The organism is Pontiella sulfatireligans (assembly GCF_900890705.1).
GTDB classification, from domain to species: domain Bacteria; phylum Verrucomicrobiota; class Kiritimatiellia; order Kiritimatiellales; family Pontiellaceae; genus Pontiella; species Pontiella sulfatireligans.
The window spans coordinates 1-57,671 of record NZ_CAAHFH010000002.1 but is presented as its reverse complement, the minus strand read 5'-3'; the positions used below and the strand labels follow the sequence as shown (position 1 = coordinate 57,671).

Here is a 57,671-nt window from a genome sequence, read left to right as displayed (position 1 = left end):
CGAACGGTCTCAAGGGCATTGCCGACGAGTGCCATAAAAACGGCGTGAAATTCGGCGTCCACTTCCTGCGCGGCATGCCCCGCAAAGCGGTGGAGCAGAACACGCCGGTCAAGGGCACGAAATATTTCGCGGCCGACATCGCCGACACGAACAGCATCTGCGGTTGGAACCAGCATACTTACGGCGTGGATATGTCCAAACCGGGTGCGCAGGAATACTATGACGGCTGGATTCAGCTGCTGGCCGACTATGGCATCGACTTCATCAAGGCCGACGACATTGTCAGCTTTCCCGATGAAATCGCCGCGGTGCAGAAAGCCATCGCCAAGTGCGGACGTCGGATGACGCTGAGTCTATCGCCGGGAGGGCGCGTGCTCGGCAACGAAATTAAGCTCTATGAAAAAGCCGACATGCTGCGTGTGACCACCGACGTGTGGGACAATCAACATGATATCGACGAATGCTTCGACTCGTGGCTGACGTGGCAGTATGTCCCGGTCCGCGAGGGCTTTTGGTTTGATATGGATATGATTCCGATCGGCGAACTCCAGGTCATGATTCCGAGAGGCACCACCCACAAGATGGCCGGTGAAGGCGCGCACCGTCAGGATCATTTCACGGTTCCGCAAAAAGAAACCTTCATGGCCATGCGGGCTTTGAGCGCCTCGCCATTGATGATGGGCGGCGTGCTGCCGACGCTCAAGGGCGACGACCTGCGGGTGCTGACCAGCAAGGAAATGATTGCCTGCAATCAGAACGGCAAGATGGGGCATCTCATCAGCAATAAGAAATATATTCAGACCTGGCTCACTGAAGAGCGCGGCACCGACAAAGACAACGGCTGGGTTGCGGTCTTCAACCGCATGGATGAAAAGGCAGAGACCTTCGTTTCAGTCAAGAGCCTTGGGCTTGATCCCGACAAGAAATACGAACTTTCCAATGTCTGGAAAGGGGCCCCGTTCAAACTCGGTAAGGTTGAACTCGCTCCGCACGGCTGCGTATTCATCCACTACACCGAAAAAACCAAGTAAACACAAAGGCACGAAGTTCATGAAGAATCTTCCTTGGTGTTCTTAGTGCCTTAAGCGAGTTTACGAGCGGGTGTTTATGAATTGGACTGTTCTGTTGTTCTGGGGATTCGCGCTTCCGGTTTTGGCATCGCCACCGGAAGCGTGGCCGTATTGGCCGGAGTATGCCAAGACGCCGCTGTCTGAAATCCAGCCTCAGGCGTGGCGCACGACGGATGATGTGATCGATGGGTGGGATTGGTCGATGCCAACGGAGGTGCAGCCTGCACCAAACTCTTTAATGGGGTTGCAACGCATGATCGGGCTGAACAAACCGATTCAGAAGATTGAGACCCATTTCCCGGTAAACGCCGTCACGCTGCATTGGATTAACTGGCGCGACATTGAGCCTGAGGAAGGCGTCTACCGCTGGGATCTCGTAAAGGCACGCATAGAAGAAACCCGGGCGCAGGGCAGCGATTCGGTTCTGCGTATTCTTACATCAGCGAAGGCGATGGGGAAGAATGGAAGTTATTCGCGGGAAAAAGGCGCCGCGCCGCGCTGGCTGGAAAAATACGACATTCCTTCCCATGTAGAAAAAGAAGGAGCGAACAACGAAAACTACGAGGTGTCGCATCCCGAATTCCACAAGCGCTATATCGCGCTGATCGAGTCGTTCGGAAAGAGCGGCATCCCGCAGATGCTGCGGGCGGCGTATGTCGGCTATGCTTCGCCATCGTTTGGCGACGAGGGCATCGGGCCGGACGGCGATCCGCATGTGATTGAGCGGCTCGATGCCTGGGGGCTCGCTTTCCAGGGGTTGGAAAACCGGGTGTTCATGGGCGGGCCGAGCGAGTACGGTTTTAAAAAGGGCTTCGGCGTGCGGCGCGGCTTTGTGGAGATGTATCTCTACACGCTTCCGGATGAAAATATTGGCCAGACGATTGATGAAAACGGGTATGTGGTCGTCGATGAAAACTCGCCGGTGCTGCGTCGGAATCCATTCCATGGCGAAGTGAATGAGGAGTATGAAGAAGCGTGGGCGACCGCTGAGCGCGGGTTCCGTTTCGGTAAAACCACCGACAGTTTTGCCTATCGCTATTTCTGCGCCAACCTGCGCCTGTTGCAGATGCGCTGTTCCTATGTGCACAACAAGGATACGATCGTCCCCGAACTGCTGCCCTTCGTGGCGCTGGAGTTGGGGCGCACCGTTGAGGATACGCCGGATATCTGGTGTTTCATGCGCGAGAGTTATCTGCGGAAATATGGCGCCGCCAAAAACTGGGAGCGCTGGCTCTATCAGCGCGACTCTGATGGCTTCGAAACCGAACCCGCCGTCCAGATCGAACACCCCATCAAAATGTGGATGGTGGAAAAGAACCGCAGCTACGATTATATCGCCCGCTCCGGCAAGCGCATTGGCCTCGCCATCGATGACCGCTGGTGTGGCGGAAAGCCCGTCGATGTGGCGATCAAGATTACCTACTTTGATATCGGAAAAGGCAAGGTTCAGATGAGCGCCGGTCGGCAAAAACGCACCATCAAGCTGACGGGTTCCGGCAAGCTGAAAACCGCCACGTACTTCCTGAAAAACGCCGTCTTTTCCGCCAAGAACATGGAATACGATATTGTTTTCCGAGGTTTGGAAGTCGAGGCAGTCATTTCATTTGTGCGTGTCATTCGGGTGGGAGAAGTGTAATTGCGCTCCCGCTTAATGGTACGAAGTTTTTTCTTTTATTAATGTCCAAATAGCGTTATATAAGTTCTGTTTTATTGGTTAAGGAACATTATGTGGGCACTTAAGACAAATTCTGAAGTTACGGGTGAGTTGGTGGCGCGATGCCGGGAGGTTCGGTTGTCGCAAAACATGACCCAGCAGGAGGTGGCTGCGCGGGCCGGAATTTCGTTGCGCACCTATCGCCGGTTTGAGCAGGAAAACCAGATTTCGCTGGAGCGCTTTGTCGCTGTGGTTCATGCGCTTAATCGCATGGGAGATTTGGAGTTGCTGCTTCAGCCGCCACCGCTGCGGGATTTGAAGGAGCTTGATTCGATTGCTCCAAAGCGCAAGCGGGCGAGGAAGTCATGAGGCTGGAAGTCCGATGCCTGGATGCCGTGGTTGGTGTGTTGAACGATGATACTGGAAAGATGTTGTTCCAATACGACGAGCAATTTCTTCGTTCGGGCACGGAGCTGTCGCCGTTCTATCTTCCATTGCAGTCTGGTGTCATTGAAGTCAAGAGCCCGTTCGAGGGTGGCTTGCCTGGGCTCTGTGCCGATTCATTGCCTGATTATTGGGGGCGAACCATCATGGACCGGCGTTTGCGCGAGGCCGGGATTGATCCGGTTCGGGTTTCGATGCTGAAGCGGTTAGCGCTTGTTGGCGAAGGCGGACTGGGGGCGTTAAGCTATCACCCGGCGGAGTCGGAGGATGCCTACGAAATCGGATCGCTCAAGAAGGCCGTCCATTTTTCACGACAGATTTTGCAGATGGCCGAGGGGGGATTGCCCGGCTCGAAAATCATGCAGCAGGCGGGCTCTAATCCCGGCGGGCGCTATCCCAAGCTTTGTGTGGGCTGGAACCCGGAGGAAAAACGGATCGTGGTGGGTTCGCAGCGCCTGCCGGAAGGCTGTATCCCTTGTCTGCTTAAGCTCGATTTGGGCGTGGCCATGCCGCAGGGAAAAGAAACGGTTTGCCGACAGGAGGCCGTGATGCTCGGTCAGGCCCGGGAGGCTGGAATCCGCACGCCCCGTCACTGGTTGCTGGAAGGAATGGACGATGAGGGGCATTCGTATGCCCATCTTTTGATTGAGCGCTTTGACCGTTGCGAAGGAAGTAGGCTTCATACGCACTCCTTCAGCGGTGTGGCCCATAAGTTGCCTGTCCGTTACGGAGCGAGCTATGAAGAGTTGCTGCGGGTGGTGTCGGCTTTGACGCGCGACTACCGCGAGGTCGAAGAAATGTTCCGGCGCATGGTCTTCAATGTGCTGAGCGGCAATCGCGATGACCATGTGCGCAACCACGCATTTCTGATGACGTCGGCCAACCAGTGGCAGTTGTCGCCCGCATACGACCTGACCCCGACTCCCGAACTCGATGAGCACGCGTTGGGCATTAATGGAAAATGGTCCGGCATCACTACATCGGATCTGATCCAGGTTGGCGCAACCTTTTCCATTAAGGATGTAGATGGCATCATTGATCGGTGTGTTACGGTCTTACAATCGATGTGAAGGAGAGAGTTTGAGCGAAGAGTAGAAAACGCGGCAGTCGCTGCTGATGCGGGCGAAGGATCCAACCGACGAAGAGGCGTGGGCGGAGTTCGTGAAGTATTACGAAAAGTTTATCTTCCACCTGCTGCACCGCATGAGCATCAATGCCGACGATTTCCATGATTTGGTGCAGGAGGTTCTGATCAAACTGTGGAAGAGCCTCAAAACCTATGACCGGAGCCAGTCTGGTTTCCGTACCTGGCTGGCGCGGGTGGTGCGCAATGCGGTGTGGGATTATTTTGCCCGCGAAAAACGTCGATCCACTGCAATGGCAAAGGAGCAGGAAATTGCGAACCACTTGCGCGAAACCCCCGCGACCGAGGTGGAGGCGATGATCGAAAAGGAATGGATCATCTATTTGACCGGCCTGGCGATGGAACGCATGTGCAAGGTGTTTTCGGGGGAAGCGGTTAATGTGTTCGCGTTGAGCTTGGACGGGAAGTCCACGGAGGAGATCGCGAAGCAGCTGAAGCTGAAGACGACGTCGGTTTATACGCTGCGGAACCGCGTCAAGGCGCGCTACATTAAAGAAGTCCATGCTCTGATGGAGCAGTTGGAAGGTTGATGAAAAAGACACCGGAACAGGATCGCTTTGCAGGGGATTCGGCCGAGGAGCGGCTGGAAACGCTGTACTTTATGGCGGAAAAGTATGATGAGATGGGTGAAAAGGAAATCAATCCATCATTGCATAGCCTTTCGCAGGTGACGCAGCGCTACCAATCCGCCGAGCTGATTGCCGAGGGCGGCATGAAGCGGATCTTCAAGGTCTACGACGCGCGCGCCAAGCGGCCGTTGGCCATGGCGATGCTGCGCGATGATGCGCCGGAGGATTTGCGCGATCCCTTTATCCATGAGGCCTGGCTGACTGCGTTGCTCGACCATCCCAACATTATGACGATCCACGATGTGGGTGTGAAAACGCCGGGGCAGCCCTATTTTACGATGGATCTGAAGCAAGGGGATTCGTTGCGGGAGCTGATTGAAAAGCTTCATGCCGGAGACCGAAAAATGCAGGCGCGCTATCCGTTGGAAGCCCTGCTGCAAATTTTTATCAAGGTGTGCGATGCCGTTTCGTATGCCCACTCGCTTCATGTTTTGCATCTCGATCTAAAGCCGGCCAATGTCCAGATCGGCGAATATGGCCAGGTGCTGGTATGCGACTGGGGGCTGGGCCGGGTGCTGGGCGGCGACGATCTGCAGGAGCTGGACCGCATGCTGTTCAATCCCGATCTGCTGGGGTCAACGAACTTGTTCGGCCAGATTAAAGGGACGCTTGGCTATATGGCGCCGGAACAGCTGGCGGAAGACATGGAGTTGGATGCCCGAACCGATATCTACGGGCTGGGCTGCATCCTCTATTCGCTGCTGACGCTCTTGAGGCCCCTCACCGGCGATGACGAGGAAATACTGAAGCGTACAAAGGACGGTGCCATTGTTTCGCCAACCGAACGGACGCCGGAGCGGGAGATTCCCAAAAGCCTCAGCGCAGTGGTGATGAAGGCGCTGGCGACCAACCCCGCGCAACGCTACGGCTCGGTTGATGCGTTGCGCACGGAGGTTCATCGCTATCTAACTGGATTTGCCACGCAGGCCGAAAACGCCCGGGTGCTGAAGCAGTTGAGCTTGTTCTATCGCCGCAACCGCCGCTTTTGCCTGACTCTCTTTGGTTCCGTGCTGGTCATCGTGGCTGGAGCGGTGGGATCGTTCTGGAAAGTGAGCGAGGCGCGGCGAGCTGCGGAAAACACGCTGGCGCTCTACGAAGCCGGCCAGAGCGATCTCGAAAAAATGAGTTTTAAAAATGCGGAGTCGATTGCGGCGCTGGCCGAGCGCTACCAGTTTCATGGCGATCAGAAACGGGCCGAAGCCATTTTGCTGGCCGCGCTGGAGAATGATCCCGCCAATGAGTTTTTGCTCCGGGAACTGGGTGTTCACTATTTCATTCTCCAGCAGTTCAACGCGGCGCTGCCCTATATCGAGCGGGGGATGCATCGGAAGGACGACGTTTGTGAAACGACCCGCATTTATGCCGGGATCAAGGTGGATGATGAAAAGCTGTCGGCTCCGCAGGTGGTTGATATCCTGCAGCGTGTACACATTCATGAACCCTTGATGTTGAGCATCTTGCTTCAGGACCAGCGGCAGCGGTTCGATCTGGAAGAGCGGGCGGAAATTCTGGAGGTCTATTTGCAGCTGATCAACCCGGATTGGACCGACGGCTGGTTTGAATACGACGCGGTGGCAAGCCGCCTGCGCATGGGCGGAAAAGGACTGTGGAGGGTCTCGACTCAGAAATCCGTTTTGATCGGCCTCAATCCGCGAACGCTTGATTTGAGCGGCTCGGAGGTCGAAGAGCTTTGGAAGGAAATTGATACCGCCGTCGAAACCCTTGATATTCGCGGAACTCCGATGACCAAACTCTGGCCGCTGAAGCGCTTTGTGCATCTGACGCAGCTGATCATCTCCCCCGGGCAATTATCGGAAGAGCAGCTCAACCCCCTGCCTGCACGCGTTAAGGTGGTTGAAAAGAACCTCGATTAGTTTTTTTTCATTCCTCTGTGTAGATCGCTCTGTTTCGCTCGTATACCTAATTGTATCCATACTAGTGGAAAATAATTACTGGAGAATGGGAAGCATGTATAAAAGAGCGATGAGATGGGGTGTTGTGTGTTTTATGGCTATGGCCATGAATGGTGCTGCAACGACGAATACGTTCAACAACGGCGGCGGGGACGGTTTTTGGTCTACTCCGGCGAACTGGATTGGCGGCCTTCCGACGGCTTCCGACTGGGCAAAGCATACGAGTAAAGGGGTTGTTCTAACAGTGGACAGCGCGGCCTATGCGGCGGACGTGGATGTATCGCACAACAGTACGGCCACGATTTCGGTCGTAACGGGCGGCAGCCTGACCGTCGGCGACCGGATGGATGTCGGCAACGCGGGAACCACTGGCACAGGGAAACTGGTGGTGGATGGTGGCGCGGTAAATGTGGGAAATACCATGACGTTTGGACGGTTCGGATCCCGCCATGGGATCGGCGAACTCAATTCAGGAAGCATTACGGTCGGAGGGACTAGCACCATTGGGGGAAACAATGCGACGGCCTCCGGCGAGCTCTCGATTTCCGGCGGAAACTACATCAACACGAGCGGTATTTTCAATGTGGGGCTGAGCGGTGAAGGCACGCTCAACATGAACGGCGGCGTTCTCCAGCTGCAGGAAGATACCGGTGTGGTATGGAATGCCCTTAGAATCGGGAGCGGTTCCGGGAACGGCACGCTCAACCTCAATGGAGGGACGATTTTAACCGGCGGAATGTTAATGGATCAGAACGCTGCGGGAACGGCCACGCTCAACCTCTTGGGCGGAACCCTGCAGGTGGAAGGCGCCTTCGCTGCCGCTGTGGGCATGCAGGATGATGCACAAATGGCCTTCGATGAGGGGACTTTTATTTGGAAGGGGAACCAAGTCAATGGTTTCACCGATCTGGTGGACGGCGGTTTCGTGAGCTGGGAGAACGGGATGGATGCCATGTTGACCGACAACTGGGATGCCAGCTGGACGAACGGCACAAGTGTTCTCTATGCGGATTACAACGATGCCAACGCCGGATACACCACCGTATGGGCCGTAGCCATCCCGGAACCGGCGTCGCTGGGCCTGATTGCTTTGATGGGCGGCGGCATGCTGTTTATTCGTCGATTACTGCAAATTTAATTAACCAAGGAGGAAGAAAAGATGAAAAAACATACGATGATACTGAGTTTGGCGGCTCTGATGGTTGCATCGATGAACGGCCATGCCGTTGATAAGTTTTTCTGGGATGCCTCGGGCGACCATTTGTGGGGCACGGCATCCAACTGGGCGGATACTACGGGAACGACCCTTCTGCCGGTTCCCGATGCCACGGATGTGGTTAAACATGTGAAGACGCCCGATAATCCGTTGTTGGTCAATGGGGCGGCGGTGGTCAAAGATTTGCTGATTGCCCACAATAACGAAACCTCCGTGTCGGTCATTAGCAACGGTGTATTGAATGTTGCCCAGGATTTAAAATTCGGTACGTTTGGTGCAGCCAAAGGGAAATTCAGCGTAGATGGCGGCGAGGTTCGGGTTGCAAGAAACATAATTGTCGGCGCAACCTCCACCGGAGTGAGCACGCTGGAGGTCAATTCCGGCAGTTTAACCGTTACCAACGCCCTGTGGCTGGGCAACAATGCTGCCAGCACGGTCGAGAATCTCTTTTCGATGACCGGCGGCTCCTATGAAAGTTTGGCAAATACCGTTATTGGCAGAAACTCACCCGGAAAACTGGAGATGAGCGGAGGAACGTTGATTGCGACTAATTCGGCCTTTCAGGTTGGTGAAGCGGGCGGAGCGGGTACGGTCAATCTGTCGGGCGGTACCATCAAGGCAACGGTAATCGACATCGACCGCGGCGCGGGCGGTGGCGACGTTAACCTGCTGGGCGGTACTCTGGAAGTTCTGGGCGGCTACGCCAGTGCGGTTGAAATGGTCAATGCGGCTCAAATGCATTTTGAAGGCGGGGCTTTGCAATGGAAAGGCGACCGGCTCGACTCGATCACCAATTTCGTGGATGGCGGCTCCATTACCTGGACCAACGGCATGACCAATATGCTGACGGGTGCCTGGGAATACAGCTGGACCAACGGAGAAAGCATTCTCTATGCGGATTACAACGATGCCGTGCCTGGTTTCTCGACGGTCTGGGCCTACAACACGGCCACTATTGTTCCGCCGCCGCAACTTCCGCCGGATCTGGACGGTCCGACCACCAATGTATTCAACAATCTTAGTGGCGACGGGCTCTATACCACATCCAACAACTGGGATATCCTCACCGTGCCGACCTCGGTCGACCTTGCGAAGCATGACAGCATCGGTGGCGTTTTAACGGTGCCTTCCCAAGTGCAGGCGCTGGATATGGAAATTTCTCACAACAGCACCGCCACGGTTTCGGTAGTCACGGGCGGAAGCCTGACCGTTTCGAACACCATGGTTTTGGGCAGCGCAGGCACCACAGGTGTGGGCGTACTTTCCGTCGATGGCGGTTCAGTAAATGTGGTGAATGATCTCTATTTCGGTCGATTCGGTACCGGCCGGAATGGTATCTGCGAGCTTATTGACGGCGATATTACCGTGGGGAACAAAACCTACATTGGCGGAAACAACGCGGGTTCCACGGGGACGCTATCCATCGTTAACGGAACCTATGACAATGAGCACGAGACGTTTCTCGTCGGGCTCACCGGCAACGGAACGCTCAATATGAATGGCGGCACGCTGACGCTGGATATCGCCAATAGTATCTGGAACCCGCTCCGGGTTGGAACGGGATCCGGGAACGGAACGGTTAACCTGAATGGCGGAGAAATATTTACCGGAGGCATGATTGTGGGGCAGGCCGCTCCGGATGCGGGTGTTGAAACCATCAACCTCTTCGGCGGAACGTTGCAGGTGGAAGGGGGGTTTGGTTCGGCGGTTCAACTTCAGGACGATGCGAAAATTCACATCGAAGGCGGTACCTTCCGTTGGAAAGGCGATCGGATTGCCGATGTGACGGGTTTCGTGACCAATGGACTGGTAATCTGGTCTGACGGAATGACCAACATGCTGACCGAAAGCTGGGACACGAGCTGGACCAATGGAACCAGCATTCTGTATGCGGATTTCGGCGATGCATTAGGCGGCTACACCACGGTCTGGGCCTTTGACACAACCTCGCTGCCTGCCGGCTACGATTCGTTCGCGCTCCAGTATAACCTGCTGGAAGGCGCCGAGGGAGACGACGATGACGACGGACTTTCCAATCTGGGTGAATATGCCATCAACGGCAATCCGACCAATGCGGCGGACACCGGCCAGACCGGCCTATCCAACGACGGCTCGACGTTTAGCTATGTCCACGCCAAGCTGGCCAACGACAGCAGCGTACTCTATCAGCTGATCGATACCACGGATCTGGTGAATGGAACCCCGGGCACCAACGGATACGTCAGTCAGGTTAATGGCCCGGTCATCGACGACTATCTGACGGTTACGAATAACTACGATATGACCGGCAAGAATAAGCAGTTCATCGAGCTGGAAATCGAGCGGCAATAAAACTGCAATTCATCGAAAATGTGATAGAAGTGGCTGTATCCATCAGGTGCAGCCACTTATGCCTTAATCCCTTCCATTCTAACCGAGGCGATTAGTCCCGATCTGGAAAGAGAGGTTGCAAAATGATTATGAGCAAAATGATTAAAAATAACACCCCGCACAGTAATCATTTTGCTCCAAATCATTTTGCCTAAAATTTCTGTTGTAGAGCCGCTTTAAGAAAAGAACCGAATTTTGAATAAAATTATGACACTCATAACGAGTGCGGTGTTGCTGCTGGCTTCGCCGCTGTTCGCGGAGAACGCTGGGCTGCAGGTCTATCCCGCGGTGCCGGGACTTCCGCCTTCGGAGCAGTACAGCTTCAAAGTGCGCACGGTCGGATCGACCAACTGGCTTGACTCCTTTGCTTTTATTACCCGCTGTCAGCAGGGCGGCAGCACCAATCACTATTTTGAACATCTGGAGGACTGGAGCCAGACCTACATTAATTTTGAAATGTCCAACGCCGTCCCTGTTGAAATTGAGATTTCCAAGGTCGGAGGCGCGCCGATCACCAACGCCGTAGTGCATCCGCAGCGCAAGGCCAGCTCGTGCGAGGTGATCGGAGGCAAGGCCTATGTGGTGATCGACGATCCGGCACTGTTCACGGTCGATATCGATGGGCAGATGGATGATCAGGACACCGGAAAAGGATATGTCGGCCCGCCAATCCACACGCTGACGGTCTTCGCCAACCCCTTTCTTCAGAACAAGCCCTCCATCAACGATCCGAACGTCTTTCTCGTTCAGCCGGGCGTGGTTCCGGCGGATACGGGCCCATGGGATACGCTCTACTTCTTGCCCGGCGTCCACGATATTGGCCTCGACTTCCACGTGCATGCCAACAAGAACTACTATATTCCCGGTGATGCCATCGTCCACGGAACCCTGAATAATCAGAAGGTCTGGAACGACGGCCACGATATTCTCATCTTCGGCCATGGCACCCTTTCTGGCGAACGCTATCCCCATCCCGACGACGACTCGCCGCCCGCGCCGGACGAAGACGACTGGAAATATAAACCGATCGATATCGTCGGGGCAAAAAACACAACGGTTGAAGGGATTACGATTACCGACTCGGCAATGCATTCACTCATGCTCATCAATGGCTATGCGCCCGAAACACCCACCGACATCCGCTGGACCAAAATCGTTACCTGGCGCGGCAACGGTGACGGCATAAATCCGTTCGGCAACGGGCTGATCGAGGATTGCTTCATCCGCACGCAGGACGACTCGACCTACGTCAACGGGCGCGGTATTCGGCGCGTGGTCTATTGGAACGACGCCAACGGCTCTGCCTTCGTGCTCTCTCCGGTTGGCGGCATCTCAAATCCCAACCTTGTGGTGGAGGATTGCGATGTGGTCTATGCCCGCGCCTCCTGGAACAACTGGTCTGGCGGGCGCCTGTTCAATATGCGCGGGGAGGGGAGCGGTACCGGCGGATCGAACGTGGTCTTTCGCAATATCCGCGTCGAGGACCCGCGCCCGACGCTCCAGCATTTCATGATCGCTATGCAGGGTGTCGAACCGTGGTCCGATCCCGAAGAGCGCCAGCGCGGCCCCGGTGATCTCGATGGTGTGCTGTTTCAGAATATTGAAATCGTCGCGCCCAGCGTACTCGGCGAGCCGGACGTGCTCTGGGGATCTTCCAATGCCTGGATCCGCAACCTGACGTTCGACAACGTCACCATCGGCGGGCAGCCGCTCGTCAGCGCCGACCATTTTCAATCCAACGAATATGTCACCAACCTGCACTTCGTGAATGCGGTGGCGATGGAACCCTATTTCTGGAACCATTCCGGCGACGGGCTTTGGCGCACAGCCACTAACTGGGCCGGCAGTGCCGGAACCAATGCCATTCCGGTTCCCCGGTCAACCGATGCCGTGAAGCATACGGTGATCGGCGGCAATCTGCTGGTGGACAGCACGGCCTATGCCTTTGATCTCGATGTTTCCAACAACAGTACCGCCACGGTTACGGTGGCGAGCGGCGGCCATCTGATGGTGGATAACCGCATCGATGTCGGCAACGCAGATTCGGCTGGCATAGGAATGCTGGTGGTCAATGGCGGTGCGGTGGATGCGGGGAATACCCTCACGTTCGGGCGCTTCGGCTCCCGGCTCGGTCTTGGTGAACTCAATTCCGGCAGCATTACGGTCGAGGGAGTTTCCTCGCTCGGCGGCAACAACGCAACCGCCAGCGGGGAACTCACGATCTCCGGCGGAACCTTCAGCAACACCAACGATCTGTTCAATGTGGGGCTGACCGGCGACGGAACACTCAACATGAACGGCGGCGTTCTCCATCTGCATATCGACGATGGGATATGGAATCCCCTGCGAATCGGCAAGGGTGCCGGGAACGGAATCGTAAACCTGACGGATGGCACCATCATGACCCGAGGGATTCAGATGGATTGGGGCGACACTGATCCGGGGGCCTCCACCATCAACTTGTTTGGCGGAACCCTCCAGGTGGAGGGAGGCTTTGCTTCTGCCGTGCGAATGGGCGATACCGCGCAGATGAATTTTGGAGAAGGCCGCTTTTTGTGGAAAGGCAACCGCGTCGCTGATTTCGCCAGCCTGGTCTCCGGAGGCTTCATCGCCTGGGCCAACGGGCAGGACGGAATGCTGACCGAAAACTGGGAGGAGAGCTGGACGAATGGAACCAGCATTCTGTTTGCCGACTACAATGATGTCTCCAACGGCTACACGACGGTGTGGGCAACCAAGACGTCGGCGTATGCCTCATGGTCGAACCAATATGGCCTGGTGGAAGGATCCGATGGCGATGACGATCAGGATCTGCTCTCCAACCTCTACGAATACGGACTCGGCGGCGATCCAACCAATCCCTTGCATCAGGGACATCTTCCAACCTTTGGAAACGAGGGCGTCGATTTTGACTATATCCACGCTGTCCGATCCGATCCAAACAGCGGATTGGACTATTACCTTGAACTAAACGAGAACCTGCTTTCCAATGGTTGGATACGAGGTGGCTATTCCGTCATCGGAACCAACGTGGTTGCCGGCGATTTTGACTTTGTCTCCAACCGCATTGCCACCGTCGGAACAACCAACCAGTTCATAAGGCTGATCATTGAAGAAAACTCGATAGCTCAATAGGGGCCAGAATAGGGGTCAGTCCGAACACTGTGTCAAAATGAGTTGACGAGGTATGAATTTAAGGATTTTTATACGGTCATGGCTAGAAGCGTACGAATTGAATATCCAGGGGCGGTCTATCATGTGATGTGTCGTGGTGATCGCAAGGAGTTGATATTTCGTGGCGATAATGACCGTCGTTTGTTTCTTGATGCTCTCGGAGAAGTCTGTGAACGAACCGGGTTCCGCATCCATGGTTATGTTTTGATGCCTAACCACTATCACCTCTTGCTGGAGACGCCGGAGGCAAATTTGGTTGCAGGTATGAAATGGTTCCAAGGCACATATACCCAGCGCTTCAACAGGCGTCATGATCTGTGTGGCCATTTGTTCCAAGGCCGCTATAAAGCGATTCCTGTGGATGCTGGTAACGAGGATTATTTCCGAAGGGTGAGCGACTATATCCACCTGAATCCTGCTCGGGGATGTTTGTTGGCGTCCAAGAATCCCAAGTTGAAACGCTTTGGTTGGAGTAGTTTCCCTAGGTTTGTTGGAAACGATCCTTTGCCTGAATGGCTTGAGAGTGACCGTGTGTTTGCCGCTCATGGACTGGTTGGAAGCGGTAAAGAAAAACGCCGAATATATTCCGGGATCATGGAAATACGGACATCAGAGATTCTCGAAGGAGGGGTATCGGAGAAGCTGGAGGAAGAATGGAAGGAATTAAGGCGCGGATGGTATTTGGGTGGTGATCTCTTCCGGGATGAATTGATGGAGCGGGCCGACCTTTCCGTGCAAGGCCGCAAGCGGGAATCTTATCGAAACGAGGGGATGAGACGGCATGATGAATCGGAGGCATTGCGTTTGCTGAGTCAAGCAATCACAGAATTACAGACTTCCTTAAGTGACTTGAAAGGCATGAAGCAGTCTGATCCCGTCAAACAAGCAGTTGCATGGTGGGTGAAGAGCCGAAGTGTTATTGGGGATGAATGGCTTTGCAATCGGCTTAATATGGGTGCTCGTTCAAACATACACCGGGCAGTAGCCCGGTATAGGAAGGAATCAGATGCCGGCGTGAGAGCAATCAAAGAAAAGTTGACGCTATGTTCGGACTGACCCCTATATGTGTTGTTACGGTCATGGTTGGGCTGGCGTTCGGCGCTTTGGCCGAACCCTCGCAGGTCGGCATATGCGATCTGCAAACCAGGACGGAGCGGTTCGACCCGGATTATGTCCGCGTCATCCAGGCCAATAATGCGCATACGGGGCAGGCGCTGCAATGGGCGGATGTGGAGCCGGTGCAGGGAACGTATGACTTTTCTGGGCTGGATTTAAGTTTGAAGCAGATTCAGGAGACCGGGCGCTACGCGATCATCAAGCTCAATGGAAACGACAAACCCGATTGGCTCTTCGACATCGCGCCGTACCATACCAATACAACATGGGACACGTCGGTCTTCGACACCATCGGCATTCCGATGTTCTGGCATACCAACTTTGTTTCGGCCTACAGCAACCTGCTCGCTGCCTACGGCACCTATCTGGAAACCAACGCCTACCACGCCATCATTTCCGGCGTCCGCCAAAATTTCAACCCGATCGGAACCGAGCACACCAGCGTGCCGACTGAATACCGCGACCTGTCGCAATGGTTCGTTCCGCCGGGCGTGGAGCAGGGGCCGGAATACAGTGCTTCCATCGTGCTTGATTATAAAAACGCCATCGTCGACACCCACATCGAACGAATCATGCCGCACACCTTTGTCTACATCCGCAGCAACATTGAAGATTCGATTCTCGAAACGAACCGCGCGCTGTTCGAGTCTGGCCAGCTGGGTTTTTTCCATACCGGTGCATCAATGGAGCAAAATCAGGTATTCAACCAGGACTGGCGCTATTCTCGCTACCTTGAATTCTGCAAGACCGGGCAAACGCGCGGCTTCTGCGAAATGGCCGGCTGGTTCCAGTATCTGGATAAATATCCGGCCACCGCATTCCCGAAAGTGCAGTGGAACTATTGGCGGCTGCTCTCCGATCTGCACTGCGGCGTCTCCATGTCCGGCTTTCATTATTCCACCCTGTTTAGTGGTTTGTTTGGCGAACCTGAATATGACGCCTCCTGGCAGTTTGCCGACCGCTATCTCGGCCTTCACGCCGAACCTTCAGCCACGCCCGGCGCATGGGTGGCGCTGCGTGGCACGGGCGACAACTATGCCGGCGACTACAATTTCCTGATGGAACGCCTGCCCGGCGACACGTCCACTGAGGTCGTCAACATCGGTTCAATCAATATCCGCTACGGCGCGTGGGCGCGCAGCCTGCCCGCCGGCGGAACCATGAACTTTTCCGTCAACTCTAATGTCTTTGCCGTAGGCGAGGCGATGACTGCCCGCGTCGTCTACTTCGACGGCGGAACAGGCAATTGGGAATTCCGGCAGGGTGGCGGAACCGCCATGACCGTGACCAACGCCAATAGCGGCGATTGGATCGAGGCAGAGACTGTCATTTCGAACAGCGCCAATCTCCAGTTCGTTAACGTCGGCATCGAAGGTGCCGTCTTTCATATGCTGGAACTCAATCGCATGGAACCGCCCGTCGTTGAGCCGGCTCTGACGAATGTATTCACCGCTGCCGACGACACCTTTATTGCTCAAGCCTATCCGGATCAAAATAAAGGCTCACTGGGTTTTGTTCGCCTGCGTTCCGATGTTGGAGAAAATGCTAAAACAATTCTCGTGAAGTTTTCGGTCGGCAGCATCACCGGTAAAATCGCCTCCGTAAAACTGCGGCTTCACTCCATCGATCTCGAGGACCTCGCCACAGTTCGACCAGCCGCCAGTTCGTGGGCCGAAACTGCTGTAACCTGGAACACCCGCCCAACCTTAGGCGAAATCATTGCCGGCAGCCATGCGGTTTCCGGGAAGTGGTGCGAGTGGGACGTCACCGCCGTCGTCACCAACAGCGGCACCTATTCCTTCGCCATCGAAAACGAGATCAACGGCGACCGCGACTTTACGAGCAAGGAAGGCGGCCTGCCGCCCGAACTGATTGTTGAACTCTACGATGCCGAAGGCAGCTATCGGGTATGGACCGGCGAACACGGCCTGTACGACGAGGCCGCTGATCATACCGCCGATCCCGATGCTGACGAAATCAACAACCTGTTGGAATATGGTCTCGGCGGCAGTCCGACGAATGGAGATTCTGCGGCCATGCTTCCAACCTTTGGAAGTGGGCTGGACTATGTCTACCGTCGCAGAAGCGACGCCGGTCTGCGCGGGTTGGATTATCAGGTGATAACCACGACTAACCTGGTGACTGGAACTTGGTCCACAAATGGATGTGTTGAAACCGGCGACGCCGAAATAGATGCTGCTTTCGAGTTTGTTACCAATGCGGTTGCAATGGATCAACCGCACAGGTTTCTTCAGTTACTCATCGAAATGGATTGAGCTTCCCGTTTAGGTTTCATGATTCGCATCGTATAAGTAGACATAACCTTTTGATGCGACGAATATCTTGTTGTTGGTTTGGAGGCCTGGAGTTTTTATGAAAGTGAAATATATTTCCGTCCTATTGATGCTGGTCGCCGGGCTGGCCGGTGCGGCTGAAAAGCCGAATGTGTTGTTTGTCGCGATTGACGATTTGAACGACTGGGTCGGCTGCTTCGGCGGGAATCCACAGGTGCAGACACCGAGTTTGGATAAGTTTAATGCCGAGGGCGGGATGGTGATGTTTGACGCACACGCGTCGTCTACCGTGTGTGGTCCATCGAGATCTTCGCTGCTGACGGGAAAGTATCCGCACAAAACCGGCGTGTATGGAAACACGACCAATCTGCGGAACGCCCCGAAAGCGAAGGATCTGCTGACGCTGCCTCAATATTTCAGCACGCATGGTTATCATGCCCTTTCGCGCGGAAAAATATTTCATCGCCATCCCTGGCCTGGCGAAGAGATGGGGGATCAGGGCCAATGGGCCTTTGATGAATGGGTCCAGGATAAAGGGGGTGTCGGCCCCATTAGCAAGGAACGGCCGGTTTGTGGTTTGCCGGCTGAGCCCGGTGATACATCCTATCATGCGAAAGGTTTTGACTGGGGCTCAACGGTTGGCAATGACGAAACGAAGATGAAGGATTATATCACGGCCGAATGGGCGGCGGAGCAGCTTAACACGCGGGACTTCGAGAAGCCGTTCTTCATGGCGATTGGCCTATCCAAACCGCATCTGCCCTGGTATGTGCCGCAGAAGTATTTCGATATGTATCCGCTGGATGAGATCGAACTGCACAAAACCATCCCCAACGATCTTGAGGATATTCTTAACAAATACGGGAAACCTGCTAAACCGAACGGAACCTGGCTTCGGGTGGAAAAAGCGGGTCGGCATAAGGAGGCGGTTCGGGCCTACCTCGCGACCATCACGTTTCTGGATGATTGTGTCGGTGTGCTGCTCGATGGATTGGAACAGAGTAAATATGCCAACAACACCATCGTCATGCTGTGGGGCGACCACGGCTGGCATTTGGGCGAAAAGCAACGATACGGGAAAACCATGTTATGGCAGGAATCCTGTCGCGTGCCTCTGATGGTTAAAGTGCCGGGAGTGACGCCGAAGAACAAACGATGTGATGGCGTTGTGAATCTGATTGATATGTATCCAACGCTGATCGATCTGTGCGGCCTGCCGAAAAATCCTGAAAATGACGGGCGCAGTTTTGTGAAGTTGCTGCACAACCCGGACATGCAGTGGAATACGCCGACGCTTTCGGATTACAACTATGGCGGACATCGGATTTATGACGGGCGATACAGTTATATTGTTTTCACCGAAAAGGGAACGGAAGAGCTGTATGACCACCAGAATGATCCGATGGAGTGGCACAATCAGGTGAACAACCCGGAATATGAACAGATCAAGGAACGCCTGAAGGTTTTGGTTCCGACTCAGCGCGAACCCGAATCCCCGAAAAACTGAATCTGGAGTACATATGAGAAATGGTTGGAAGAATGTATTGATTGGAGCTCTCGCTATCTGCGCGGGGGGTGTACAGGCAATGGAACGTCCGAATATTCTGTTTTGCATCATGGACGATGCAACGTGGATGCATATGGGTGCGTATGGTTGCGACTGGGTGGAGACGCCGGCGTTTGATCGGTTGGCGGACGAGGGCATTCTTTTCCGCAATGCCTACACGCCGAATGCTAAATGCGCGCCGTCGCGGTCGAGCATTTTGACCGGGCGGAATTCGTGGCAGCTCGAAGAAGCGGCGAACCACGTCGTCAATTTTCCCGCGAAGTTCAAGACCTTTCCAGAGGTGCTGAAAGAAAACGGATACTTAACGGGAAAAACCGGCAAAGGCTGGGGACCGGGCAATCCCGGAATGATCGACGGCCAAAAGCGCGAGATGATCGGAACCTCTTGGGTGGACATCAAAGCAAAGCCGCCGGCCAAGGGGATGTCCGGCGAGGATTATGCCGCTAACTTTAATGCGTTTCTGGAAAACACTGAAGGGCAACCGTGGTTTTTCTGGTATGGCGCGCGCGAGCCGCACCGCCGCTATGAATACGGCAGCGGAGCCAAGGCGGGAAAGCTGACGGCCTCCATCGACAAGGTGCCGGACTTTTGGCCGGACAACGAGATCATCCGCAACGACATGCTCGACTATGCCTATGAAATCGAGCATGCCGATAAGCATCTCGGCCTGATGATCCGATCATTGGAAAAGCGCGGTCTGCTGGAAAACACGATCGTTTTAATGACGGCCGACAACGGGATGCCGTTCCCGCGTTGCAAGGCGCAGGAATATGAGTTTTCCAACCACATGCCGTTGGCCGTGATGTGGCCGAAAGGGATCCGGAATCCGGGGCGCACCGTCGATGATATGGTCAGCTTTATCGACTTTGCGCCAACCTTTCTCGATGTGGCCGGCATTCCATTTGCAACGTCGGGCATGGCGACGTCGCCCGGCATCAGCCTGACCGATATCTTTAATTCGGAAAAGGATGGGCAGGTAAATTCAAAACGTGATTTTGTGCTGATCGGAAAGGAACGCCACGACTACAGCCGCCCCGGTAATGCCGGCTACCCCATCCGCGGGATCGTCGGCAAGGATCATCTGTATCTCTACAACTATGAACTCGACCGCTGGCCGACCGGCAACCCGGAACTGGGCTATCTCGACTGCGACGGATCGCCCACCAAAACCCAAATCCTGACGATGCGTCGGGAGGGCAAAGATACCAAATTTTGGGACATGTCGTTTGGCAAACGTACGGTGGCCGAAGAGCTGTTCAATATTGCCAACGACCGCGAGTGCATGGACAACCTGGCGCAGAGCGAAAAGGCCGGAACGCTGAAGCGCGAAATGAAGGAGCGAATGGAAACGCAGCTCAAGGCCCAGGCCGACCCGCGCATGTCCGGCAACGGCGCCGTGTTCGATACCTACGGTTATTCCCAGCCGCACGGCTGGAATTTCTACGAACGCTTCATGGCCGGTGAATTTACCCCCAAAAAAACCGGCTGGGTAAACCCGTCCGACTACGAACCGGAGCCCTTGGACTGATTAACGAGGAATTCGCAAAATCGCTGGGTTCCGAGAGAGTTTGTGCCGCCGATAAATGCAGGTTTTTTGGTTCTACGTAAATTTTTATGGTTAGGCTGGCGGTTTCGGATACCTCAGTCCCGCGAATCGGAAAGCCATCGGCAACGAATGTAGGAAAAGCAACGAATGTTTCGGTATGTTGGCTCGTTGCGATGAGGTGCGCCGGCCAGTGCTCTTTCCATGATTAATCCCCGTTTTCAGAGATGTGGCAACGTTTTCAACCCATTTGATTCGTTGCTTTTCCTGCATTCGTTGAAAAACTCGCTGTAGACCCTTAATCTGCGAAAAGCCCTCATCCTATATAAAAATATACGAGGAGCCCAAATTAAGCCAAAATTTATCTAGTTGGCCATTTTGTAAATGCGGACAGAGTCAAGCCGGACGGCTTGAGCTGCGGTGTTGATATTGGGTTCGGTAAAGGTGACGGTGGTTTCTGCGGCGGTTGCGGTAAAGGTGTAGAGCGCGTATTGCCACTGGTCCGGCGGCGCGGTTACAGAGGTGGTTTGTTCTTGAGAGCCGGTGATGTCGATCTGCAATTGAGGAGGTGGCTGGCTACCGGCCACCATTGCAAGCGCGACGCGAATTTCGTAGGAGGATCCCGCGTCGGTCGGAACGGTGCAGGACATGCTCCCTCCGCCCGTTGCTCCCATGAATTGAACAAAATAGTGTTCTGACTCGGCCGCAGTTTCAGTCGCTTCTGTTGTGTAAAGCCGGAGGTTGCTATTGGCGATCCAACTGCTGGTTATGCTGTTAAAAAGGGTTCCACTCGCCGGCGCCGGAGAGTAGTGGTCAAATCCATCATAAAAAATGAGATCTTGCGCGTTGGCAAGCAGTCCAGAGTTGATTCTGAAAAACCGGCCCGGCGTTGATGCCTTCACGTCGATCTGCCGGATTTCGCCGGATCCCGCAATATTGAAAGCAATCGTATTCCACGTTTCACTCAACAAATCATCCGTATATTGAACGGAATGGTACCAGTTGGTTTTTGTTTCGAACTGAAGGTTCAGATTGGTTGTTATGAGCGCGTTCAGATGCAGGGTTACTGCGCCTGCGTCCTGATAGTCCACGCTGTCAGGCGTTCCATCGCTGTTTGAATCCGGATTGACCGGGTTCGTGCCCAGAATGATTTCTATGATATCGGCGACGCCGTCGCCATCGGTGTCAACACCGGTGTGTTCTGGAGGGATCGTCTGGGTCGATCCGGCCGTCCAGTCCTGGCCGGTTTCATAGGCGCCCTGATCGGGGGCGCTCCCGCCGAATCCGTCGGTAATGCCGGGTATTTCGACGCCGGAATTTTCATAGATCGAGTTGGGGATCAAGTGGAAATCATCGCGGGTTGCATCCGCAAACTGGGCAGACGATGGATTCAGCACGTTGTTGCTCTGAATGACCGTGCTGAACAGGAACAGATTGGGCTCAACCAGATTATTGGCGACATAGATGTTGGTGGGGTTATAGGCGTAAATGCCTCCCGCTTTGACGCCGTAGTGGGACATATCCCAAATGGTGTTGTTGGCGATGATCGCATTGTCGCTGTTTAAGCGTTGTCCATCGTTCATGACAATGCCGCGTTGTTGCGGACCGATGATTAGATTGTGGTGAATCGACACGTTGGCGGTGCCGTCATCCATGTAAATCCCGCCAGCATACAGTCCACCATGATTATGCAGGATCTCATTGTAGGCAATTTCAAGATCAGCGGGGTAGAGCCCTTTTAAGTTGATGTAAAACCCGCCGCAGTCGGTTGCCAGATAGCCTATGTTTTCAATTCGGTTGTACTTAACTTTATGATACCGGCCATATTGTTCAAATCCGACTTTTGCTTGCCCTCCGTCAATTCCTTCTCGACCGCATTCGCGGATGGTACACCCGGTGACCCGGTTGCTTATTCCCAGCAGCTGCACGCCGCTCATTCGCCGCCCGCACCAGTCGATATCTTCAATAACGGAGTCTTCGATTGCATTATTTGTACCGGTTATACGCAGTCCGGATCCCCAGCTATGGGCAATATAGGCATTCGCAATCAGATTGTTTTCCCCGGAGACGAAAATTCCACAGGAGCCATCGTCGGGTCCGCCGTAATCATGTCCTGTTGAATAGGAATAGTTGCTCCAAGGGGCCGGGTACCGGAACGAACACCGGGTGAGCAGGCAGTCCGTTGCTTCCTCCATGGAAAGGGATGCCGCATGGAACTGGATGTTTTCCAAGGTGATGTTTTTTTTAGAGTCCAGGACAAATCCCAGCAGACGGGTTCGCGCTTCGATTGCGGCCAGAGCAAGGTTTATCCCTTGATCTGGGGAATAGTAGAGAGTCGAATTGTTCCAGTACCATTCTCCGGCGGAGTCGAGTGCGTTGATGTGGTTGATAATGTAGCCGGATCCCTCGCCTATCCCCGAGTCCGCCTCTAGGTTGTTTCGAGACCAGTATGCCAGGTTTTCAATTTGAATCGACGTTTCCGATGAGCTGATAATATCTCCTACAGCGGCGGTGAACGAGTTCGGACCGTTTTTCCCGGTGTAATATCCTCCGACCCAGTAATCGACGGGTTGGTTCGGTATATCGGAAAAGACCACCTGAGCCAACCCGGCCCCCCCCTTACTGATCCCAATGGTTTCTGACGCCGCCCATTCATAAGTCGAGAACATGTTCTGTTCCGCATCTTCATTCGGATAGCGCGCCAGATTCATTCGCCGGCCGTTGGCAAACAGCTGTAGAACCTTGTTGGTTTGTGTGGTTTGTTCTATCTGCCCGGAATAGGAGATCCAGGGAGTCGTTACCAGATCGCAGCCGCTCACCACCACCTGCTCATTCGAAAAGGCGCCAAAATAGAGTTGATCTTGCTGTACGGTGACGGTTTCGCGATAGATTCCTTCTCGGATGAAGCAGCGGCTTCCGGAGGGCATCACTGCCGCCGCTTTGGAAATGGTTTTAAAAGGTGAATTCAGGCTGCCTGCATTCGATGTGTCATTTCCATTTAGGGCGGACACATAATAGTCCGTTGCCGATGCTGTAAGGATTCCCGCAGCACAGGTTGTTAGAAAGACCGCGCAAATATTTTTTCTATAATGACCCATGATGACCGCACCAACCTCTCTTGAAAATTATTATATGCTACACAACCGAAGCACCATAAGGGATAAAATGAAATAAGCGAGATGCGATTCCATTTAAGCGATTAAATTAAGATGAGGTTGAGCTGGTTTGTGGTTGAGGATAAAAAAGGGGTTCGGGGAAAGACAAATTTAAAAGTGATTGCCCTCCGATAAGTGGATATGCGGTTAAACTTGTCAGTGGGTATATTGTCATTAATAAGGAATAATAGATGAAGATGAACATTCGCATATTTTGGTCGATGGCGCTATTGGCCGCCGGGTCGGTTTTGGGATCCTCGGAGGGCGTATTGGACGGGCTGACCTTTTATCAGAACTTCGAACAGGGTCAGGACGCAACCTTCGCCGTCGGACGCAATACCGCCTCGGTTTATGCGATGAAAGGCACCCCGCTTCCCGGTCAGGAAATCCATATTGCCGACGGTCTCTACGGAAAAGGATTGGTGGTCAATTCTGCTGATGATTTCTCTCCGGTTGATTATCCGATTGCCGGAAACTTTGCGTACGAAAAAGGGACGGTTTCCTTTTGGGTTAAACCGCTTGCGGTGGATCGCTCCGTGCGCTATGAGCTGATCTGCATGGTTCATTACGGAGTTGTGCTGGAGCGGGGCAGGCTTTTTTTTCGAACATTCAGTCTGGCAACGAAATCACAGAATATGGCTCCGTCGGTCCCGCTGCTTGAAACAGAGGATTGGGTCCACATTGCTTTTTCCTGGGATCAGCGCACTATGAAAAAAGTGCTCTATTTCAACGGGAAGCTGATTGACGAGATTGAGTTTGACGAGGATGTCCTGAACAAAATGCCGCCGAATGCCAGTCGCCCGATTACCATCGGAGCTAAGTATGCCTATCAAAAATACGGGAAGAGTTTTCCCGGAGTTTATGATGAAGTCGGGATATGGAACCGGATGCTGACTCCCGAAGAGATCCAAACCCTGTATGAAAAGCCGCTGGATTCAGACGTCTTGATTGCGAAGCAAGAGGCGAATAAAGAACGGTCGTCGGGGCCGCTGAAAATTGAGCTGGGCTATCAGTCCCACCCGAACGGATTGTATTATAAAGGGGAAGCCCTTGAGGTGAAAATTCCCGTTTCGAATGAGTCCGGTCAGGAACTGATTCTTCCCGGAAAAATAGTTGTTCAGAATTTTCACGAAGCAACCGTGGCCTCCTATGATGCTCCCCTGACGCTGTCCAAGGGCGCAAAAGGCGGAATCAAAAAATCGTTCCCGATTCCGAATCTGTTCGGTTCTGCGAAGATCCGCTACACCTACGAGTATCAAGGTCGGGAGTACGGGAAAGATGTTGTGATTTTCGCCGTCCTGTCGCCCGAGATGACCCTGACGGAGAAGGATTTGGACAGCTTTTACGGAATTCATACCGACTGCACGGAATACGAACTCGACGTTCTTCAGAAACTGGGAATTTCCAATATCCGCGGGCACGACCTCGTGGGGCAACACCGCTGGCTTGATATCGAAAAGTCTCAGGGGGATTACGATTACTCCCGGTTTGACGCCGGATTCGACCTGGCGGATAAATTTAATGTCGGCATGATGGTTTGTTTGGAGAAAACCCCCGGCTGGGCAGCCCGCGAAGCGGGGCAGGACAGGGGATCGGATTTCCTGATGTCTTCGCCTCCTTCCGATTGGAAGATGTGGGAGGATTTCGTTCGCGACATCGTCATCCATTCCGCAGACCGGGTGAAATGCTGGGAACTTTGGAACGAACCGGATCATGATTTTTTCTGGCGTGGCAGTATGGCGGAATATATTGAGCTGTGTAAACGGGCCTATCCGATTATCAAGGCGAATGATCCCGATGCGATTGTTGTCGGTGGTGGCGGATTGCACTGGGCGACCCTCGATGGTGATTCCGGAGAGGTTATAGAAAACAATGTGATGGAGTATTGTGATGAGCTCTCCTTTCACCGATACCTTAAAAATCTCGACGAAGTGATGGGGAATATTGACGAGGTTCATGAGTTTAAAAAATTGATGAACCAGTTTGGGGAAGAACGTCCTTTAAGTGTGACGGAAGGGGGGGTCTGGTCCGCCTCGTTTTATCGTGATTTGGATCTTCCGGAACTGCCGCCGATGAAGGTGCGTTCTCCTAAACAATCGGAATATCGCAGAGCCGCGGCGGCGATGGTTAAGCTCTTGAGTATTTATCAGAGCGAGGGCGTTACGCAGACCTACCTCTACTTTATGCGCGGAAACAAGCGGATGCATTCCAAGTGGCCCTCCCGCGCCTATTATGACTTCAATCTGATGGAGTGGGGGCCGGAACCCGAGATGCATGTTCCGAAACCCACGCTGATCGCCGCAGCGTTCCACAAGCTGAATGTGGGGGATAAGACCTTTTATAAGCGGCTTCAGCGCGATGAGAAAATCTGGGGCTTTATCTATCAGGGGCCGACACAGAGCACTGCGCTTCTCTGGGCCGAAGTGCCGGACGGAAAGACTATTCCCGTGCAGATGGATCTTCTGCAGGAGACGGGTTCTGCTTGTGATCTAATGAGCAATCCGGTGGAAGGGCCCCTGTGTCTGTCAACTCTGCCTCAGTATATTACCGTGAAAGGCGCGGATGCTGCGGGGCGGCTCGAAGCCGCATTTCTCTCCATGCAGTATGATAAAGCCTCATTAGGGGCGCTGGCTGTCGAAATAACCGATCCGGTTCTGACGCTGCTCTCTTCGGTCAAGCTATTCCCCTTTGCTCCGGAAATCCAAGGGAAGGATTGGCTCCAGATCGATTTGCGTCCGTTTTGCAATGCAAGCTGCGCGGATGAGACGGCGGGTGACGGCAAAGGCGGCTGGGTCGACGCCGATGCGGGCAACTGTTTGCTCGGCATTGAATACGGGTTGCGCAAGGAATATAGCGTGCCGATTAACATTATTGATCCGGATCAAAACGGGGGGAAATCCGTGATCGCGTTGAGCTCCACCTCCTCCGGGCTGGGCGTGGATTCGGTGGTGATTTCGGTGAATAAAAAAATCCGCAAGCTCTATTTTACCCATGCCGCAACCTGGCTGCAGACGAGTTTGTTTGGTGAGACCGGATGGGACTATGTTATTCGCTACGCGAGCGGACGAGTCGAGGTGGTTCCTGTCGTGCAGGGCGAGCATGTGGATGATTGGCGGCGGGTTCCCATGCAAAATAACCACGCGGCTAAGCCGGTTATTGTAACCCCGACGGTTTCGGAGATGCGTGGCCGGCCGTATCGGTTCATCTGGATCATGGACTGGAAAAACGATGATGTAGCTGACGGGGTGGTCTCGATTGAGATCAGAACTAAAAACAGCAAGGTCATTCCGCTCATTTTGGCCATCACCGCTTGGACGAAAGACTGATCGTCGGGCGGACGTTGTAGCGGGGACACTCCTCCTGTGTGCCTCGGTTGTGTTTGGTTCGTCAGAAGGAGTCCTGGACGGGCTGATCTTTTATCAGAACTTCGAACAGGGTCAGGACGCAACCTTCGCCGTCGGACGCAATACCGCCTCGGTTTATGCGATGAAAGGCACCCCGCTTCCCGGTCAAGAAATACACCTGACCGATAACGGACGGTTCATCGGATTTATGCTCGGAGCGATTGAGGATGCCTTGCTGAAAAACGCCCCTGTAATCGCCTCTGTAAACGCCCCTGTAAATATTGGCGGGATGAAGACGCCGGATGCGATATTGGTTTTGGTTCAGCAGAATAAATTCATCACACGGAAAGATATGGCCGCGCAAATGGAGAAGGATATTCGGACCGTTGCGCGTGCCATAAAAAAATTACAGGAAGCCGGGCGCTTGAAACGAGTTGGGTCGGATAAAACGGGGCACCGGGAATTACTGTAAAGGAAGCTGCTTTGCAGAGTGTTGTTTCCGATGTTTCGTTTGCCAAGACCATCTTGTCTACCCAAACCTACACGGAGCTTGCGGTATTGGTGTTATTGAACCGAAGCGACCGCTCCGTCTAAAACGTCATTTGAACCATGCTTTCAGCACGGTTCGTAAATTATCCGTCGCTTTGCTCGGGGGGTTTTAGCTCCGGGGTTCTGGGTTCCAAAGGTTGGAATGAATTTTGACGGGATTACAGGATGAACAAGATAGGTATTCCAATGGATGGAAGAGCAGTTTCCTTTTGTGTTTCTTGCGCTCTCTCGCGGCAAATGAATTTGATCCGCACCGTCTCCGTGCCTCTAGCGAAGCGGGTGGTGAAATGCGGGCATTAGCTGACGTTGTATTAGTCATTGACTGCTGTGTAGAATCACAGTTTTAGATCGTACATATAGTTATGAATCATCGGAAAATAAAAGGAGTGGGCTGGCTGGTCCTCATTGGAGTTGGGCTTGCGCTTTTTGTGAGCGCGGCACCCTCGAAAGCGTATCCGTACTGGCCCGAATATAAAAAGGTGCCGCTTTCGGACATTCGTCCGCAGGAATGGCGCGCAGCCGACGATGTGACCGACGGTTGGGATTGGTCGCTTCCTCCGGACGTAAAGCCCGCAGAGAACGGACTTCTGGCCATTCAGCGCACCTCCAATCTAAACCGGTCGCTGGACAAGCTGATCCAGCCGCTGAATCTGCCGGTCAATCCGACGATCGCTTTGTGGATTAAATGGAAGCAGATCGAGCCGGTGGAGGGGCAGTATGAGTTTGCGACGCTCCGTCAGCGGATTGAGGAGGCCGATGCGCTTGGCTATTCCGTTGTATTACGGCTGCTCTGCTCGGCTACCACCTTTGCGCCGGATTGGATGGCACAAAAGGGGGTGCCCATTCGAACGGAATACAAGGCCGATTCGAAGATGGTGAATTATGAAGTTTCGCATCCTGAGTTTCACAGTCGCTATATGCGGCTGATAGAGGCCCTGGGCCAAAGCGGCATCCCGCAGATGGAACCGCTGAAGGGTGCGTTTGTTGGGTACGCCTCTCCTTCCAACGGCGACGAGGGCATCGGACCGCATGGCGTAGATGCCGACACCGTACCTCATGTGATTGAACGGCTCGATGCCTGGGCGCGTGCGTTCAAAGGGGTGGAAAACAAGGTCTTCATGGGCGGTGTTTCGCAATATGGGCTGGAGCAGGGTTTTGGCATCCGGCGCGGCTTTGTAGAAATGTATCTCTATCATATTCCCGACGAGGGGATCGGGCAGACACTGGATGAAAACGGTTATTTGTGGATGGACGAATCGGCGGAGCTGTTGCGCACCAATCCGTTCCATGGCGAGGAAAATGAGGAATATGAAGAGGCGTGGGCAACGCCCGCACGCGACTGCCGTTTCGGCACCACAACCGAAAGTTTTTCCTACCGCTACTTTACCTCGAACCTGCGCCTGCTGCAGATGCGTTGCAACTATGTGCTCTATAATCAGTTTTCGTTGATGCCGGAGCAGCTGGTCTGGGTGGGGCAAAGCCTCGGCCGTACGGTCGAGGATTCGCCCGATATCTGGTGCGCGTTGCGGGAAAGCCAAATCCGTAAGCATGGGGCAGTGAAAAACTTTGAGCGCTGGCTCTACCAGCGCGACTCCGAAGGATTTGAAACCAAACCCGCCATGCGGATCGAACATCCGGTGAAAATGTGGATGGTGGAAGAGGGAATGACCTATGATTATGTCGCCCGTTCCGGCAAACGCATCGGCCTTGCGGTTGACGACCGCTGGTGCGGCGGAAAGCCAACCGATGTGGCGATCAAGGTAAGCTATTTCGATATCGGTAAGGGAGAGGTTGAACTCGGCGTTCGCACCAAGCGCGGCTCGGTAACTCGCACCTTTAAACGGACGGATACCGGAAAACTGAAAACCGCCACCTTCTTTATTGATCAGGCGGTCTTTTCCGCCCAGGGCATGGAGCACGACATTATTTTCCAGTCCAAGGGTTCGAATGCCGTTCTGTCGTTTGTCCGAATTGTACGCCTTTAATGACGAACGCTGTTTAGAAGCGGTTCGCTCCGGCGTATACATGAGTAGTAAACTACGCAACCATCTTGGGGGAATATCATGAAGATTCGCACTGTCTCATTTGTATTAATGTTTGCCGCAATTAGCGCGCTGGGCATGGGGAACCGTCCAAAGGCCTTGCTGGCTCCGACTCCGCCGATGGGCTGGAACAGCTTTGACAGTTATGGCGTTTATCTGCATGAAGAGGCGGCCTATGCCAATCTTGAAGCGATGGCGGTGAAGCTCAAACCGCACGGCTATGAGTTCTTTGTAATCGATAACGGCTGGTTTGGTGAATATGCGTTGCAGGAAGGAACGATCTTTCCGGCGGAAAAGCATGCGCACGATATCCGCATCAATGAATATGGTCACTTTATGCCATCGGAAGTTTATTTTCCGAACGGGCTCAAGCCGATTGCCGACCGCGCCCATGAGCTGGGGCTTAAATTCGGCGTCCACCTGATGCGCGGGATTCCGCGCAAGGCCTATGAGCAAAACCTGCCGATCAAGGGCACTCCCTATACGGCGCGTGATATCGCCAATACCGACCCGAAGGAAAATTGCAAGTGGTGCTCCTATTGTTATGGCGTCGATATGACCAAGCCGGGCGCACAGGAATGGTACGACGGGCTGATCCAGCATATCGCTGATCTGGGCGTTGATCTCATCAAATACGACGACATTGTGCCGCATCCGGACGAAGTCGAGGCCGTTGCCAAGGCGATTGCAAAAACCGGCAAGCCGATTGTGCTGAGTCTTTCGCCGGGCGGGGATGTTGATCCGAATGCGCTCGAACTTTTCCGCAAGGGCAACATGCTGCGGGTCACGCACGATGTGTGGGACGAGCAGCATTACATTGACGAGTGCTTTGATGCATGGCGCAAGTGGCAGGGCAAGGAACAACCGGGCTTTTGGATCGATATGGATATGATTCCGTTCGGCCAGTTGCAGGTCATGTCACCGCCGAGCACCAATCCAAAAAAGACGGTAATGGACAAGGGAGACATCGCGCTGGCCGGCAAGGGCGTGCAACGTCAGTGCATGCTGACGAAGCCGCAGATGAAAACCTACATCACGATGCGTGCGCTGGCCGCATCCCCGTTGATGATGGGCGGCGACCTGCCGACGCTCGACGACTTTTCGCTTTTACTCATCACTGATCCTGAAATGCTCGCCTGCAACCAGAACGGCGTGATGGGATCGTTGATGCTTGAAAAGGACAGACTCGAAACTTGGAAGGCTGAGAAGAAGGGCGTTGCGGGTACGGGCTGGATCGGCGTGTTTAATCGGTCTGATGAAAAGTCCGAATTTGAGCTGACTCCTGAAATCTTGGGCCTCGACAGCGCTGATTATACGGTCCTCGGACTTCGGGGAGGCGGCGAAAAAGCCTTTGGCCAGACGGTTAAGCTCAGCCCACATGGCGTGCTGTTTGTGAAGTTCTCCGCCCAATGACGCTTTTTCTTCAACGCAAAGGCGCGGAGAACGCCAAGAACCGCAAAGCCTCCTCTGCTGAACTTTGCGGCTTTGTGTCTTTGCGTTGAATTTTAAAAGGTGATGGATATGCGGTTTAAGAGAGTTGCTTCGACGGTTGTGGTGATGCTGACTGTGCTCGGTACGGTGGAAGCCAAAGAGATCAATATGCTGTTCATGGGCAACAGCTTTACCTTCCGGCACGATCTGCCGCAGCTGGTGAAGCAGGTGTTCGAGGAGGGGCAGCCTGATTTGACGGTGAACGTTGAGCGGATCGTTTACGGCGGGCAGGATATGTTCCGGCATCACGATCTCTATTTTTCCGAAACTATGGTTCGCCTCAACACCATTGCGATTCCCGAGGTCGAGGAAAAAGCCTCCGCCATTGAGACCATGCTGGCGGCGGGAACCTCTCCAGCGTTCTATAATACCTATTGGGAAAAGACGGGGCTCAAACCCGTGGGCTGGTCGATCATCCAGAAGAATCTTAAAAGTGCAGTGAAGAACCAGAAGAAGCTGAGCCAGCGCATCAAAAACAACGAGCGGGTCAAGTGGGACTACCTCGTGCTGCAAAGCTGGAAGGATGTCGTAGCCGATGTGGATGCGGGCTACGCGGAATATGCGCAGAAATGGGCAAAGCTGGCCGAGCAGGAAGGCATCAAGGTGATCCTCTACGTCACGGCTCCCCATGCGCAGAATCAGGAGCCGGTCACCGAACCGCTTGAATTAGCTCAAACTGAGATGGAGATGAAAACCATCCAGCAGTTGACCGAACGCATCAAGCCGCATTGCGTGGTGCCCGTCGCGCTGGGAATAAAAAATATCCAACAAAACGGAACCGGTCTGAAATTCCGTTACGTTAATGACATGCATCCGAATCAAACTTCCGCCTTCCTCGCCGCCAATATGTTCTATGCCTCCTTTTTCAAGAAAAGCACCGAAGGGTTCACGTTTAACACGGTCACCGAAACCAACCCCAAAGGAAAAGGCGAGGGGAAAGATCCAGACGGCGGCGACGCCAAAGTCGTCTTTGACGACGCCACCAAAACCCTCATCCAGAAAGCCGCCTTCGAGGCTGTTATGGCATTCAATGCCGGGAATGGGAAGTAGTCTCGGAACCATTGTTTCGTATGTAATGTAAGATCCTGTTTTAAGCCCAATTGTAGCCATCATGACACGACGCAGTTTTTTCTAACCACCCTGGCCGTGTCAACCGCAGGGGCTGCGTTGGCAAAGCAGTTGAAGAGCAAGGGCTATAACGTGTTGTTTGTTTGCCATTGATGATTTGAACGATTGGGCTGGGCGTCTGGGCGGAAATCTCTTGGATGTTTGATAACATGAGTGTCATTGCGCTGAGGCACGGCATGTTCAGCCATGGCTGTCCCGTCAGCGATAATGTTGGGCGGCTCTCTAAATTTAAAGTTCTGGAATCTGAAGCCAGGAAACAGGGGAAGCCCGTGCTGACCCGCGGCGAAATGGATGGCGAGTTGTATGTGATGGGCTGGTCGAAGCGCGATGTGCCTCAGGCCTGCGGCTGCCACGACAGAAAATACCTTCACTTGACGATCTGCGATCTGCCGAATCGATCTCCGAGAAAGAGACTCTAACGCACGTCCGAGAAGAGCCCCTTTTCGTCATCTTTTTAATGTCTACTGTCCTTTAATTTATGGAGCCATACGTTAAAATCATGCTTAACTCGTGGTCTAAAATCCCCAAGCCACTTTTTTTCCTTATTAGTACAATATCGTCCATCAAGAGATCAATATCAGCCATTTCTAACATGAGGGTTATATGATTTATTGGTTACCGATCGGAGCGGTGTTCAGTATGCTTTTCCGAGGCAGAATAGATGAGAAGTCAACGCGAGGCAAATAGCACATGAAGAAGGTAGTTATCCACGCAGGAAAAAACCGATCCCGACAGCGGACTCAGCTATGAAGTGCGGCAGACAGCGAATCTTATTTGCCCTGCATGGATCCATGCCGGGATTTCGGTTGTCGGGGAATCGGGCGAGGTCGATGGCCTCAAGAACATCACCAACGAGCCGTCTGCCGATGCTTTCGGAAAACAATCTGTAACCGTTGTAAAAGGAGAGTAAATTGAAGCTGAACTGGATTATAATTTGGGTGTGTGCCGCTGCCGCGCAGTTGGCGTCAGGCATGGAACTGTATGTTTGCCCCGAAGGAGCGGACGAAAGTGCGGGGACAAGGGATGCCCCTTTCAAGACCATCGTGCGCGCTCAGCAGGCTGTGCGCCTGATCGATAAGAGCATACCGGGCGAAACCGTGGTGACCTTGCGGGGGGGAACCTATCTATTAGAACAAACCGTCGTGTTTGACGCACGTGATTCCGGAACCGAGCAACATCCCGTTACGTACCGCGCTTTTTCCGGCGAGGTTCCGGTCATCAGCGGCGGCCGGCAGCTGACGGGATGGAAAAAAAACGGAACCGCAATGTGGGAAGCGCCGGTGGGCGACCTGGATTTCCGCCAGCTTTATGTGAACGGCACAAGAGCGCCGCGCTCCCGTCATCCGAATTCCGGTTATCTCCGGGTGAACCGCTGGAATGATGAAAACCGGACGATACTGCTTCCGGCCGGAAGTCTGCAAGAATGGCGGAATTTTGACGAAGTCGAGATTTATATCCAAATGCAGTGGAGTATTGCCGTAATGCGTTTGGAATCGTTCGCCAAGGCCGGGCCGGATTTTGTGTTGACGGTCAATAGTCCGGAGCGGGATCTGGTCTTTAAGCGCATGCATCCGAAGAGAAAGCCGGAGCAGGCGTTCCATTATGAAAATGCACGCGAGTTTATCGATGTGCCCGGCGAATGGAGTCTGAGCCGGAAGGAAGGGGTGTGTGCATACCTTCCACGAGACGGCGAAAACATGGCATGTGCAGAAGTGATTGTTCCGAATCTCGAAACCCTGTTTCGGATTCAGGGAACTCTGGACGAGCCGGTGCGTCATCTTGGTTTTGAAGGATTGACCTTTATGCACTCGAACTGGACGCTGCCGAGCCATCAGGGTTATCTTAACGTGCAGGCCGGTCAGTACAGTATAGAGCCGACGCAGGATGATGTGCAGTATGTCGGTCGTCCGCCGGCAGCGGTGTATGCAGCCTGTGTGGAAAATCTGGTGTTTAAGAGGAATGTTTTCAAGAAGCTCGGAGCGGTCGGGCTCGACATTCACTACGGATCGCTCAACAACGATGTCGTCGGCAACGTATTTTATGATATTTCCGGTTCAGCCATCTCTCATGCGCGCCTCTCGGGCCCCGATGTCGAGATTCATACGCCCTATCAGCCGGCAGACAAACGCGATCGGTGTGTCGGCGACCGCATCCGCAACAACTATATCTATTCGGTCGGCTTTGAGTATGGCGGCAGCGTTGGTCTTCTCTGCGGTTATCCGACCGCGGTCGAGATTGATCACAATGAATTGAGAAACCTTTCCTACAGCGGAATCAGCGTGGGCTGGGGTTGGACGGCGGAGCCGAATGCCATGCGGGACAACATGATTCGCTGGAACCTGATTGATCAGCCCATGAAGTTGTTTAACGACGGTGCAGGGATCTATACCCTTTCTGAAATGCCCGGCACCCTGATCTCACGGAACTATGTTACCGGGATCAATAAATCGGAGTGGGCCGGCAAGGTATCCACCAAATGCTACTATCTCGATGAGCACAGCGGCGGGATCACTTTCGATAAAAACTACTGGGCGGCCTCGTCGAATGTTGAGCGTATGTTCTTCCATCAGCCCGGCGCAATTCAGATTACCCCGTTTGATAAAACCATGTATCCGGAAATCAAGGCTCAGGCCGGCTTGGAACCGGAGTACAAGGACATCAAAAAACTGGCCGTTGACTAAGTTCTGGGCTGGGTGATTTTTTAACCATGGAAGGATCTGAAACGTGGAAATCTATAAACTTTTGAACGGCATCGACTTTCTGGTGATGGGTATTTATCTGATCGTGCTTATCGGGATTGGCTCTTGGGTAAGTTATCGGCAGAAACACAACGAAAATCTGTTTCTTGCGCAGCATTCACTGGGGGCCACCAGCATCGGTTTGACAATGTGGGGAACCAATGTAGGGCCCTCGATGCTGATCGCTTCCTGCAGCATCGGCTACACCACCGGGATCGTGGCGGCCAACTTTTCGTGGTATGCCTTTGTTTTCCTGTTTCTGCTGGCGTTTGTTTTTGCGCCGTACTACCTGCAGGCGAAAACCAGCACGTTGCCGGAATTCATCGGTACACGTTTTAACCAGCATTCGCGCGAGTTGCTCGCGTGGTATTCACTGGTAACCATTCTGGTCTCCTGGCTGGGCATGACGCTCTACGCGGGCGGCATTCTTGTCACCCAGATCATGAACTGGCCTCTGTGGGTATCCATTACGGCGCTGGTGGCGATATCGGCCTTCTTCACCCTGACCGGCGGGCTGAAAACCGTGGCGCACACCAACGTGTTCCAGATGTCGTTGCTGATTATTGCATCATTGACGCTCGTGGTGTTCGGTGTGATCAAAGCCGGAGGAGTGACGGCCATCTATGAAGGTGTTCCGGAAGGATATTGGAAGCTGTTTCTTCCGGCGGATAATCCGGATTACCCGTTTTACGCGATTCTGCTCGGCTATCCCGTGCTGGGCATCTGGTTCTGGTGCACCGACCAGTCCATGGTGCAGTCGGTGCTCGCCGCGAAAAGCCTGAAGCACGGACGGCTTGGTACGGCGACCTGCGGCTATTTGAAAATTCTCGATATGTTCATATTCTTTTTGCCGGGGGTCATCTGTCTGATCTTGTTTCCAAACCTAGGAAACCCGGATGAAGCCTACATGACCCTGGTGAGCGAATTGCTTCCCCATGGTTTGATTGGGCTGATTATGACCGTGCTGATGGCCGCGCTGATAAGCACCATTGCCTCGGCCCTCAACGCGCTCGGCACGGTGTTTACGTTGGATGTCTATCAGAAGCGCTTCCGGCCCGAAGCGAGTACGAAAGAAACCATTTACATCGGACGGATCGTCACGGTGGTCGGCTCCTTCATCTCCATTTTTCTCGGGCTGGGCATCGCGAAGCTGCAGGGGCTCGATCTCTTCAGTCTTTTCCAGGCCATTTTGGGGTTCCTGGCTCCCCCGCTGAGTGCCGTGTTCCTGGTTGGCGTGCTGTGGAAGCGCGCGACTTCCACGGGTGCGAATGCGGTGCTGACCTTTGGAACCGTGGCCAGTCTTGGCATCGGCTTATGCTATCTCATGCATTGGCCTTCTGAAGAGGCTTGGCCGCACTTCCTGTTTTTGTCCTTCCTGATTTTTGCAGGGCTCTGCCTCTTCATGATCATTGTTTCCCTGTTGACGCAGACGGAGGGGGAGGTCAGTCCGCTGCCGTCGTTGGCCGACACCTACCGCGCGAGCGGCAAAGTCAGTGCCGGAGTCTGGACGGCGTGGGGCATCCTCATTGTTCTGATGATCGGCCTCTATATTTTCTTCAATTAACAAAGGGATCAATCGATGAAACAAACCAACTTGATAACTGTATTGATCGTATTCGGGGCCGTACTCGCACTGCATGCCGGCGCAGGTCGCTCGCCGAGTTCGACCCGGCCCAATATCCTGCTGATCTATACCGATGACGTCGGCTATGGAGATATCAGCTGCCAAGGTGCCACCGGAGTGAAAACGCCGAATATTGACCGCATTGCCAGAGAAGGCCTTTCGTTTCCGAACGGGCATTGTGCCGCATCGACCTGCACGCCTTCGCGTTACAGTCTGCTGACGGGGGAGTATTCATTCCGCAATGACCGCGCGCAGATTCTGCAGGGAGACGCTCCGGCGTTGATCAAGCCGGGAACATTCACGCTGGCTGATGTGATGAAGCGGGCCGGTTATGCGACCGGCGTGGTTGGCAAGTGGCATCTCGGCCTTGGTGACGGAAATCTGGACTGGAATGGAGATATTAAGCCCGGCCCGCTGGAAATCGGATTTGACAGCTCCTTCATCATTCCGGCTACATTGGATCGAACTCCCTGTGTTTTTTTGGACAACCACCGCATCTACAAACTGGATCCGGCCGACCCGGTGAGCGTCAGTTATGATGAACCGCTGCGTGAGTATCCGATCGGCAGTGAACGGCCGGATCTGCTCAAACAGCATCCGTCGCATGGACACGACCAGACCATTGTGAACGGGATTTCCCGCATCGGCTATATGAGCGGCGGAAAAAGTGCGCTGTGGAAGGACGAGAATATCGCTGATGTGCTAAGCGAAAAAGCATGTGCCTTTATTGACCAGTATAGGAACGAACCTTTCTTCCTCTATTTTGCCTCTGGCGATATTCATGTCCCTCGCTGCCCTAATCCGCGATTCCGTGGGCAGAGTTCCATGGGGTTGCGAGGGGATGCCATTGTTCAACTGGACTGGTGCGTCGGGCAGTTGCTGAACAAACTCGATGAGCTGAATCTGGCAGATGATACACTGGTGATTTTCACCGGCGACAACGGGCCGGTTCTGGATGACGGCTATCAGGACCAGGCGGTTGAAAAGGTCGGTGACCACCGGCCGAATGGTGATTATCGCGGCGGTAAGGCCTCCCGCTATGAAGGGGCAACTCGTGTGCCGTTTCTTGTCCGCTGGCCGAAGATGATTGGTGCTGGCACGACGTCGGATGCGCTGGTGGTCCAGATGGACTTTGCGGCATCGTTTGCGGCCATGCTCGGTGTCAGGATTCCGGAGGGAGAGTGCCGCGACAGCGAAAGCCATCTCGGGGCGCTGCTCGGAAAGAAGCCGGACGGGCGCGCGGTTTTCGTGGAGGCGGGGATCGGCGGACTGACGATTATTCAAGATGGGTGGAAATACATCGAGCCGGGGCGGATCACGGACTGGATTACAACCCCCTATGAGTGGAAGAAAATCGGAATGTCGGGCGAGCTCTACCACTTGCAAGAAGATCCTCAGGAAAAATACAACCGCGCTGATCGGTTCCCGGAAAAAGTCGAGTCGCTCAAGATCATTCTTCAAAAGGTCAAAGGGGAATAATCGAATGAAAGCATCAGGATTCCTGTTGTTTTTGCATTGTGCGGGAAGAGCGCGACAAGCCGGCGAACGGAAACGAGTTGTACGACCTGCTGAATGATTCCGGCGAAAAAACAACCGCGGCCACGATGCCCGACCGGGTCAAAGCCATGCGCGCCACTCTGTACTTATGAGAGAAGGATCAAGACGCCGTTCCTTCCGGCTGGCCGGTCGAGGTTGTTTCGGAAGGGCTCTACATGGTGTGACTCGAGGATGTCCAGTCCGACATGTTTGGTGAAAATGTGCAATGTGTATTGCGTTGCGGCGACCGGGTCCTCCGGAAGCCGCGCAACAAGGGCATGCTCGACCTGGTGTTTGAGGAAGTGCTCTTTCCACATGGCCGGCACATGTTCCAGATCGATTTTGAAGGCGATGTTCAGAAGAATACATGGAGATGTAGTCATCAATGATTTGGGTTGCCGGCTGATTTGGATTCGAAACGAAAGCCAGCCGTAGTCCGTTAAATGTTCACGCAGGAGAAAATATGAAATATGTAATGATCTATCACGCAAACCTGAACTACGCGTATCTTACGCCGGACAACTATGAATTTGTTATCCGCGAAGCGTACGAAATGACTATCGACACGATGCGGAAACAGTTCCCGGGCACAAAGTATGTGTTTGAGGCGAGCGGATACACGGTTGAGATGATGGAGAAATATGCGCCCGCTGTGGTGGAAAAGCTGAAAGCAGCCATCGCGGACGGCTCCTGTGAATTCATGGGTTCACCGTACGCGCATCCGATGCTGCCGAACTTTCCTGAAAAAGACTGTGCATGGTCGCTGGAATTTTCGCATCGGATCTATGATGAAGTGCTGGGCATGCGACCGGTAAGTTTCTGGAATCCGGAATGCGGTTGGCGTGATTATGTTCCCCGCATGATCAAAAATGCAGGCTACAAATATCTCGCCGGCGACTTTGAATCCTACAGCCGTTGCGAAAACGGTCCGAACGGCGGTCCGCAGCGTCCGGAGATTTATGCGAAAGAAGCCACCAAAGAGAAAAACTTCTATAATTTCGATTTCAAATACGACCTGCCTGCGGACGACTATGCGTTGCATTATCCCTTTAATCATGTTCACGATTTAGGGGAGGATGAGCTACGGGTGTTTCTGCGCTCCGACCGTGTTTGCCAGTATGCGGTCCGCTATTTCATGGGTATGGAAGGCTATTCCCACGAAGACTATCTGAAAACCATCGATCGCTACAGCGGCGACCGGGAGGGACAGGGCGAAGGTGCGCTTGTGATTTTTGCTGACGATGCGGAATACATTGGAACCAACGGCTGGTTCCGGCTCAAATACCAAAATGAGCCCGATCGCGTATTTGAAAAGGTGCCGGACGCGCAGGAAAAACTCATCGCGCTGGTCACGGCCGTGAAGGAGCGTGGCGAATTCATCACGTTTGCCGAAGCCTGCAAATTAGCGCCGAACACGCAGCCGATCACCTGGGACGACGATGCCGCATGGCACGGCGCGCGCGCCAGCACCTGGGCCTCAACCCCGATGGCTCGCATGCTCCGCCCGTGGCAGGATTTGATCCGCGAAAAACTCAATTTGATCGAAGCCGATCTGCCGGTATTGGTCTCCGAACGCATTTGGTATCATCTCACTAACAGCTACAACTCCGATGGCCAGTGGCCGCCCACGCTGCCGCATGCGCCGCACATCATCCACCCGTTCAACTATGCCTACTGCTACGAAAATCTGCTCACCGCACACCATCTGGTCGGCGGCGTGGATTTTGAAGGTCTCGACTCCGATGCTGCGGAAACGCTTGGTGAGGTGGTTGATATGCAGAGTCGGCTGATTCTGAAGAAAGCCAAAAAACTACAGGCAGGCGGCACGGAAGCGGAGAAAGCCGATGCAGTGCTGGCGGAACGTCTGCTGGCTGTGGCGATTGAAAAAGAGTCGGTGCGTGGCCGGAAAACCCTCGATGCGGGCGAATACATGGTTCGTGCCGATGCGATGGTTGAAGCCCGCCGTTTGGTCGGCGGCATCGTCATTGAAAAGGCCGAAGCGCCGGTCGATGTCCAGAGTAGCGCACCGGAAACCGTCTGCCAGCGAGCTGGTTGGAGTGGCGTAACCAACATGAAAAAACGAATACTATCGCTGGTGGCACTCGGCTTCCTTTCGGTTCAGATGGGGCTTGCCGCCTCTCCGGAAGCGCAGCCGAATATCCTATTGATGCTGGCGGATGATTTAGGGTATCGCGACTTATCCTGCTTTGGCGGCACCGCCGTCCAAACGCCGAATCTCGACCGGCTGGCGAAGCAGGGAACAACGTTTACCCATTTCTATTCGGCCTCGGCGGTATGCACACCCACGCGCGCCTCGGTTCTGACCGGGCGCTATCCGCTGCGGTTCAATATTACCCGCCACTTCAACGATATCGACGGCTTCCTCCCAGAAGCCGCAACCACGGTCGCCGAGGTGCTGCGGGATGCCGGCTATACGACGATCCATGTCGGAAAATGGCATTTGGGCGGGTTGCACGTCGACGAGAGCGGTCGTCGGTTGACCGATCAGCCCGGCCCGCGCCAGCACGGCTTTGAAACCTATCAAACCCAGATCGAGCAGCAGCCCCTGCGCACAGCAATGGGCAAGGGACGGACGATCTACCGGAAGGGCGGCACCGTTCTGTTGCGCAATGATCAGCGGGTCGGGGCCGATGATCCGTATTATCCCAAACATCTGACCGAGGCCAACGGGGACTTCGCTCTTCAGAGGATCGAGGAATGCGCGGCGGCGAATAAGCCGTTTTTCCTGAACCTGTGGTGGCTGGTTCCGCATGCGCCTTATGAGCCCGCACCGGAACCGTATTGGTCGGAAACGGCGGCGGATGGCATTAGCGAAGACCAGCACTGTTTCCGCTCCATGGTGCGGCACATGGATGCCAAGGTGGGGCAGATCCTCGCCAAACTTGATGAGTTCGGCCTCGCCACCAACACGCTGGTGCTGTTCACCAGCGACAACGGAGCGGCGTATGAAGGGAATATCGGCGAGCTGAAAGGCGGAAAAACCGACCTGCACGATGGCGGAACACGCGTGCCGATGTTCGTCCGCTGGCCCGGGAAAATTCCCGCGGGTCGCGAAACCGACGCGTTTGGAAGCACGATAGATCTACTGCCGACCCTCTGCGAAGTGGCGGGTGTTGCGCTGCCCGGGGATCTGTCGGTGGATGGAACGAGCCTGCTGCCGCACATGACCGGCGGGGCCGCTCCGGACTGGGCGCAGCGCGGGACGGTTTTCTGGCAGTTGGATTTATATAAACAAATCCAGCGGCACTATCCGAAACCCAAGCCCTACGCCACCGAAGTCGTGCGGTCCGGCAAATGGAAAATGCTTTCCCGACAGGGGATTCCGGTGGAGCTGTTCAACATCGATGCGGATCCCAATGAAAAGAGAAATTTGCTGTCCCGACACCCGGAACGGGCCACCGCCATGGCCGGCCAGGTCAGGGCCTGGCTGGCTGAAAAACGGATTACGGATGGAGTCATCGCGAAATCCAGCGAAGAAAACTGATTTTGAGCTAATCTGCAGGAGTAATCGGGAGCAGCTATGAAAACAAATAAGCTTCGTCCGTAGCATATATGGGTTTCAACCGGGATTCATAACCGCGGATGAACGCAGATGGACACGGATAAACAAGCAAATTAAAGATGCATCCCGATCTAAATAGGCCCGCATTTATCGTATCAAGATATCCCGAGCCAAGAATGCCCGCCATTTTATGGATTCGCCCCATATCCGCGCTCATCCGTGTCCATCTGCGGTGAAATGAAACTGCATTGCCCAATGATTCGGCGGAAGAGCCATTATAATACGTTCGTTCCTGTTCAAGTGCTTGCCCTTGCGTGATGGGGTGTTGCCTTTCTTCTGCTCCATGCTATTGTTCCTTTACTCGTTTGTGGTGAATTGAAGAACGGTTCATTCTTGCATGAAGCACCCAGTTTTCAAATTGGGCATTTTTATTTACAGGCGACCTTGAATTCAGGCTTAAATGATCGAGGTGGTCGGAAGGTTTTGACAGACGGCATGCGGGGAAGGGACTACGAGAATGACTAGAAAATCGTTTGAGTGCAACTATGACAATCGGATTGCGGAATATTACGATATAAATTTGATTCCGCCAGAGGACAGCGGGGCTACGGTGATCGGCGGCGGCTACGAGCATTGCGGGGAGAAGTATAGGGTCGAGCGCAATGACTTCAAATTCTATGTGATTGAATACATAGAGGCTGGGGAAGGGACGTTAATGCTGCACGAAAAAGAACAGCCGTTGCATGCTGGAACTATTTTTTTCTACGGGCCGCGCATCCCTCATAAAATCATTTCCAATCCGGACAACCCTCTTATTAAGCACTATGTAGTTTTTGCTGGCCACAAGTTGGTTGACCTAGTCAAGTCACTCCGGATATCAAAAGCTCCGCTGCATGTCACGCATCCCTATCGCGTCGACAACATGTTTAGGAACTTGTTGTGGATGGGCGGTAACGAGGGGTGTCATCGACACGAGATTTGTCTTCTGCAATTAAAGCAGATCGTTCTGTACGTCGATGAGTCGGCTGTTTTGCAGAAGGTATCGCGCTCTCCTGCGTGGCAAAAATATTTGCGGGTTCGCGAGTATGTCGAACAGAACTACGCTGACATATGGCGCCTTGAGCAGATTGCGCAAAACTGCCATCTCGACAAAACATATCTGTGCCGGCTTTTTAAACAATATGGGGAGGAGTCGCCGAACAAGTTGCTTGTCCGTCTAAAAATGAGGAGGGCTGCGGACATGATGCTATCCAACCCGACCATGTTGATTAAGCAGGTCGCGGATGCCGTCGGCTTTCCCGATCCATACCATTTTTCCCGAGTCTTTAAGCGCACCTTCGGGGTTAGTCCCGAGATCTATGAAAAAACGGTGCGGCCATCTGATTAGGTTTCTCTCTCAAAGACTGAGGAATAGTGGCCTCGGTTTTAACCTTCCTTTTATGGCGCCACACGCTGAACCAACTTAACCCGCGGCCTAAAATTGCAGGGCCGCTTTTTTTCTTGTCAGTGCAATATCGTCCATCAAGAGATCAATATCAGCCATTTCTAATATGAAGGTTATATGATCTATTAATTACCGATCGGGGTGGTGTTCAGTATGCATTCCTGAGGCAGGGCAGATGAGAAGTGAACGCGAGGTAAGTTGGTAAATATAATTCATGATAAGGAGAAGTATGAATAAAAGAATGAAAGGTGAAGCATGGTTGCGGGCGACCGCTCTGGTGTTCGTTGCAAACGCTGTAAGTTGTTTTGGCGCGGTGCTGGTTTCGGATAATCTCGACTTGGGAGAACGTAGACTCAATGCGCAACTTTACAATACGCCGATACAGTACAGCTCGATTGAGAGCGCCACCAACTGGTTGAGAGCGGCGGACTATCGCTATATTAATTACCGAGAAATCGACGGGGAAACGGTGGCGGCGAGCGGTAAATTCCCATATGCACAGATCGAAGCCGGGGTTGACTATACCAGTTTAACCTCTCGGGTCGTTCGTTTTTCCGTGGATGTAAAGTTCAACAATGCGAACCAGTCCCTTATGAATTCGAATGACGTCTCCTGCGCCATTTTGTATTGGGGTAATCAGTTTAAGGGGATACCGATTCAGACGGCCAGCGGCGATGATGTTGCGACCGACGGCTTCCGCCTGCGGCTTGATCCGTACAAAGGCATGATGCAGATGAGGTCCTACGCGAACAACGCGGTTTTGAGTACAAACAGTTTCATGGTCGGGTACGACCGGACGAACGATTGGTTTCGCATGTCCTTTGAATATGACAAGACGGTAAGCGAGTTGACGTGGAGCGTTGTGAACCTTGAAACGTCGACCGCAGTGTCCAACTCTTGCACCGTAACTGCGGCCGATCTGCCGGATCCCGCAAACATGACCCGAACCGGCTTCTATGTCGGCAAGCTAACCAGTGCCAACTATGTAGAGGGCACGACTCCGGTGACCATGTTCGACAACTTTTCGGTTGAAGATTACGGAGAGATACTTCTTGGCTATGACTTGTGGGCGGATGATCATTCCGTGGGCGAAATGGGTGAAGACCCCGACGAAGACAATGTGGACAACCTAGAGGAGTATGCGTTCGGGGGCAACCCGAGCGACCCGGACGACATGGGCACCGCTTTTTTTGGCACCTCCTCGTTGGGCGGTACGAACTATTACAACGTCATACATCTCATGCTCATTGACACCAATGAGGTTGAATACATCGTCGAAGTCAATGATGACCTCGTTAGCGGCAGTTGGACAAATTCCGGCAGCGTGATGAGTAGTGGTGCGTATGATGAGAGCTACGACCTGGTCACCAACGCCATTCCGATGGATGCTGAACAGGGATTCATCCGCTTGCGGGTCAATCAAAAATAATGTTCTTGTGTCCGGAGGTCAGGAACCGGGTCTCCGGACAGATGAAATGGAATATTTTATTGCGTAGGCTTGGGTTTAATGCCCCGTTGATTGCAACGTATTGAAATTTGAACAAATTAGATGCCCCGCAGCTTGCTGCGGGGAGTTTTATTTATGGAGTGAATGTACTTGAAGGCGGAGCCGCGCTGGTTTGGAGCGATCAGAAATGACTCATCTATTATGCGATGGGATATTAGTTCCTTCCATTCTCACTTCTATCCATTTTGCGTTCCTTAGCGAGCCACCCTTAATCCGCTCCGACGGAGCAGGTTTAACCAGCGAATTTATAAAACCTACGAATCTTTTTTCGGCATCCCATTCGTAGATTTCATTCATTCGTTGGTAAACCTATTAAACTGCGGTTCTGCTGCGCAGCCGCGTTAGAGGAGTGACCATGATTAAATTTGGTTTTATGGAAAATCGTTTTGCGAGGGTGGTCGGTGCGTTGATGCTATGCTCATGGTGTCAGGCGAATGTCAGTTCCGACAGTCGGACCCTTTTTGTTTCTCCCAATGGGGACGATAATAATACCGGCTCAAAGTCCGAACCATTGGCGAGTTTGACCGGAGCGCGGAACCGTATCCGTACCGCGAAACAGAGCGGCGCATGGTCTGAGTCGCTTACTGTACAATTTGCCGATGGCGTCTATGAGATTACAGAGCCGGTGATTTTCGGCCCTGAAGACAGCGGTACGGCGGAGGCTCCCGTCATTTACCGGGCGGAACATTCCGGTAAAGCGATGATTAGCGGCGGCATCCATGTTGCCGGCTGGCGGGAAAAAGAGCCGGGCGTTTGGGCGGCATCCATGGGGAATGGACGGGAGTTTTACCAGCTTTTTATTAACGGCGAACGGCGGCAAAGAGCCCGCACGCCGAACAGGGGTTATTTGAAGAGCTTTGGGCCCGCGCGTCCGGTGGCAAACTTTGGCGCATTGGACAGAAAGGATCTGAGATATAATAAAGAATTTCGCTATCGCGATGGAGATTTTCAGAACTGGCCGGATCTCGCCGATGCACTTGTGGTTTCCTACCACTCGTGGCTTGTTTCGGTGCACTGGATTGACCGCATCGATCCCTCTCAGGGCATTGTATATATGCGCAATCCTGCCGGCTGGCCGTTTGGTAAATGGGACAACCAGCAGGAGCGTTACTCTATCGAAAACGTCAAGGCGGCCTTCGATGCACCTGGAGAGTGGTATCTCGACAAGGCGGCGGGTGAGTTGCTTTACCGCCCCCTGCCGGGAGAGGCCATGGCTAACGCGGAAGTCATTGTTCCGGTCGCTCAGCGCCTGCTCGAGCTAGAGGATGTCGAACATCTTGCATTCGAGGGGCTGTCGTTCCGTTACAGCGATTGGCGCTTGGATAAGGATCGGTACCGCAATCAGCAGGCTTTTCCGAAAGTGGACAGCACTCCCATTTTTGGGCGCAAGCTGCGGAACACCCGGTTCGAGAATTGCGAGATCGCTCTGGCGGGTGCACATGCCATGGTTTTGCGCGCAGGCTGCCAATACAATATTGTTCGCCAATGCCATATTCACGATATGGCTGGCGGCGGTGTTTATATCGGTGCCTCCGGCTTTGTCCCGGACGGAACTCCCGATGCGATGCTGTCGTACAGCAACACGGTGGACAACTGCTTTATTCATCATTTGAATCACACATTTCACGGTGCAGTCGGAATTTTTATCGGCATGGCATCCGGGAGCCGGATCACCCATAATGATATTTCCGAATTCGACTATACCGGAATTTCTGTTGGCTGGACCTGGCGGAGAGAAGGAAATACGTATCATCATGACAATCTGATCGAAAATAATCACGTGCATCATCTGATGCAGGGGGTTCTTTCGGATGGAGGAGGAATTTATACGGCCGGTTACTATCAGAAAGGAACCGTGATCCGCGGGAATGTGGTTCATGATGTGTATCATCATCCGACTCATTGCAACTCAAAAGGAATTTACCTCGACGGCTGCAGTTCGGACATCCTTGTTGAAAACAATCTCTGTTACAACATCAGCAGCTTTGGTATCCAAGCCAAAGGGGAGCGGAATATCGTCCGCAACAATATTTTTGCCTTTTGCGGTGAAACTGGGATTTCGCGGGTTAAAGCCACAAAGGACTCTGTTCCGCTGGATCAATACAAGACCAACGTGTTTGAGCATAACATTGTTTATCTTTCGCACGATCTGATGACGCAGGGGCTCCTGATGACACCCCTCTCCGCCTTTGACAGCAATTTATATTGGAACTCTACCGCTTCGGGGGACGTTCGTTTTTTCCCGCAGATGTCAGAGCGGAGCAAGGATAACCGGAGTTTCTCGTTTAAGGAATTGCAGGCGACCGGACAGGATGTTCACTCTCTGGTTGCCGATCCAGGGTTTGTGAATCCGGATCGGCGTGACTTCCGCCTAAAAGTCGGTTCTGCGGCGCTGGTATCCGGTTTTATTCCTCATGATTTTTCTGAGGCAGGACTGTATGGAGGAAGTGCATGGACCTCGCTGCCGGCACAGCTGACGTATCGTCCCATTGAAACCATTGATCCGGAATGGCAGGAATTCCATTATGATTTTGAGGATCATTATACAGGGATGAATCCGATGACCTGCTGGATGCCGGCGGAGAAAGGCGATTGTACGGTCCGGATCAGTGATGCGCGTGCGGCGTCTGGGTCAAAGAGTGTTCTCTTTCAGGATGGTGCTGACGCTCCGTCTTATTTTCCCATGATGACGATTGCAAACCCCTATACTGCCGGGCGATACCGGTTGTCGATGCAGATTTGGAACGATCCCGCATCTCCGGCGCTGATCAGCGTGCAAACACGTTCGCATATGGGGGCGGGCTATTTGATTGGTGCAGATATTGGGATCCAGGCGAATGGAGCATTGGTCGCCTGCGGGAAGAAACTCTGCACGGTGCCATTCGGCGAGTGGGTATTGCTGGAATTGACATTCGGCGGCGGTGCAGGCAACGCCGCAACATACAATGTCGCAGTAATTCTGCCCGATGCATCACGCAATGAATACAACGACCTGCCGGTCAAAGACGGCGCATTTGAAAAGTTAGGCTGGGTCGGGATCATTGCGAACGGCCGACAGGGACGTTTTTATTTGGATGACTTGCAACTGAATGAGGTGCGGTAATGAAAAATATTTCATTAAAATCTAAGACGCTTTCTGTGGCGGTCACAGCAGACCGGTCGGCACAGCGGTCATTCATCTGTATGCGGAAAAATCCGGGGTGTTTGGCCGATGACTGTGAAATTGTTCTCGGCAAGGTCGCAGATAATCAGGCGACGTCTACGGCTCACGACTGGATGCTTGAAGAACGTTGCGCCCTATGGAATCAGCAATTGATTCGTCGCGTGGGAGAGGCTCGCGAGGGAGCTTGGGCGGTGAATGTCGAACAAGCCGGGCTGTATCGGATTTCTTTAGGTCGCTGACCGCCCGGGGCTAACCATCCGATTGTGCAGCCGATGGTTTGGTGCTCGGAAGTTATTATGCCATCAGTGAGCATCATTGAGCTTATTGGGCTATAGATAGCCTTCAGTTATCTTTCAGAAGGAAAATGTATGAAAGAAGAGGAGCGACGAATATGAGTAAAGTCATTACAGACCACAACTGGCGGGCCGAGTGTATTGTGCCTAGAAGAAAAGGGCCGTATATGAATTCGGTGTTAATGTTGGCGTTTTTGTTCGGACTTTCAGGTATACTGGCCGTAAGTGCCACAGTGCTTCTTTCCGATAATTTCGATACCTCGACAACCTTGTATGTTTCCCCCTCCGGAGATAATGCCAATTCCGGGGTTTCCTGGCTGCTCCCGCTGCAAACTCTTGAGGAAGCGAAGACGAGGGTGCGCAGTTTAAATGCGTTTATGGCAAGCGATATCGTTGTCCTCTTGGCTGGAGGGCGTTATGAGCAATCTGTTCCGCTTGTGTTTAGTGAGCAGGACAGCGGAGCAAACGGATATAATGTTATCTGGAAGAATAAAGACGGCGAATGTCCGGTGATTTCCGGCGGTGTGTTGAAGAATATGTCGTTTTCTCCATGGAAGGATAGCATTTATCTCAGCAATGAATCTTTTATCTTTCCCTACAGGGATTTATGGATCAATGGGGAACGTTGCAGTCTCGCGCGTCTCGAAAACACCAATCCGGTTCGATCGGGCGCGTATTTCGTTGATACGGATAACTTGTATATCCGGTTTGATCCTCAATACGAGCATCATATCCAAGTTCCGAAAAGTGAATGGGTGGACATTGATTTTTCTAAACCAGAACTTCCTGAAATTCAGGTGCTGGATAAATGGATGTCTCATATTGTTCATGTTTCTGGTGTGAAAACAAACGGCGACTATGTCTACTTGGAGCTGGCAGAACCAGATCGATCCAATATGGCGGACAGGAACCCGCTTTCTGTGAAAGACGCGTTTATTACGCTTGACCTTGGCTCCGTCAAAACAATTAACCAGACTCAAATTGCCTGGTTCTATGGGGCTTCTCGCGATAGTTACTACGACCTGTTGGTATCAACCAACGGGTCGGTCTGGAGTTTTGTGAAAAGCAACGTGGTGCGAACCGTTCGTAGTAACAGTTTGCTGGATATTAATAGCGGAACTTATCAGGCCCGGTACGTCAGATATGTTCTCAAGGGAACATCGATCAATCCTTGGGATTATATTTCCGAGATCCAGCTTTTCAGTGACGGAATTCCTGTTTCGGTGGGATCGTCAACGTTCACTCGCGGAACATATGTTAACGCCTCCGCTGGAGCGGTTACAGATGGAAGCCTGAATACATACTGGAAGGCAGATGTTCCGGACTTCAACGCGTTTAAGGGATCTTTCTGGTTACAAAACCATCGTGCGTACCTAGACCAGGGCGGGGAGTTCATCCGTGCAGCATGGAACGGCGGCGCCTTTTTATATGTGCCTCGTGAGGGCGAAACTCCATCTTCATTACCGGTTGTGGCAGGAAGAATCCCGACCATTGTTGCGATTAAGGGGGGCTCGGCTCCCGTTCGAAATCTTGTTTTTGAAGGCATCCATTTTGCCGACACCACTTATAGCGATATAGATAATAATGGTTTTGTCGATATGCAGGCGGGGACGTTTTATACCGGGAACAACGAGACGGCGACCGTCCCGGCTGCAATCGACGTAGACAACGCCGAGGCGGTTGAATTTTACCGGTGCAGCTTCTACCGGCTGGGAGGAGCGGCGATAAATTTTTCCAAGAAGGTATGCCGTTCCGTTATCGAAGGCTGTGCCTTCGTAGATATAGGAGATGGGGCTGTCTCTATTTATTCCGAGGGACGGAGGCCAATGTTCTACACGAATATTGGGAACAGTTGTGATTTGAATAAGATCAGCATGAATTATTTCAGAGATATTGGACGGCAGATGTACGGTGCTGTGGCGATATGGGGCGTCGGTGGCCGTTCCAATACGGTGTCGCACAACAGCATCTCAAATGTCAATTATTCAGCGGTCAGCTGGGGTTGGGGTTGGGGGTTGGATGATGATGCCCCGGTAGAGGATAATCGTATTGAATATAACCGCATCGAGCGGGCACTGGCGATGCTTTCCGATGGTGGCGGAATTTATACTACAGGCAATCAAATGGATGTGAGTGCCGGATCCTGTCTTTTCGAAAATTATATCAATGGGTTTCAGCGCTATGCATATGCCAACAGTAATTATACCGTTGCCGGAATCTATTTTGATAAGGGGAGTCAGAATATTCTGGCGGAAAACAACGTGATAGCGAATGTTCCAACGGAAATGTATGAAAATGTATATGGGCTCCTAACCGATAACGGTATTGTCTATGATAGGACGTCGTATGATGCAGGGGTGGTTGCCAGAAGCGGCCTTGTTGGTACATATACAAATATTCCTGACACCTATGCACTTGCCCGTCCCGCTCAGCAAGAGAAGCGTAATGTATCACTGGGGTCGATTCTGTATTCCAGTTCAGAGAACAGTGAGGCAACTCGTGCGGAAAGGGCCGTCGATCTGGATATAAATACGATTTGGGCCTCTGGTTCCGGAGATTCTTCGCCATGTTATACAGTTGATCTTCTGAAGACCTATCCCCTTAGCCGTATCGAAATCATCGGCCGGCAGAATGAGGATCAGCCCGATTCCCGGAAAAATTTTGTTGTTGAGGCCAGTAATGACAATGTGAGCTGGAGTGTAATAGCACTTCAAGACGCCACGCCGTACGCCTTTCAGACCACTTGGTGCGCGGATATTATGCCCGTCAGCCGCTGGAGATATGTCCGGGTGCGCAAGACAGACGGACAGCATTTTAATTTTTCAGAGTTCAAAATTTTGATGAGTGACTACTGAGCCGAATACAGCGAGCATTCTGGTGTGAAATGTCTGCTGCGCTGCAGTTCATGGTTAGGACAGAGAGTGAAAATAATAAATAATTGGGTCGTGATGTTTCTGGCGTCATCGGTGTTCGGCTGATGAGCCTGACTGTCGAAAGGGGCAGCGTGTCAGAGTACGCTTTGAGTAGTTCCTTTCTGAAAGAACAAACGGGGTGAATCCCCCGGATATTTTAAAGAAGTACAGGAATAGAAATGCATTCATTATTTGCAGTTTCCATCAGGCTGTCAGGGGCGATGGCCGATTCCGGAAGCTGAACAATAACCGTAGTATGATTCAGGAGAAGGGAAAAGAATGAGTGAAAGACATATAATCGGACTTGGTATTTTGTTGGCAATCTTGGTTGGGCCCGCTTCCGGGGACGGGGACCCCTGGCGCAATACGGCGCTGGACCAGGACGCGCGGGTGGCCGATCTGCTCGGTCGGATGACTATCGAAGAGAAGGTTAAAATTTGTTACGGGGCATTTATTTCCGGCGGGGTGCCACGCTTGGGGATTCAGCCGTTGATACTGGCCGACGGGCCGGTGGGCATCCGTTTGTTGCGCGACCCCAAAATATTTACTTCGACGCATGGGAAATGGCAGAATACGGGCGATGGTGAAGTGGTGACGGTCGGAGCCGATACGATCGAACGAACAACGGCGCTGCCCGGTACTTTGGCGCTGGCCGCCTGCTGGGATCGGGGACTTGCAGAAGAATATGCCGCTGTAATGGGACGCGAAATGCGCGCGCTTGGAAAGCATGTGCTGTTGGCTCCCGGCATTAACATGATGCGCGATCCGCGAGGCGGGCGGAACTATGAATATCTTGGTGAGGATCCTTATCTTACGGCAGAAATGGCCGTCGGATATGTGCGCGGGTTGCAACGTTATGGCGTCGGGGCGAACCTCAAACATTTTGTGGCGAACGAGTGCGAAACCTATCGGCACTACACCTCCGCAAAAATGGACGAGCGCGTACTGCGCGAAATCTACGCCTACCCGTTCGAGCAGGCGATTCGTCGTGCCGGTGCGTGGAGCCTGATGACCGGCAATAATCTATATGCCGGAACGCACGTTGCCGAAAATCATGATCTGTTGACGACGTTGCTGCGCGACAAGGTGGGATTCGATGGAGTTATTCTCACGGACTGGCGATCGGCTTATCGGGCGGAAGCTTCGGTGCGAGCCGGTTTGGATATGACGACCGGGTTCTGCAAATACGCTTATGGTGAAGGCAACCTGCTGAAGCTGGTGAAAGATGGGACGATTGCGGAAGAGAATCTCGATCGGATGGCCGGTCATGTGCTGCGGCTTTATCTGCGGGTTGGTCTGCTGGGCGATGCGTTGCCTGCGGGCGGAGTAGATACGGCGGAAAATAAAGCGGTAGCTCGGAAGGTGGCGCGTCAAAGTATTGTGTTGCTCAAGAATGATCGTACGCTTCTTCCGGTTCTAGATATGAAAACGGCACTCCTTTGCGGGCCGGCGGCCGACAAGGTGATCATGGGCACGGGATCCGGCCGGGTGAATAAAGGCGTTGGCAACGTGAGCATCAAGGAGGCGTTTGTGGCCCGGTTGGGGGCGGAGGCAGTGACCTGCCGTGAATCCGTAGAGAATGTGACGGATGATGATCTGCGCGCGGGACTTGTGGTTTATTGTGCGAAGGATGGCGTCGGCGGGGAAGGTGCCGATCTTTCGAGTACGCAGTTGCCCGGAGCACAGGCGGATGAAATTCGGGCATTGGCGGCGCGCTCCGATCAGCTGGTGGTTCTGCTGCAGTGCGGTACCAGCGTGGATACGACGGGTTGGGACGAGGTGGTGGATGCGTTTGCCGTTGTTTGGAACGGCGGCCAGGCGTTTGGGTACGCGGTGGTTGATGCGCTTACCGGTGACGGCGATTTTGTCGGCCGTTTGCCCTGCGTATTCGGGAATTCGGTAGAGGATTGGCCGGTTGCAGGGGCGGGCGTGGAATGGCCAGCAAAGCGTATTCTTGTTGGTGAGCTTCCTGCCAAAAACTATGGTTCCGACCGGCCGCAGGTTCATGGGTTTGATGCAGAATATAAAGAAGGGCTGTTATGTGGTCATCGATGGTTTATTGAAAAGGGCATTGCTCAGCGCTATCCCTTCGGCTTCGGACTCAGCAGGACAACATTTGAGCTGCAAGAGGGCATGGTTGAACCGGTCGAAGATGGATGGTCGGTGAATGTTGCGGTAAAAAATACCGGCAAGATTTCCGGCATGTGTACGGTACAGCTCTATGCGGAAGATTTAATTTGCAGCGTGGAGCAGCCTCCACGGGAATTGCGCGGCTTTACTCAAGTTCAGGTCGAGCCGGGACAGACGTCCGTTGCGTTTATTAATCTGCGGCGGAATGATCTTTGCTTCTATGACATCTCTCGGAATGCCTGGAAGCTGGAGGCGGGCAAATTTGTTCTCCACGTTGGGACCTCCAGCGAAAATCTTCCCTTAGGGCTGGAGGTGGATGTTGTAAAAGATCAGTGGTTTGCTGCGCCCTGATGCTCTGGTGCTTTGTGCATATAGGCAAGTCACGATTGTAATGCTGTAATAACCGGCGATATTGGGTTCTACGTAAATTTTTATGGTGAGGCTGGCGGTTTCGGATACCTCAGTCCCGTGCATCGGAAAGTCATCAGCAACGAATGTAGGAAAAACAACTAATCCAATCGCCCGGAAGATTCGGTGCTTTTCCTCCTGCGTTAAACCGATGCGTGAAACTCCTGCATCAACTCCCGGCGTTCTTCATCCGTATAAGAAGCACGCCCCAACCCATTATTTTCATTCGTATCCATGCCCGATAAATTATCAGGCTTTGGCTGGCTTGCCTATGGGGTCGGGGAAGAGGCGCATACCTTTGCATGACCATATTGCGTATGTATTTTGCGTAAAGACATATAGTCACTCAGCGGATCAAATGCTTTGCTATCAAAGTTAAGTGGGTGCTATGGCAAATGCAATCAACACAATCTATGAACCGGAGTGCGGAACAGGGAAATATATTCTGACTCCGCCGGAACCGCTGTTCCCTCGCATCAACGGGGCGTCGGTGTTTGGTGTACGAATGGGTTCGCCCTTCCTCTATACCATTCCTGCCACAGGGGAGCGCCCTCTCCATTTTTCGGCCGAGGGATTGCCGGAGGGCCTGCAACTTAATGCGGCGTCCGGCATCATCAGCGGCGCCATCGCCGACCGTTCCCATCGCGAGCATCCGGTTGTGCTGCGCGCGAAGAATGCGCACGGTGAAGCCGAAAAAAAATTCACTGTCGTGGTGGGCGGCACGATTTGCCTGACGCCCCCGATGGGGTGGAACTCCTGGAACTGCTGGAAGGTGCTCGTGGATCAGGATAAGGTGCTCGCTTCCGCCCGTGCCATGGTGGACAAGGGATTGATCAACCACGGCTGGTCCTACGTCAACATCGACGACGCATGGCAGGGACGGCGCGGTGGAAAATACAATGCCATCCAGCCCGACCCCTCCGCCTTTTCTGATATCGGGAAGGTGTGCGATGAAATTCACGCGATGGGTTTGAAAACAGGGATCTATTCCTCTCCCTGGATCACAACCTATGCCGGGCGCATCGGAGGCTCCAGCGACGACTCGAACGGCCAGTGGAATGCAGCAGTCATGGCTCCCGCAAAAATGCCTGAGAAAAAAGCATTTCAGCGCGTTGGGGCATATGTCTTTGACGAAAACGACGCGGCGCAATGGGCGGAATGGGGCATTGATTATTTAAAGTATGACTGGAAACCCAACGATCCGGAGAGCACGCTGCGAATGGCGGACGCTCTTAAAAGCTGCGGGCGCGACATTGTTTATTCGCTGTCCAATACGGCGCCGCTGGAGCATGCCGAACTTTACGGCCGGGAAGTCAACTGCTGGCGAACGGCCGGTGACCTTAAGGACCGGTGGGACCAGAAAGGCCCCCATCTGAACTTGCGCGAGCAATGGGAGTTGCACCGCACCTGGATCGAAGAAGGCGTCCGCGGCGGCCCCGGACATTTCCCCGATGCCGACATGCTCGTGGTAGGCGATGTGAGCACTAGCCACGAGGGAGAACTCGCGCCAACCAATCTGACCGCAGACGAGCAATACGCCCACATCTCCCTTTGGATCCTCTGGGCGTGCCCGCTGCTGATCGGCTGCCCAATCGATACGCTGGACGCATTCACGCTTAACCTACTGACCAATGCCGAAGTGCTGGACGTGCATCAGGATGCCGTCGCCGTGTCCGGAAAATCGGTCCGCGCCGCCGATGGCAACGAGATCATCGTCAAAGACCTCGCCGACGGAGGAAAGGCCGTTGGGCTGTTTAATCTCAATGCCGAACCCGCCGTTGTTGAGCTGAACTGGAAAGGGGCCGGCCTGCGGGGTCCGAAAACCATCCGCGACCTTTGGCGCCAGAAAGATGTCGGTGTTTTCGAGAACACCTTTGCCACCCGCGTTCAGCCCAACGGCGTCGTCCTTATCCGCGCAACCTAGAGCAGGCAGCAAAAAAAATATCATAGGACATATTTCACACCCGCTCGCTTCGCTTACTGAAGACACAACGCCACCAAGGTGTTTTCTCTGTGGCTTTGTGACTTCGTGTGAGAATTCGCCGCAACGTCCGTCCGGCGTTCCCATTGGCAAATGCTCTGGAGTAGGTCACGTTTGAGATGCCATAGATAGTAATGCCTGAACTTAGAGCGTAGCCCGTAGATCCGGCAACCACAGCCGGATCCACGCTGCTTCGCAGCTGAGCTCTGGCTCTACCGCCCCCTCAACCGTTAAATGCTCTAGCCCGCGGTTTGCCCCATATGCTGCCGCGCATTTGGTCTGAGGCGCCTCGCATTTGAATCTAGGTAAGAAAGGGCTTGCCCGCAGCGGGATTAAAATCTACTTTTTCCGCTCTTTCGCAATGGCAGCCTTCGCGCTGCCGGTCCGCGATAACGGAGGAATGGCTGAGTGGTTGAAGGCGCGCGATTCGAAATCGTGTGGGCAGCAATGTCTCGGGAGTTCGAATCTCCCTTCCTCCGCCATTTTTCGCTTTACCGCGCAGGCTGGCGTACTTACCGATCGAATTTGTCGTGTGGCGGGGCGACCCCTGTGTCGTCCTGACGGGCATGCCGTTTGCGGTCTTTGGACGCTTGGCGAATGTTTTGAAAGAAGTCCTGCATAACGGCTTTGCAGTCGTCTTCCATCAAGCCGGTTTCGATTTCGACGGCGTGGTTGAGGTCGGCGGTGTTGAGGATCTGGAATTTGGAGATGGCGCCGCCTCGGACAGGGTCGGTCATGCCCCAGACGACTTTTTGAATGCGGGCGAGGACGAGCGCGCCGGCGCACATGGGACAGGGCTCTTTGGTGACGTACATCACCGCGCCGTTGAGACGCCAGTTGCCGACGGCCTGGGCGGCCTGGGTGATGGCGAGGATTTCGGCGTGGGCGGTGGGGTCGTTGAGCGTTTCGGTTTGGTTGTGCGCTTTGCCGAGCACTTCGCCGTCGCGAACGATGACAGCACCGCAGGGCACCTCGCCTTCGGCGGCGGCGGCCTCGGCCTCGCGCAGCGCCATTCGCATGAATAGGATATCGGGGGAAAAGTTATCCATATTGGAAAAATCCTAAGTTCTAATTTCTAAACTCCAAACAAGCTCCTTGTCACAATCGTCGTCCCGGGGGTGCTTCATTGAGTTGGCCCCAGCACTTCGCATGGGTTACCATGCTTGCACAGGCGTGGCAAAGAGCGGTTGACCGCGAAATTCCCCCCTCCGCTTAAATGCGTGTGGGAGGAGCGGTAATGTTGTGATGAGTCAAGGCGGGGCCGTGCGTCTGCCTATGCCGATTTCTTTTCGGGCTCGATGATCGTTAAGCCTTCAAGCGGATGCAGGCCGTGCTCGACCATGTCGCGTGTGATGGTGCAGTGGGTGACGTCGTCGCGCATCGGGATTTCGTACATTACGTCGAGCATGAGATGTTCGATGATCGCACGCAGCCCGCGGGCGCCGGTCTTGCGCTTGATGGCCATGCTGGCCAGCGACTTGAGGGCGTCCGGTTTGAATTCGAGTTCGACGCCGTCCATGGCGAGCAGCTTTTTGTACTGTTTGACCATGGCGTTTTTCGGCTCGGTCAGGATATGCACAAGCTCTTCTTCGGTCAGTTCCTGAAGCATCGTAACCACCGGAAGGCGGCCGATGAATTCGGGGATCAGACCAAAGCCCAAGAGGTCTTCGGACTCTACGTTCATGGTGACGAAGTTGGGGGAGAGCTCCTGATCTGTCTTTTCTGTTGTGCCGAAGCCGATCGATTTTTTGTCGACGCGTCTCTTGATGATGTCTTCGATGCCGACAAATGCGCCACCGCAGATAAAGAGAATGTCGGAGGTGTCGATTTCCAGGTATTCCTGCTGTGGGTGCTTGCGTCCGCCCTTCGGGGGAACGCGGGCGACGGTGCCTTCGATGATTTTCAGCAACGCCTGCTGCACGCCTTCGCCGGAAACGTCGCGGGTGAGTGAAGCGTTGTCGGTGCGACGGCCGATTTTGTCGATTTCGTCAATGTAGATGATGCCGCGCTGGGCGCGCTCTACGTCGTAGTCGGCGGCCTGCAGCAGCTGCAGCAAAATGTTTTCCACGTCTTCGCCCACATAGCCGGCCTCGGTGACCGTGGTGGCGTCGGTGATGGCATACGGAACGTTCAGGGAACGCGCGAGCGTTTTGGCCAGCAGGGTTTTGCCGCTGCCGGTGGGGCCGATGAGCAGGACGTTGCTCTTGTCGATTTCAACGCCGTCTTCGTCGAGTTTTGCAAACATTCGTTTGTAGTGGTTGTGCACAGCCACGGCGAGCACCTTTTTAGCCATGTCTTGGCCTATGACATACTCGTCGAGCTTCATCTTTACCTCGTGGGGGGCAAGCATGCCGATTTCCTGCGAGGAGGTCGGCTCCTCCGGATGGTCGTCTGTCTGGTGTCCAAGCAGGGCGTCGCACAGGCCCACGCATTCATCGCAAATGAATACGCCGGGGCCGGCAATCAGTCGCTTGACTTCTTTCTCGCTCTTTCCGCAGAAGGAGCATTCGGGTGCACTGTGCTTATCCGCCATGGGGGAATCCTTTGGATTGGGGGAGGGGTGGAAGGG

General features: G+C 53.6%; 34 protein-coding genes and 1 tRNA gene (1 of these 35 running past the window's edge). 32 read left to right on the top strand and 3 right to left on the bottom strand.

The window, feature by feature from the left end:
• The 13 genes from SCARR_RS13465 to SCARR_RS13405 all read left to right on the top strand — a co-directional run.
• Positions 1-1,031, top strand: partial view of a glycoside hydrolase family 27 protein gene (locus SCARR_RS13465; protein ID WP_136062209.1) — the 3' portion only. 340 nt of this gene lie to the left of the window's left edge; the window shows 1,031 of its 1,371 coding nt (coding positions 341-1,371); its start codon lies off the left edge, out of view; it ends in the stop codon at positions 1,029-1,031.
• A 76-nt stretch (positions 1,032-1,107) separates the two neighbouring features.
• Positions 1,108-2,706: a hypothetical protein gene (locus SCARR_RS13460; protein WP_136062208.1), complete on the top strand. Its 1,599-nt coding sequence runs from the start codon at positions 1,108-1,110 to the stop codon at positions 2,704-2,706.
• A 90-nt stretch (positions 2,707-2,796) separates the two neighbouring features.
• A complete protein-coding gene (locus tag SCARR_RS13455; protein WP_136062207.1) occupies positions 2,797-3,093 on the top strand; it encodes a helix-turn-helix domain-containing protein in 297 nt (98 codons plus the stop codon).
• Positions 3,090-4,238, top strand: coding sequence for a type II toxin-antitoxin system HipA family toxin (locus SCARR_RS13450; protein ID WP_136062206.1), 1,149 nt, complete (start codon positions 3,090-3,092; stop codon positions 4,236-4,238). Before SCARR_RS13455 ends, SCARR_RS13450 begins: the two co-directional genes overlap by 4 nt.
• A 46-nt stretch (positions 4,239-4,284) precedes the next feature.
• Complete coding sequence (locus tag SCARR_RS13445) at positions 4,285-4,842, top strand: RNA polymerase sigma factor (protein WP_136062205.1); 558 nt, start codon at positions 4,285-4,287, stop codon at positions 4,840-4,842.
• The gene (locus tag SCARR_RS13440; RefSeq protein ID WP_136062204.1) at positions 4,842-6,815 is read left to right on the top strand and encodes a serine/threonine-protein kinase; all 1,974 of its coding nucleotides are present in this window, start codon (positions 4,842-4,844) and stop codon (positions 6,813-6,815) included. Before SCARR_RS13445 ends, SCARR_RS13440 begins: the two co-directional genes overlap by 1 nt.
• A 94-nt stretch (positions 6,816-6,909) precedes the next feature.
• On the top strand, positions 6,910-7,992 hold the full coding sequence (locus SCARR_RS13435) for a PEP-CTERM sorting domain-containing protein (protein WP_168433295.1): 1,083 nt from the start codon (positions 6,910-6,912) through the stop codon (positions 7,990-7,992).
• Between the two features lie 21 nt (positions 7,993-8,013).
• The gene (locus SCARR_RS13430; protein ID WP_136062202.1) at positions 8,014-10,401 is read left to right on the top strand and encodes an autotransporter outer membrane beta-barrel domain-containing protein; all 2,388 of its coding nucleotides are present in this window, start codon (positions 8,014-8,016) and stop codon (positions 10,399-10,401) included.
• 246 nt (positions 10,402-10,647) lie between these two features.
• Positions 10,648-13,575 (top strand): glycoside hydrolase family protein, encoded by a 2,928-nt coding sequence (locus tag SCARR_RS28495; RefSeq protein ID WP_187356376.1) that lies wholly within the window; start codon positions 10,648-10,650, stop codon positions 13,573-13,575.
• A 78-nt stretch (positions 13,576-13,653) separates the two neighbouring features.
• A complete protein-coding gene (locus tag SCARR_RS13420) occupies positions 13,654-14,670 on the top strand; it encodes a transposase (protein ID WP_136062201.1) in 1,017 nt (338 codons plus the stop codon).
• Entirely contained in the window at positions 14,658-17,006 is a 2,349-nt protein-coding gene (locus SCARR_RS13415) for a CBM96 family carbohydrate-binding protein (protein WP_136062200.1), read from the top strand. Before SCARR_RS13420 ends, SCARR_RS13415 begins: the two co-directional genes overlap by 13 nt.
• 97 nt (positions 17,007-17,103) lie before the next feature.
• Positions 17,104-18,531, top strand: a complete 1,428-nt coding sequence (locus tag SCARR_RS13410) for a sulfatase (RefSeq protein ID WP_136062199.1) — start codon at positions 17,104-17,106, stop codon at positions 18,529-18,531.
• Positions 18,532-18,544: 13 nt separating this feature from the next.
• Positions 18,545-20,119, top strand: coding sequence for a sulfatase family protein (locus SCARR_RS13405; protein ID WP_136062198.1), 1,575 nt, complete (start codon positions 18,545-18,547; stop codon positions 20,117-20,119).
• A gap of 380 nt (positions 20,120-20,499) precedes the next feature.
• Here the strand turns inward: SCARR_RS13405 and SCARR_RS13400 are convergent, their stop codons facing one another.
• Entirely contained in the window at positions 20,500-23,232 is a 2,733-nt protein-coding gene (locus SCARR_RS13400) for a right-handed parallel beta-helix repeat-containing protein (RefSeq protein WP_136062197.1), read from the bottom strand.
• A 248-nt stretch (positions 23,233-23,480) separates the two neighbouring features.
• Here SCARR_RS13400 and SCARR_RS13395 point away from each other — a divergent pair, with 248 nt between their 5' ends.
• From SCARR_RS13395 to SCARR_RS13305, 19 genes are all read left to right on the top strand, one after another.
• Complete coding sequence (locus SCARR_RS13395) at positions 23,481-26,615, top strand: LamG-like jellyroll fold domain-containing protein (protein WP_136062196.1); 3,135 nt, start codon at positions 23,481-23,483, stop codon at positions 26,613-26,615.
• Positions 26,545-27,105, top strand: coding sequence for a hypothetical protein (locus tag SCARR_RS13390; protein WP_136062195.1), 561 nt, complete (start codon positions 26,545-26,547; stop codon positions 27,103-27,105). Before SCARR_RS13395 ends, SCARR_RS13390 begins: the two co-directional genes overlap by 71 nt.
• Before the next feature lie 439 nt (positions 27,106-27,544).
• Positions 27,545-29,167, top strand: coding sequence for a beta-galactosidase (locus SCARR_RS13385; protein WP_136062194.1), 1,623 nt, complete (start codon positions 27,545-27,547; stop codon positions 29,165-29,167).
• Between the two features lie 78 nt (positions 29,168-29,245).
• Positions 29,246-30,637, top strand: a complete 1,392-nt coding sequence (locus SCARR_RS13380; protein WP_136062193.1) for a glycoside hydrolase family 27 protein — start codon at positions 29,246-29,248, stop codon at positions 30,635-30,637.
• A gap of 108 nt (positions 30,638-30,745) precedes the next feature.
• Positions 30,746-31,765 (top strand): DUF4886 domain-containing protein, encoded by a 1,020-nt coding sequence (locus tag SCARR_RS13375; RefSeq protein WP_136062192.1) that lies wholly within the window; start codon positions 30,746-30,748, stop codon positions 31,763-31,765.
• Positions 31,766-31,980: 215 nt separating this feature from the next.
• Entirely contained in the window at positions 31,981-32,262 is a 282-nt protein-coding gene (locus SCARR_RS13370; RefSeq protein WP_136062191.1) for a hypothetical protein, read from the top strand.
• A 492-nt stretch (positions 32,263-32,754) separates the two neighbouring features.
• Entirely contained in the window at positions 32,755-34,524 is a 1,770-nt protein-coding gene (locus SCARR_RS13365; protein WP_136062190.1) for a right-handed parallel beta-helix repeat-containing protein, read from the top strand.
• An 85-nt stretch (positions 34,525-34,609) separates the two neighbouring features.
• The gene (locus tag SCARR_RS13360; protein ID WP_136064595.1) at positions 34,610-36,145 is read left to right on the top strand and encodes a sodium:solute symporter family transporter; all 1,536 of its coding nucleotides are present in this window, start codon (positions 34,610-34,612) and stop codon (positions 36,143-36,145) included.
• 15 nt (positions 36,146-36,160) lie between these two features.
• A complete protein-coding gene (locus SCARR_RS13355; protein ID WP_136062189.1) occupies positions 36,161-37,684 on the top strand; it encodes a sulfatase family protein in 1,524 nt (507 codons plus the stop codon).
• A gap of 263 nt (positions 37,685-37,947) precedes the next feature.
• Positions 37,948-38,130 carry a hypothetical protein gene (locus SCARR_RS13350; protein ID WP_136062188.1) on the top strand — a complete coding sequence of 61 codons (183 nt, stop codon included), beginning with the start codon at positions 37,948-37,950 and terminating at the stop codon, positions 38,128-38,130.
• A 74-nt stretch (positions 38,131-38,204) separates the two neighbouring features.
• Complete coding sequence (locus SCARR_RS13345; protein ID WP_136062187.1) at positions 38,205-41,246, top strand: sulfatase-like hydrolase/transferase; 3,042 nt, start codon at positions 38,205-38,207, stop codon at positions 41,244-41,246.
• A gap of 535 nt (positions 41,247-41,781) precedes the next feature.
• Positions 41,782-42,651 (top strand): helix-turn-helix transcriptional regulator, encoded by an 870-nt coding sequence (locus SCARR_RS13340; protein WP_136062186.1) that lies wholly within the window; start codon positions 41,782-41,784, stop codon positions 42,649-42,651.
• A gap of 286 nt (positions 42,652-42,937) precedes the next feature.
• Entirely contained in the window at positions 42,938-44,137 is a 1,200-nt protein-coding gene (locus tag SCARR_RS13335) for a hypothetical protein (RefSeq protein ID WP_136062185.1), read from the top strand.
• 433 nt (positions 44,138-44,570) lie between these two features.
• Positions 44,571-47,318 (top strand): right-handed parallel beta-helix repeat-containing protein, encoded by a 2,748-nt coding sequence (locus SCARR_RS13330; protein WP_136062184.1) that lies wholly within the window; start codon positions 44,571-44,573, stop codon positions 47,316-47,318.
• Complete coding sequence (locus tag SCARR_RS13325; RefSeq protein ID WP_136062183.1) at positions 47,318-47,617, top strand: hypothetical protein; 300 nt, start codon at positions 47,318-47,320, stop codon at positions 47,615-47,617. Before SCARR_RS13330 ends, SCARR_RS13325 begins: the two co-directional genes overlap by 1 nt.
• Before the next feature lie 152 nt (positions 47,618-47,769).
• On the top strand, positions 47,770-50,526 hold the full coding sequence (locus SCARR_RS13320; RefSeq protein ID WP_168433294.1) for a discoidin domain-containing protein: 2,757 nt from the start codon (positions 47,770-47,772) through the stop codon (positions 50,524-50,526).
• Positions 50,527-50,862: 336 nt separating this feature from the next.
• Complete coding sequence (locus SCARR_RS13315; protein ID WP_136062181.1) at positions 50,863-53,064, top strand: beta-glucosidase; 2,202 nt, start codon at positions 50,863-50,865, stop codon at positions 53,062-53,064.
• Between the two features lie 445 nt (positions 53,065-53,509).
• Positions 53,510-55,045, top strand: coding sequence for a putative Ig domain-containing protein (locus SCARR_RS13310; RefSeq protein ID WP_136062180.1), 1,536 nt, complete (start codon positions 53,510-53,512; stop codon positions 55,043-55,045).
• Positions 55,046-55,496: 451 nt separating this feature from the next.
• Positions 55,497-55,584: transfer RNA gene (locus SCARR_RS13305), tRNA-Ser, on the top strand.
• A 30-nt stretch (positions 55,585-55,614) separates the two neighbouring features.
• On the opposite strand, the gene tadA is transcribed toward SCARR_RS13305, so the two are convergent.
• Complete coding sequence (gene tadA, locus SCARR_RS13300; RefSeq protein WP_136062179.1) at positions 55,615-56,151, bottom strand: tRNA adenosine(34) deaminase TadA; 537 nt, start codon at positions 56,149-56,151, stop codon at positions 55,615-55,617.
• Positions 56,152-56,375: 224 nt separating this feature from the next.
• A complete protein-coding gene (gene clpX / locus SCARR_RS13295) occupies positions 56,376-57,635 on the bottom strand; it encodes an ATP-dependent Clp protease ATP-binding subunit ClpX (RefSeq protein ID WP_136062178.1) in 1,260 nt (419 codons plus the stop codon).
• Positions 57,636-57,671: the final 36 nt, after the last annotated feature.

Excerpts from the sequence above, each read along its gene's own strand:
- SCARR_RS13370 (WP_136062191.1), top strand. The coding sequence starts at position 31,981 with ATGTTTGATAACATGAGTGTCATTGCGCTGAGGCACGGCATGTTCAGC.
- SCARR_RS13450 (WP_136062206.1), top strand. The coding sequence starts at position 3,090 with ATGAGGCTGGAAGTCCGATGCCTGGATGCCGTGGTTGGTGTGTTGAAC.
- SCARR_RS13385 (WP_136062194.1), top strand. The coding sequence starts at position 27,545 with ATGAATCATCGGAAAATAAAAGGAGTGGGCTGGCTGGTCCTCATTGGA.
- SCARR_RS13350 (WP_136062188.1), top strand. The coding sequence starts at position 37,948 with ATGTTTGGTGAAAATGTGCAATGTGTATTGCGTTGCGGCGACCGGGTC.
- SCARR_RS13420 (WP_136062201.1), top strand. The coding sequence starts at position 13,654 with ATGGCTAGAAGCGTACGAATTGAATATCCAGGGGCGGTCTATCATGTG.
- SCARR_RS13430 (WP_136062202.1), top strand. The coding sequence starts at position 8,014 with ATGAAAAAACATACGATGATACTGAGTTTGGCGGCTCTGATGGTTGCA.
- SCARR_RS13330 (WP_136062184.1), top strand. The coding sequence starts at position 44,571 with ATGATTAAATTTGGTTTTATGGAAAATCGTTTTGCGAGGGTGGTCGGT.
- SCARR_RS13440 (WP_136062204.1), top strand. The coding sequence starts at position 4,842 with ATGAAAAAGACACCGGAACAGGATCGCTTTGCAGGGGATTCGGCCGAG.
- clpX (WP_136062178.1), bottom strand. The coding sequence starts at position 57,635 with ATGGCGGATAAGCACAGTGCACCCGAATGCTCCTTCTGCGGAAAGAGC.
- SCARR_RS13325 (WP_136062183.1), top strand. The coding sequence starts at position 47,318 with ATGAAAAATATTTCATTAAAATCTAAGACGCTTTCTGTGGCGGTCACA.
- SCARR_RS13400 (WP_136062197.1), bottom strand. The coding sequence starts at position 23,232 with ATGGGTCATTATAGAAAAAATATTTGCGCGGTCTTTCTAACAACCTGT.
- SCARR_RS13340 (WP_136062186.1), top strand. The coding sequence starts at position 41,782 with ATGACTAGAAAATCGTTTGAGTGCAACTATGACAATCGGATTGCGGAA.
- SCARR_RS13380 (WP_136062193.1), top strand. The coding sequence starts at position 29,246 with ATGAAGATTCGCACTGTCTCATTTGTATTAATGTTTGCCGCAATTAGC.
- SCARR_RS13445 (WP_136062205.1), top strand. The coding sequence starts at position 4,285 with ATGCGGGCGAAGGATCCAACCGACGAAGAGGCGTGGGCGGAGTTCGTG.
- SCARR_RS13460 (WP_136062208.1), top strand. The coding sequence starts at position 1,108 with ATGAATTGGACTGTTCTGTTGTTCTGGGGATTCGCGCTTCCGGTTTTG.
- SCARR_RS13375 (WP_136062192.1), top strand. The coding sequence starts at position 30,746 with ATGCGGTTTAAGAGAGTTGCTTCGACGGTTGTGGTGATGCTGACTGTG.
- SCARR_RS13315 (WP_136062181.1), top strand. The coding sequence starts at position 50,863 with ATGAGTGAAAGACATATAATCGGACTTGGTATTTTGTTGGCAATCTTG.
- tadA (WP_136062179.1), bottom strand. The coding sequence starts at position 56,151 with ATGGATAACTTTTCCCCCGATATCCTATTCATGCGAATGGCGCTGCGC.
- SCARR_RS13355 (WP_136062189.1), top strand. The coding sequence starts at position 36,161 with ATGAAACAAACCAACTTGATAACTGTATTGATCGTATTCGGGGCCGTA.
- SCARR_RS13310 (WP_136062180.1), top strand. The coding sequence starts at position 53,510 with ATGGCAAATGCAATCAACACAATCTATGAACCGGAGTGCGGAACAGGG.
- SCARR_RS13405 (WP_136062198.1), top strand. The coding sequence starts at position 18,545 with ATGAGAAATGGTTGGAAGAATGTATTGATTGGAGCTCTCGCTATCTGC.
- SCARR_RS13410 (WP_136062199.1), top strand. The coding sequence starts at position 17,104 with ATGAAAGTGAAATATATTTCCGTCCTATTGATGCTGGTCGCCGGGCTG.
- SCARR_RS13455 (WP_136062207.1), top strand. The coding sequence starts at position 2,797 with ATGTGGGCACTTAAGACAAATTCTGAAGTTACGGGTGAGTTGGTGGCG.
- SCARR_RS13415 (WP_136062200.1), top strand. The coding sequence starts at position 14,658 with ATGTTCGGACTGACCCCTATATGTGTTGTTACGGTCATGGTTGGGCTG.
- SCARR_RS28495 (WP_187356376.1), top strand. The coding sequence starts at position 10,648 with ATGACACTCATAACGAGTGCGGTGTTGCTGCTGGCTTCGCCGCTGTTC.
- SCARR_RS13360 (WP_136064595.1), top strand. The coding sequence starts at position 34,610 with ATGGGTATTTATCTGATCGTGCTTATCGGGATTGGCTCTTGGGTAAGT.
- SCARR_RS13435 (WP_168433295.1), top strand. The coding sequence starts at position 6,910 with ATGTATAAAAGAGCGATGAGATGGGGTGTTGTGTGTTTTATGGCTATG.
- SCARR_RS13345 (WP_136062187.1), top strand. The coding sequence starts at position 38,205 with ATGAAATATGTAATGATCTATCACGCAAACCTGAACTACGCGTATCTT.
- SCARR_RS13395 (WP_136062196.1), top strand. The coding sequence starts at position 23,481 with ATGAAGATGAACATTCGCATATTTTGGTCGATGGCGCTATTGGCCGCC.
- SCARR_RS13320 (WP_168433294.1), top strand. The coding sequence starts at position 47,770 with ATGAGTAAAGTCATTACAGACCACAACTGGCGGGCCGAGTGTATTGTG.
- SCARR_RS13335 (WP_136062185.1), top strand. The coding sequence starts at position 42,938 with ATGAATAAAAGAATGAAAGGTGAAGCATGGTTGCGGGCGACCGCTCTG.